Source organism: Streptomyces sp. NPDC001843 (genome assembly GCF_042891955.1).
In the GTDB taxonomy this organism is placed as follows: Bacteria; Actinomycetota; Actinomycetes; order Streptomycetales; family Streptomycetaceae; genus Streptomyces.
On sequence record NZ_JBIATQ010000020.1, the window covers coordinates 1 to 57,671 of the forward strand.

Genomic DNA, 57,671 nt, shown 5'->3' on the forward strand with positions numbered 1-57,671 from the left:
GGGGGGCCGCCTTTCCGGGGGGGGGGGCGGGGGGGTGTAAACCGGGGGGGGGGCCCGGTGTGGGGGGGGGGCCCGGGGGGCGGTTTCCTTTTGTCGGGGGGGGGGGGGTTCATTGCGGGTGGGGGGGGGGCCCGGTTTTCCCCCGGGCCCCCCCTCCCTCACATCGGCCCGACTAACTCGGATTCGTGTCGATGACCGCGATCCGGTTGGTCTTGCTCATCAGCGCGGCGCGCAGGTTGATGTAGATCTCCTCGGCCGTGAGGGGGGTCTTCTTGCCGTCGGCACGGGTGATCAGCACACCGTCGAACGTCTGGCCGTACAGCTTCTTCAGGGCGGCCAGGTCGGGCTTGTCGACCAGCTTGCCGTTGACCGCCGTCACCCTGAGGAACTTCCACAGCGAGTTCTGCGGGCTCATCGGGATCGAGTGCGCGGCGTCCGTCTGCACGGTCACGTTCGCCGACATCGCCGGCTCCGCGAACTTCTTCATCTCCCGGTCGACCTCGGCGTTGGAGACCGTCGGCTGCTTGGTGGTCGTCGGCACGGTCACCGGAGTCGCCGTGCCCGTCTCCACCTCCGCGCGGTAGGCCTCCTGGACCGCCTGTGTCGACCGGCCGGCGTCGATGGCCTTGCCCGCCTTGCCGTAGACCGCGACGGCCTTGCCGGGCTTGAACTCGATCGTGCCCTCGGTGACCGAGCCGGAGCCGCCGCCCGTGGCCTGGAGGGCCGCCTGGAGCTTCTCCCCGTCCACCGGCATGACCGGCTCGACGACCCGCTTCTGACCGAAGAGGGAGCCGATGACGGAGACGGGGTTGTAGTCGCTCTTCGCCGCCGCGCCGACCGTCGACTGGAAGTCGAACTGCAGCCCCGCCTTGTCCGGCGTGAGGGAGACCGTCTTGCCGCCCACCGACAGCTTCAGCGGCTTGTTCACCCGGTCGCCGAAGGCGTCGTCGAGCTTCTTGACGGCGTCGTCACGGGTGCCGCCGCCGATGTCGACGCCGAGCACGGTGGTGCCCTTGGGCACGTCGGAGTGGTTCATCAGCAGCCCGGCGCCGTAGGCGACACCGGCGACCATGACCACGCCGCCGCCGAGCAGCACCAGCTTGCTGCGGCCCTTCTTCTGCTTCTTGGGCTTGCTCCCCGGCGCCTTCTGCGCGGCCGGCTCGGGCAGCTTGGGGGGCGTGGGCGACTGCGGTCCACCGGTACGCGCGCCCGGTCCGAACGGGGAGTCGGCACCCGACGGGACGACGGGGATGCCGCTGGTGACGGTGTGCCCGGAGACGTTCTCCGCCGGGGGGCGGTATCCGGGCGTGCCGGGCTCGGGCGCCGGCTTCTGCGGGGTGAGGATCGCCGTGTCGTCGCTCATGCCGCCGCCCGGGCCGCGTCCCTGGACGGAGCCGGGGCCCTGCCCGGGGCCGGGGGCCGTACGGGGGCCGCCAGGGGCCGTACGGGGGGCACCGGGGGCCGTACGGGGGGCACCGGGGGCCGTACGGGTGGCGTTGGGGCCGCTGAAGTTCTCCGGGGCGTCGAACGCGGTGCCGGACTGCATGCCGAGGTCGCCCAGGCCACCGGGCCCGCCCTGGCCGCCGCCGACGGGCGGCACTACCGGGCCGTCGCCGGTGACCGGACCACCGGTCGGGCCGGCGGGGCCCTGCGGTCCGCCGGCGCCGCCGCGGCCGGCGGGCCCGCCCAAGTCGCTGGGGTCACCGGGCCCGGCCTGGCCGCCCTGACCGTCCGTACCGGTGAGACCGTTCTGGCCGCCGCGGCCGTTCTCCGCGAAGTACGGCAGTTCGGCACGACGCGGCTCGCCCCTGTCACCCGGACCGGAGGCGGAGCCGGAGCCGGGGCGAGTGCCGTTGCCGTTGCCGTTGCCCAGCGGGCCCGCGGCCAGCGCCTCGGTCACGTCGAAGGAACCGGTGCCGCCGCCGTGCCCGGGAGCCACGGGACCGCCGGTGGCGCCGGGGAGGCCCGCGCCGTTCGTCCCGCCCGACCGGGAAGCACCCGGCACGCTCATCGAACCGACCACGCCGCCGGGGCGTCCGGCACCCGGACGCGCACCGCCCACGGGAGCGGAACCGTTCGGACGCGCACCGCCGCCCGGGGCACCCGAGCCCGGCGCCGTCGTACCGCCGGCAGCGGAACCGCCCGGCAGACCGGCGCCGTTCGTGCCGCCGCCGCCCGGACCGCCCTTGCCCGCGCCGGACTTGCGGGGCGCGAACCAGTCGCTGGCCTTCTCGTCGGTCGGCGCAGCGGGTTCGGCGGGCGGCGCGACGGTGCCCGTGGACATCGTGGTGGCGGCCGCGGGCTGCGGGTCGGCGCCCGCGTCGTCGGTGCCCTTCTCGGCGTCCGCGACGGGCGTGCGCATCACGACCGGCGGGATCGGCCTGGATCCGGGGATGTTGATCCGGATCCGGGTCGTCAGGGTGGTCTCGGTCTTGCGCTCCTCCGGCTGCGCGGCCGAACGGCCCGCATCCGTACCGCCGTCGGAAACCATGGGGGTTCCGTACGGCGGCGTGCCCGAGGGGTATGCGGCTCCGCCGCGCCCGTTGGGGCCGGAGGACGGAGTGTCAGTTTCACGACTCAAGGCAGGTTCTCCCGGTTGGCTCCGCCGCCCGCGTTACGACCTCTCTCGGGCGACTCGGCGGCGCGCACCACCATACTGGCCACTTCTGGCGCTTATCCCACGACCGCTGGGAAACCCACACGGGACTCGCACGCGCACCGCATCGCGAAGTGGTACGTCACTTGCCAAGTCGGGCCGCGTCGCCCCCAGGTTGCCGCCCGGGCGCAAGGGTGGCGCAGATCACAGCGAGGGCCATACCGCCGAGCAGGAACAGGTAGGTGCCGCCGCCCGCGCCGAACAGGAAGTCCCCTTCGGGACGGCTCGTGGTGAGGAAGATGACGGTGATGATCCAGCCGGCCACCGGCGCGACCGCGCCGGCCCGGCTGCCCAGGGCGTACGCCCCGCCCAGGAACACTCCGGCCGCGCCGGCCAGGGCCAGCAGCAGTCCGCCCGGGAACCAGCCGGCCTGCACCAGGGCCCCGGCGAGGGCGACGACCGCGCCGAGCACGAACAGCCCCAGCAGGGCGGCCGCCCGCCCACCCGAGGGCCGCTGCAACGGCTGCGCGAGCATGGAGCCCCTTCCTCCCGAGCTCATGACGCCTCCTCGACCCGGGGGGACAGATCGATACCGGCGAACAGATCGTTCTCCCGCACGGCCGGCCGCTCCCCGCTCACCAATTCGTAGTACTCGGTGGTGAACAGGGGTTGCGCCAGCTCGTTGGAGAGCGCGAAGTACGGTGCTTCCGCGGCGACGTCGAGCTGGGTGGCGTGCGCGCTCATCGCGGCGGCCTTGGCGGCGGCGTACGCGGTGCCGTCGATCGCGGTGGTGATCCGGTCGTCGTCGACCACGCCCGGTACGTCGTCGACGGCGGCGCTCTTGCCGAAGGGCAGGGCGGGCAGGTCGTCGCCGAGGCGGGCGAAGGCGGCCTCGGCGACGGAGCGTGGGACGCGGTTCCAGTAGACCTTGGGGATCCGCCAGCCCGCCTCGGCGGCCAGCTCCACGGCCCTCATGGCGACACGGTGGGCCTGGATGTGGTCCGGGTGACCGTAGCCGCCGTTCTCGTCGTAGGTCACCAGCACCTGGGGGCGGACCTCGAGAATCACCTCGACGAGATGCCCGGCGGCCTCGTCGACGTCGGCCTGCCAGAAGCAGCCGGGGTCCTCGTTGTCCGCGATGCCCATCATCCCGGAGTCCGAGTAGCGCCCCGCGCCGCCGAGCAGCCGGAAGTCGGTGACCCCCAGTTCACCCATCGCGGCGGCCAGCTCGCGCAGCCGGTACTCACCGAGGGTGGCGCCGGTCAAATGCCGCAGCTCGGGCGGAATGACCTCACCGCGCTCACCGCGCGTGCAAGTGACCAGCGTCACCCGGGCACCCCGGGCCGCGTACTCGGCCATGGTCGCGCCGTTGTTGATCGACTCGTCGTCCGGGTGCGCGTGCACCAGCAGCAGACGCCGGGCGGAGCGCGATGGGGGTCCCCCCGGCCGAAGGCTGGGGGAGGTCGGTTCCGTCATACCCCCAGCCTACGAGTCCCTGACCTCGGACAGACCGCGCCGGCGACCCGTCGCTCAGAACTTGATGCTGCCGATCATGCTCGCCACGTTGGTCGTCAGCTCGTTGATCGTCGGGGCGACCGTCGAGGAGGCGAGGTAGAAGCCGAGGAGGATGCAGACGACCGCATGGCCGCCCTTCAGCCCTGATTTCTTGACCAGCAGGAAGACGATGATCGCCAGCAGCACCACCGCCGAAATCGAGAGTGCCACGGCGGCTCACCTCCAAAGATCCCAGGGATGCGGGGGTTCGGACTATGGGGGGGTGTAGATCGGTCCAGCAAATCCATACAGTAGCCAGCAGGTTCATACCCACATAGCGGTAGTGATCATAACTATCGGTGCTCGAGCATCGCTGGGCGCACGGCCGCACAAGGGGGCGCATGGCCAATATGGTCAGGGCATGACGACCGAGCCTGTCTCCTTCCCCCGACGGCACGCCCGCACCCAGCGGTTCACGCTCGGCGCGCCGCGCTCGTTCACCGTGGCGCCCGACGGTTCGCGTGTCGCGTTCCTGCGCTCGCCCTCCGGTACGGACCGGGCCAACTCCCTGTGGGTCCTGGACCTGGCGGACGGCGGCGAGCGCGTGGCGGCCGACCCTCGCACCCTGCTCGAAGGCGCCTCCGAACAGCTCTCGCCCGAGGAGCGTGCGCGCCGCGAGCGCAGCCGTGAGGGGGGTGCCGGCATCGTCGGCTACGCCACCGACGCGGCCCTGGAGCTGGCGTCTTTCGCCTTGTCAGGGCGGCTTTTCACGGCTGAGCTGAGGGCGGGTACGGCACGTGAACTCCCCGTACCCGGGCCGGTGATCGACCCGCGTCCGGCGCCCGACGGGCGGCACGTGGCGTACGTCGCCCAGGGTGCTCTGCGGGTGGTGGGCGCCGAGGGCGAGGGCGACCGGGCGCTGGCGGAGCCGGAGTCGGCGGGCGTCTCCTATGGGCTGGCCGAGTTCATCGCGGCCGAGGAGATGGCTCGTTCGCGTGGGTTCTGGTGGTCCCCGGCGTCGGATCGGCTGCTTGTGGCGCGCGTGGACGACACGCCGGTGCGGCGGTGGTGGATCGCCGATCCGGCCCACCCGGAGCGTGAGCCCAACCACGTCGCGTACCCGGCCGCGGGAACGGAAAACGCGGACGTGCGTCTGTTCGTGATCGGGCTGGACGGCGGGCGCACGGAGGTCGTCTGGGACCGGGCGCGCTACCCCTATCTGGCGCGTGTGCACTGGTCAGACGCGGGGGCGCCGCTGCTTCTGGTGCAGGCGCGGGACCAGCGCAGCCAGCTGTTCCTCGCGGTGGACCCGGAGTCGGGGGCGACTCGGATGGTCCATGCCGATGAAGATCCAACTTGGCTTGAACTCTTCCCCGGGGTGCCCTGCTGGAGCCCCGCCGGACAGCTCGTCCGGATCGCTGACGAGGGCGGGGCGCGGGTGCTGTCGGTGGGCGAACGCCCGCTGACCGGGCCGCAGTTGCACATCCGTGCGGTGCTGGACGTGACCGCCGACGACGTGCTGGTCTCGGCCTCGGCGGGTGAGGAGGCCGAGGCGCCGGAGATCGGTGAGGTGCACGTCTACCGGGTCAATGAGCTCGGTGTGGAGCGCGTGTCCCAGGGGCCCGGCGTGCACTCGGCGGTGCGCGCCGGGGGCGTGACCGTGCTGGCCTCCGCCACGCTTGACCGCCCGGGCACTTCTGTCCAGGTACTGCGTGACGGAAAACAGGCGGCGACTGTCACGTCATATGCAGAAAACCCGGGTTTGTCCCCGCGTGTGACGCTCACCCAGGGGGGCGCACGCCGAATTCCATGCGCCGTGCTTATGCCACGCGACTACCACGGGGACACTCCCCTGCCGGTCCTCATGGACCCCTACGGCGGCCCGCACGGCCAGCGCGTCGTCGCCGCGCACAATCCGCATCTGACCTCGCAGTGGTTCGCCGACCAGGGCTTCGCGGTGGTCGTCGCCGACGGCCGCGGCACCCCCGGCCGCTGCCCCGCCTGGGAGAAGGCGGTCCGTGACGACCTCGCCGAGGTGGTCCTGCAGGACCAGGTGGATGCCCTCCAGGCACTTGCCTCCGACTTCCCGCTCGACCTGACCAGGGTGGGCATCCGCGGCTGGTCCTTCGGCGGCTACCTCGCCGGGCTCGCCGTACTGCGCCGCCCGGACGTCTTCCACGCCGCCGTGGTGGGCGCCCCCGTCACCGACCTCCGCCTGTACGACACCCACTACCAGGAGCGGTACCTCGGACACCCGGCCGAGCGGCCGGAGGTCTACCGGCGCAACTCGCTGGTCGACGACGCGGGGCTGGTCGACGCGGCCGAGCCGCACCGCCCGATGATGATCATCCACGGTCTGGCCGACGACAACGTGGTGGTCGCCCACTCCCTGCGCCTGTCCTCGGCGTTGCTGGCCGCCGGACGCCCGCACGAGGTGCTGCCGCTGTCCGGCGTCACGCACATGACCCCGCAGGAGACCGTCGCCGAGAACCTGCTGCGGCTCCAACTGGACTTCCTGCGGCGGTCCCTGGCATTGCCGGGCAAATCCGCATGAACCGCGTTAACACGCAGGCAACTTCACGGAAGCGGTACCGATATACGGACGCGCGAGGCTGAACAGCGTACGGCCGTGCGGGTGCCGTGAACGGGCCGGGGTGCACCATGTCACCCCGGCCCGTTGCCCTGCTCCTCCAGCGGCGCACTCCGCCCCGGCGTCGAACACGCGTCCGACACGTCCTCCGCGAAGTGGCACGCCGAGTCGTGCGCGGCCGGGCCGGTCGTGTGCCGGAACTCCTCCGGGACCGCGAGGGCCGGCACCTCCAGCGCGCAGCGCTCCCGCGCCTTCCAGCAGCGGGTGCGGAAGCGGCAGCCGGAGGGGATGTCCGTGGGCGACGGAACATCACCCGAGAGGATGATCCGCGCGCGGTGTTCACGGGCCTCGGGGTCGGGGACCGGCACGGCGGACAGCAGGGCCTGGGTGTAGGGGTGCGTCGGGTGGTCGTAGATCTCCGTCTCGGTGCCGGTCTCCACGATCCGCCCCAGGTACATCACCCCGACCCGGTCCGAGATGTGCCGCACGATCGACAGGTCGTGCGCGATGAAGACGTAGGAGAGCTCGAACTCCGTCTGGAGCCGGTCCAGCAGGTTGATCACCTGGGCCTGGACCGAGACGTCCAGGGCCGAGACCGGCTCGTCGGCGACGATCACCTCGGGCCGGAGCGCCAGCCCCCGGGCGATGCCGATGCGTTGGCGCTGTCCGCCGGAGAACTGGTGCGGGTAGCGGTTGACGTACTCCGGGTCGAGGCCGACCACGTCCAGCAGTTCCCGGACCCTGCGGCGCCGGTCGCCCTTGGGGGCCGCCTCGGGGTGGATCTCGTACGGTTCCCCGATGATGTCGCCCACGGTCATACGGGGGTTGAGGGAGGTGTAGGGGTCCTGGAAGACCATCTGGATGTTGCGCCGTACGGCCTTCAGGGCCCGGCCCGACAGCCGGGTGATCTCCTCGCCCTTGAAGCGGATCGAACCCGCCGTGGGTTGCTCCAGGCTGCACAGCAGTCTGGCGAGCGTGGACTTGCCGCAGCCGGACTCGCCGACGACGCCCAGGGTCTCGCCCCTGCCCAGACGGAAGTCGACGCCGTCGACGGCCTTCACCGCGCCGATCTGCTTCTTGAACAGGATTCCCCTGGTCAGCGGGTAGTGCTTGACGAGCCCGGTGACCTCAAGGATCGGCTCAGTCGTCGAGGCTGCCATCAGAACCTAGTCAGGGGACGCGCCGCTTTAGCGGGGTGGGGAATGGCTTCTGAGCCCTGCTCTGACCTCGACTGGATGCACGGATCAGCACTGTTCACCTGAGCCAGCCTTTCTGCCGCGCTAGACATGCGGCGCGTGTATAGTCTTTGTGTGACTGTGACCAGGAAGGTTCGCCAATTCTCTGGCGGTGTGTACGACCTAGGTCTCCACGTGGTGTGGTGCCCGAAGTACCGCCGTCCGGTCCTCGGTGGACGGGTCGCGGAACGACTGGACGAGCTGATCCGGCAGAAGGCCGACGAACGCGGGTGGGAGCTCATCGCCCTTGAGGTGATGCCCGACCGCGTGCACCTGTTCGTGAAGCACGACCCGAAGTCGTCGGCCTCGTACGTGGCGAACCAGTTCAAGGGCTTCACATCCCGCGTGCTGCGCGAGGAGTTCCCGCACCTGAAGTCACGGATGCCCACCCTGTGGTCATCGTCGTACTTCGCCGCCTCGGTCGGCGCCGTGTCGGCGGCCACGGTCGAGAAGTACATCAACACCCAGTGGGAACGCCCGGGGAAGAAGGGGGACGGCTCGTGATCCGCGCGTACAAGTTCCTCCTGCGCCCCACGGTCCGTCAGACGACCGCGCTCGGCGAGATGCTGCGGGACCACTGCTCCCTGTACAACGGCGCTCTCCAGGAACGCCGTGACGCCTACCGGCACACCTCCAAGACCACCGTCCGCTACGGGGACCAGTCCGCCCAGCTCAAGGAGATCCGGGCGTTCGATCCGGAGCGGCAGGGCCGCTGGTCGTTCTCCTCCCAGCAAGCCACCCTGCGCCGCCTGGACAAGGCGTTCCAGGCGTTCTTCCGTCGGGTCAAGGCTGGGCAGACCCCGGGCTACCCTCGCTTCAAGGGTGCAGGGCACTTCGACACCGTCACCTTCCCCAAGGACGGCGACGGCTGCCGATGGGACTCCACCCCCCAAGATTCCGTCACCCGCGTACGCATCCAGGGTGTCGGGCACGTTCGTGTGCACCAGCACCGGCCCGTGCGCGGCCGGGTCAGGACGATCTCGGTGAAGCGGGAGGGAACCCGCTGGTACATCGTCCTGTCCTGCGACAAGGTGCCAGCCGAGGAACTGCCGCCCACCGGGGCGGTTGTCGGCATCGACATGGGTGTCGCCCACTTCCTCACCACCTCGGACGGCGAACACGTCGCCAACCCGCGATTCCTCACCGCGATGGCTGAAGAGCTGGCCGAGGCGCAACGGTACCTCGCCACGTTTCCGAAGCGGACCCGGCAGCGCACCAAGCGCCACCGCGCGGCGGCCCGAAAGGTCGCCAAGCTGCACGCCAAGATCCGGCGGCAGCGCGCCGACTTCCACCACAAGACCGCCCGCACGCTCATAACCGGCCACGACGTGATCGCGCACGAGCGGCTCAACACGGCGGGCATGACCAAGAGCCCCGCCCCCAAGGTCGATCCCGAGCAGCCCGGCGTGTTCCTGCCGAACGGTGCTGCCGCAAAGGCCGGCCTCAACCGCAGCATCCTCGACGCGGGTTGGGCGCAGTTCCTCGGAATCCTGGCGAACAAGGCTGAGAGTGCCGGTCGCCTCGTGGTCCCGGTGGACGCGCGCAACACCTCCCGCATGTGCCCCGAGTGCGAGCACGTCGCGAAGGGGAACCGCGTCACCCAAGCGAAGTTCGAATGCACGGCGTGCGGGTTCGCGGCGAACGCGGACCACGTCGGCGCGACGAACGTCCTCAACAGGGTCGGGCTGGTCCTCTGCGCGGCGGCTTAGCCACCGACGTAGGAAGCCCGCGCGTTTACGCGTGGGTGGAGTCACGCAGGCACTCCCTCCAGAAGTGGCAGGCACTCCCCCGGTCCGCGTCGACCTCGTACAGCGGCGGTTCCTCGGTCCGGCACACGTCCCGGGCCATCGGGCAGCGGGGATGGAAGGCGCAGCCCGGCGGGATGTGCGTGAGGTTGGGCGGCAGGCCCTTGATGGCGTAGAGCTCCTGGCCCTTCTGGTCGAGGCGCGGGATGGAGTCCAGCAGGCCGCGGGTGTAGGGGTGGGCGGGCGTCTTGTACAGGTCGTGCACAGGAGCCGACTCCACGATCCGCCCCGCGTACATCACCGCGATCCGGTCCGCCACGTCGGCGACGACCCCGAGGTCGTGGGTGATCAGGATCAGCCCCATGCGGTACTCGCGCTGCAACTCCGCGAGCAGGTCCATCACCTGGGCCTGGACGGTGACGTCGAGGGCGGTGGTGGGCTCGTCGGCGATGATGAGCGCCGGCTCCAGGGCCATCGCCATGGCGATCATGATGCGCTGGCGCATGCCGCCGGAGAACTGGTGCGGGTAGTCGCGCACCCGCTGGGCGGCGGCCGGGATGCGCACCCGCTCCATCAGCTCGACGGCCCTGGTCCGCGCGTCCTTCTTCGACATGCCCCGGTGGACCACGAACATCTCGCCGAGCTGGTCGCCCACGGACAGGACGGGGTTCAGCGCGGACAGCGCGTCCTGGAAGATCATGGCCATTCCGGCGCCGCGGACCTTCCTGCGCTCCTCCTCCTTCAGCTTCAGCAGGTCCTGGCCCCGGAAGAGGATCTCCCCGCCGGTGATCCGCCCCGGCGGCACGTCGAGGATGCCCATGACCGCCTGCGCGGTGACGGACTTGCCCGAGCCGGACTCGCCGAGCACGGCGAGCGTCTCCCCCGCGTCCACCCCGTAGCTCACCCCGTTCACCGCCCCGGCGACCCCGTCCCGCGTCCGGAACTCCACGTGCAGGTCCCGCACTTCCAGCAGCACGGCGCCGTCACCTCAGTCTCGGGTCGAGGGCGTCGCGTACCGCGTCGCCGAGCATGATGAACGCCAGGACGGTGACCGCGAGCGCACCGGAGGGCCACAGCAGGGCGTGCGGGGCGTTGCGGATGTACGGGGAGGCGGCGGAGATGTCGATGCCCCAGGAGACGCTGGGCGGCTTCAGGCCGACGCCCAGATACGACAAGGTCGCCTCGAGCGCGATGTAGGTGCCGAGCGCGATGGTGGCCACGACGATCACCGGGGCGACCGCGTTGGGCGCGATGTGCCTGAGCAGGATGCGGGGTCCGGAGGCGCCGAGGGCGCGGGCGGCCTGGACGTAGTCGTTCTGCCTGGCCGTGATGACGGAGCCGCGTGCGATGCGGGAGATCTGCGGCCAGCCGAGCAGCACCATGAACCCGACGACGGGCCAGACCGTGTTGCTGGTCACCACGGAGAGGAGGACGAGGCCGCCGAGCACGACCGGGATCGCGAAGAAGATGTCGGTGAGACGGGACAGGAACGAGTCCCACGCCCCGCCGAAGAACCCCGCGAGCCCGCCCAGCACGGACCCGAGGAGGGCCACCCCCAGCGTGGCGCAGACGCCGACCGTGACGGACGTACGGGCGCCGTACACGGTCCGCGTGTAGACGTTGCAGCCCTGGCCGTCGTAGCCGAAGGGAGCGCCCGGCTGGGAGCCTTCCTGGGCCTTGGCGAGGTCGCACTGCAGTGGGCTTCCGGAGGCGATGAGCGAGGGCCACAGGGAGATGACGACGAGGAAGAGGATGACGAGCCCGGAGACGAGGAAGACGGGGTTGCGGCGCAGGTCCCGCCAGGCGTCGGACCAGAGGGACCTCGGTCTGCCCGCCGGGCCGGCCCCCTGTGGGCCTCCCGGCGTCCGCTCCAGCGTCGCCGCCTCACTCGCCGCCAGGTCCATCGCGCCGCCCATGCCGGTGCCCGCGATGGCGCCCTCGGGCTCGTACGGCTGCTCAGGCATAGCGGATCCTCGGGTCGAGTACGGCGTACAGGAGGTCGACGAGCAGGTTGGCGACCAGGAAGACCAGCACGAGCACGGTCACGAAGCCGACGACCGTCTGGGTGTTCTGGCGCAGGATGCCCTGGTAGAGCTGGTAGCCGACGCCGTGGATGTTGAAGATCCGCTCGGTGACGATCGCGCCGCCCATCAGGGCGCCGATGTCGGTGCCGATGAAGGTGACCACGGGGATGAGCGAGTTGCGCAGCAGGTGCCGGGTGGTGACGCGGTGTCGGGGCAGTCCCTTGGCGATCGCCGTGCGGACGTAGTCGGAGCGCTTGTTCTCCGCGATGGAGGTGCGGGTCAGCCGGGTGACGTAGGCGAGCGAGACGGAGGCCAGGACCACGCCGGGTACGAGCAGCTCGGTGAAGGTGGCCTCCGGCGGGACCGACGGTTTGATCCAGCCCCACTCCACGCCGAGCAGGAGCTGCAGCAGCAGGCCGGTGACGAAGACGGGGACGGAGATGACCACCAGGGTGGCCACCAGCACGCCGGTGTCGACGGGCCGTCCGCGTCGCAGTCCGGTGACCACGCCCAGGGTGATGCCGATGACGATCTCGAGGACGACCGCCACGATGGTCAGCCGGAGGGTGACGGGGAACGCGGTGGACATCAGCTCGATGACCGGCTGCCCGTTGAACGCCGTCCCGAAGTCGCCGGTGAAGACGTTCCCCATGTAGGTCAGGTACTGCTGCCAGACGGGCTGGTCGAGTCCGAACTCCTGCCTCAGCCGGGCGGCCGTCGCCGGGTCGCACTGCCGTTCGCCGCACAGGCCCGCGATGGGGTCGCCCATCACGTTCACCATCAGGAAGATCAGCAGGGTGGCCCCGACGAACACCGGGATCATCTGGAGCAGACGCCTGACGACGTAGCGCCCCATGGCGGCTCAGCCGACCTTGATCTCGTTGTACACGGGGACGCTGAACGGGTTGAGGGCCACGTGGGACAGCCGCTCGGAGTAGCCGGCGCTGCCGTTCTGGTACCAGAGGGGGATGGCGGCCATGTGGTCCCTGACGACCTCCTCGGCCTGCTGGAAGGTCCGCACCGCCGTGGCGGTGTCGGTCTCGGCGTTGGCCCGGTCGACGAGCTGGTCGAAGTCCTTGTTCGACCACTTGCCGTCGTTGGAGGAGGCGCCGGTGTAGTAGAGCGGCTGGAGGAAGTTCTGGATGAGCGGGTAGTCCATCTGCCAGCCGGCGCGGAACGGCCCCGACATCTTGTGCTGGGTGATCTGGTTGCGGAAGTCGGCGAAGGTGCCGACCGGGTTGCCGACGCAGGCCTTGTCGTTGCCGAGCGCGTTGTTGATGGAGTTGCACACCGCGTCCACCCACATCCTGTGCGAGCCGGTGTCGGCGTTGTAGGTGATCCTGACCTGTCCACCCGGGAGCCCGCCGCCCTCCTGGACCAGCTTCTTGGCCTCGGCGGGGTTGTAGTCGCAGGCGTCCCCGCACAGCCCGTCCTGGAAGCCGCCGTCCGCGCCGAGGACGGGCGAGGTCCAGTCGGTGGCCGGGGTGCGGGTCTTCTGGAAGATCGTGTCGGTGATCTGCCTGCGGTTGATCGCCATGGACAGGCCCTTGCGGACCTTCTCCGAGCCGCTCCTGTCCCAGTCCTTGTCGTAGTAGGGGAAGGCGAGGGTCTGGATGATGCCGGCGGGGTTGTTGATGTAGCGGTCGCCGAGGTCGTTCCTGACGTTCTTCAGCTGGGCGGCGGGTACGTCGTCGACCAGGTCGAGGTTGCCGGCCAGCAGGTCGGTGTAGGCGGTGTCGCTGTCCGTGTAGACCCTGAGGTCCACGCCGTCGTTCTGTGCCTTGTCCGGGCCGGGGTAGCCGTCCCACTTCCGCAGGGACATCTGCGCCCCTCTGGTGTACGAGTCGACGGCGTACGGCCCGTTGCCCACCGGTTTGGCCAGCCAGGCCGCGTGGTCGGAGAAGAACGCCCGGGGCAGCGGCGCGAACGCCGGGTAGCCCAGGGTGTCGGGGAAGCTGGAGAACTTCTGGGCGAGCTTCACGGTGAACGTCCGGTCGTCGACGATCTTGAGACCGGAGAGCGTGTCGGCGCTCTGTGAGCCGCTGTCCGGGTGGACCTTGTCGTAGCCCTGGATGTAGCCGAAGAAGTAGGCGTTCCGCTGGTTGTTCCTCAGGCTCGCACCGTAGTTCCAGGCGTCGACGAAGGACTTGGCGGTCACCTTCTCCCCGTTGGAGAAGGTCCAGCCGTCCTTGACCGTGATCGTGAAGTTCCGCGAGTCCGAGCTGTCGATCCGCTCGGCGAGCATGTCCTGGGCCGCGCCGGTCTTCGGGTCGTACTTCTTCAGGCCCCGGAAGATCATGTCGAGGACCTTGCCGCCCTGCACCTCGTTGGTGTTGGCCGGCTCCAGGGGGTTCTGCGGGTCGCCCCAGGAGGAACTGAGCACCGCGCCGTCGCTGCTGCCGCTGGCGCTGCCCCCGCAGCCCGTCGCGGCGAGCGCCACCACCGCCGCGCAGGCGGCCCGTAGGGCGTGCGTGGGTACGCGCATGGGCCGTCTCCTCCGTGGATTCCGGTCACTTACCGGTCCATATCAACAGATAAGCCTCACAACGGCTGTCTGACCCACCGTCATGAACCCTTTAGGGGGACAGAGCATCCGGATGCCCACAGCCCCGAATAGGTGGTTTCGGTGATCGCACACGGGGCACGCAATGGATCTCCGCGTAACGATGCCGAAACGTTGGATTGCGACCGGTCGATGTACGTATTTCGACACACAGGTGTCCGCATATCGAACTGATTGACCCGTTCGCCCCTTTGGTCCGATGTGAAGCACGGTTCGATCACAGCGCGCTACCCGCGTAGCTACGGAATGGTCAAGTACGGGCAAATAAGGTAAAGAGAAAGCCAAGCCGCCCGAGAATTTATTGACCTTGAATGAATTGCGTTGAAAAAGTCCGGCGTAGCCCGTAGGGGAGTGCCCTGCGGAGTCATCAGACCCTCCCTGGGCCAGGAGCACCATGACCCCCCCAACTCCATCTGCGGCTGCCCCGCTCGAGGTGACCGACGAGACTGTCGAGAAGTCGACCACTTCTCCCGACTCGAAGGGCAACGCGAGCCGGTCCCCGGGACAGCTGGCTTGGCTTCGTTTCAAGCGGGACCGCACCGGCGTGATCTCGGCGTTCATCGTGATCTTCTTCTTCGTGGTCGCGCTGGCCGCCCCGCTCATAGCGAAGGTGTACGGGAAGAACCCGTACGACACGTACGGGCTCAACACGCCCGGGCTGCTGGGCGACAACGGCTTCCCGGTGAAGGCGAACGGCGGCATCGACGGCGAGTTCTGGTTCGGCATCGACCCCCAGCTCGGCCGCGACGTCTTCACCTTCCTGCTCTACGCGATCCGGAACTCGCTGCTGCTGTCCACCGCTATCACGCTCCTCGTCGTGGTCCTCGGTGTGGTGGTCGGCGTGACCGCCGGCTACGTCGGCGGCAAGACGGACTGGTTCCTCGGCCGGGTCATCGACATCCTGCTCGCCTTCCCGCAGCAGCTGTTCTTCGTGGCCTTCACCCCCGTGGTGCTCGCGCTGTTCGTGTCAAGCCAAGAGAACACGCCCACCAGCCTCATCGTGGTCACCATGATCCTGCTGCTCACCGCCTTCGGCTGGGCCTCCATCGCCCGACTGCTGCGCGGTCAGGTACTGGCCCTGCGCGAACGGGAGTTCGTCGAGGCTGCCAAGGTCACGGGCGCGTCTCCGGCACGCATCATCTTCAAGGAGCTGCTGCCCAACCTCTGGACGCCGATCCTGATCCAGGCGACGCTCACCCTGCCCCTGATGGTCACGACGGAGGCGGGCCTGGCCTTCCTCGGCGTCGGTCTTCAGGACCCGACCCCCGACTGGGGCGTCATGATCGGGAACGCCGCCAAGTACTACCAGGACGACATCACGTACCTGCTCTTCCCGGGTCTCACGATGGTGATCTTCGTCCTGGCGTTCAACCTCCTCGGCGACTCGGTACGGGACGCGCTCGACCCGAAGACCAAGCGCTGATCCGGCCCTCTTCAGGACCCCGGCAACGCCGCCGGGGTGCCGGACCCTCTCATCAACCCAATTCCAAGGCAGGATTGCGATGTCCTTCTCGCGCAGAAACTTCCTGATAGCCACCGGTGTCGCCGCTGCGGCGGGCTCCGTGCTGACCGCGTGCAGCAGCGGTGACTCCAACAGCAACGGCGGTGGCAAGCAGGAGGCCGCCAAGGCCCACACGGCCACGGTCAAGATCGGCACCGCGGAGGACTCCAAGGGCCCGGCTCCGGAGGTCTCCGGTGCGAAGAAGGGCGGCAAGGTCTACCTGCTGAACGACGACGACTTCTCGCACCTCGACCCGCAGCGCATCTACTACGCGTGGAACTCGCTGGCCGCGATGGTCCTCTCCCGTTGCCTCACCGGCTACAAGGTCGCCGACAACGGCGACATGACCCTGGTCGGTGACCTCGCCACCGACGTGGGCACCATGAAGGACGGCGGCAAGACCTGGTCCTTCACCCTGAAGGACGGCATCAAGTGGGAGGACGGCACGGACATCACCGTCGACGACGTCCGTCACGGCTTCGAGCGTGCCTTCGCCAGCTTCATCACCGAGGGCGCCATCTACGTCCAGACGTGGCTGACGGGCACCTCGAACTACCGCAAGTCGTACCCCGGCCCCTACAAGGGCAAGCACCTGAAGTCGATCGAGACGAGCGGGAAGACCATCACCTTCCACCTCTCCGAGCCGCGTCCGGACTTCAACTACGTCGTCGCGATGCACTCCTACGCGCCGACCCCGGTGAAGAAGGACACCAAGCAGGACTACGACAAGAAGCCCGTCTCCAGCGGTCCTTACAAGGTCAAGTCGCACGTCACCGACAAGTCGATGGTCCTGGTCCGCAACGAGCACTGGGACGCGAGCACGGACCCGATCCGCAACGCCTACCCGGACGAGTTCGACTTCACCTTCGGCATCGAGCCGCTGACGGCCGCCGACCGTCTGCTCGCCGACTCCGGCAACGACCAGTACGCCGTCTCCTGGCGCACGGTCCCGCAGGAGCGCATCCAGAAGGCCACCACCGAGGCCAAGGACCGCTACTTCGAGGGTCTGAGCAGCGGCGTCAGCGTCTACTTCATCAACACCACGCGGATGACGGACAAGTCCGTCCGCGAGGCGCTCATCAAGGCCTGGCCGACGGCCGGCATCCGCCAGGTGCAGGGCGGCATCCACCGCGGTGAGTACGCGACCGGCTTCATGAGCCCGCTCGTCGCCGGCTACAAGTCGCAGGACGTCTGGGGCAAGCTGAAGAACCCGGCGGGCGACCCGAAGGCCGCCAAGGCGATGCTGAAGAAGGCCGGCAAGCTCGGCACCAAGGTCGTCTACGCCTACCAGCAGGACGACACCCAGGCCAAGATCAAGGTCGTCATCGAGAACGCCCTGAAGGAGGCCGGCTTCGACGTCGTCACCAAGGGCATCGACTCCACCACCTGGTACGACCAGACGGGCAAGATCGACAACCCGTACGACGTCTACTGGGGCGGCTGGTCCGCGGACTGGCCGACCGGTTACTCGGTCTTCCAGCCGACGTTCGACAGCAAGGTCATCGCCGACGGTGCGCAGAACTACTCGCACCTGAAGGACCCGGCCGTGGACGCCGCGATCAAGGCCGCCACCCTGGAGACCGACCAGACCAAGGCCAACGCCATGTGGGGTGCCCTGGACAAGCAGGTCACGGAGACCGCCTCGTTCATCCCCGACGTCTACATGAAGCGCCTGTACCTCCACGGTTCCAAGCTCGGCAACGTCAAGATGGACCCGCAGTTCGACGGCTGCATGCTCTACAAGATGTACGTCAAGGCCTGATCAATCACCTGAGAGGTGGGGCGGCCGCCGGCCGCCCCACCCTCGGCTCGTCCACCGGGTCCCCGGTGACCCCGGCCCGGCCCGTTCCGTACGACGGCCCTCCCAGGAAAGCCAACCCCCATGCTTCGCTTCCTCGTCCGCCGAATCCTCGGCGCCGTGATCACGCTGTTCATCATCAGCGCGATCACGTTCATGCTCTTCTACGCGGTGCCGCGCGACCCCGCCCGGATCGCCTGCGGCAAGCTCTGCACGACGGAGACGCTCAACCTGATCAAGCACAACATGGGGATCTCGGACCCGCTGCCGGTCCAGTACTGGCACTGGCTGCAGGCGATCTTCGTCGGACGGGACTTCACCGGCTTCGGCCACTGCAACGCGCCCTGCCTGGGCTACTCCTTCGTCAACCGCGAGCCGGTCCTGGCGACGGTCCTGGACCGCTTCCCGACGACGCTCTCCCTGGCCGTCGGCTCCTCGGTGGTCTTCCTCATCTTCGGCATCGGCACCGGCATGCTCGCCGCGGTGAAGCAGGGCAAGGCGGTCGACAAGATCGCCAGCTCCTCGTCGCTGATCGCCTCGTCGATGCAGATCTACTTCGTGGGCCCGGTCGCCCTGTACTTCCTCGTCTACCAGTGGCACGTGCTGGACCAGCCGGCGTACAACAACTTCACCGACAACCCCGGCACCTGGTTCACCGGACTGCTCGTGCCCTGGCTGGTCCTGGCGCTGATCTGGACCGCCAACTACACCCGTATGACCCGCTCCCAGCTGGTCGAGACGCTCAGCGAGGACTACGTCCGCACCGCCCGCGCCAAGGGCATGTCCAGCCGCAACGTCTTCTTCCGCTTCGCCTGGCGCGGCGCGATGGGTCCGATCGTCACCATCTTCGGCATCGACATGGGCGTCCTGCTCGGCGGTGCGATGATCACCGAGAAGACCTTCAGCCTCCAGGGCCTGGGCATGCTCGCGGTGAAGTCCGTGTTCACCAACGACCTGCCCATGCTCCTCGGCGTCATGGTCCTCACCGCCTCCTTCGTGGTCATCGCCAACATCGTCGTCGACGCCTGCTACGCCTTGATCGACCCGCGGATCCGGCTCGCCTGACCCCGCCCGCCCCCGACAGCAACCCCGCATCACCCCCCTCTGGAGCGTCCCCGTGACGAGCACCGATTCGCAGCCCTTCCTGTCCGTCAAGGACCTGAAGGTGCACTTCTCGACCGAGGACGGCACCGTCAAGGCCGTCGACGGCCTCTCCTTCGACCTCATGCGGGGCAAGACCCTCGGCATCGTGGGTGAGTCGGGGTCCGGCAAGTCGGTCACCAACCTGACCATCCTGGGCCTGCACAACCCGGACAGCACCCAGGTCGAGGGTTCCATCGAGCTGGACGGCCAGGAACTGAACGGCGCCCCGGAGAGGACGCTGGAGACGCTCCGAGGCAACAAGATGGCGATGATCTTCCAGGACGCCCTGGCCTCGCTGTCGCCGTACCACACCATCGGCGCCCAGATCGCCGAGGTGTACCGCAAGCACAAGGGCGCCTCGAAGAAGGCCGCCCGGGAGCGGGCGATCGAGATGCTCCGGCGGGTGGGCATCCCCCAGCCGGAGGTCCGGGTCGACGACTACCCGCACCAGTTCTCCGGCGGTATGCGCCAGCGCGCGATGATCGCCATGGCGCTGGTCTGCGACCCCGAGCTGCTGATCGCCGACGAGCCGACCACGGCCCTCGACGTGACCGTTCAGGCCCAGATCATGGACCTGCTCAAGGACCTCCAGCGGGAGTTCGGCACCGCGATCATCTTCATCACCCACGACCTGGGCGTCATCGCGGACATCGCGGACGACGTGCTGGTGATGTACGGCGGCCGGTGCGTGGAGCGCGGGACGAAGGAGGAGGTGCTGCGCTCGCCGCAGCACCCCTACACCTGGGGTCTGCTGGGCTCCATGCCGAGTCTGGACGGCCCCGTCGACGTGCCGCTGAACCCGATCCCGGGCTCGCCGCCCTCACTGCTGAACCCGCCCTCCGGCTGCCGCTTCCACCCGCGCTGCGCCTTCGCCGACAAGGTGGAGGGCAACCGGTGCTCGACCGAGCGCCCGCTGCTGGAGATCGTGGACGGCCGCGGCAACGCCTGCCACCTGACCGACGACCAGCGCCGCGAGTTCCTCGCCGACCTTGCCGCCAGCAAGGCCATCTGACGTACACGAGACGGGATTTCACCACCATGAGCAGCACCACTCCCCTCCTGGACGTCTCCGGGCTGACCAAGCACTTCCCGATCAAGGGCGGTTTCCCGATCCGTCGAACGGTCGGCGCGGTCCAGGCCGTCGACGGGCTCGACTTCCAGGTCTCCGAGGGCGAGAGCCTGGGCCTGGTCGGCGAGTCGGGCTGCGGCAAGTCGACGACGGGCCGGCTGATCACCCGCCTGCTGGAGCCGACCGCCGGCAAGATCTCCTACCGCGGCCAGGACATCACGCACGCGGGCCGCAAGGAGCTCGCGCCGATCCGATCCGAGATCCAGATGATCTTCCAGGACCCGTACGCCTCCCTGAACCCGAGGCACACGGTCGGCAAGATCATCGCGGGCCCGATGGAGATCAACGACATCAACCCGGCCGGCGGTCGCGAGAAGCGCGTCCGCGAGCTGCTGGAGATCGTGGGTCTCAACCCCGAGCACTACAACCGGTTCCCGCACGAGTTCTCGGGCGGTCAGCGCCAGCGCATCGGTGTGGCGCGGGCGTTGGCGCTGGATCCCAAGCTGATCGTGGCCGACGAGCCGGTGTCGGCGCTCGACGTGTCCATCCAGGCGCAGGTCGTGAACCTCCTGCAGAAGGTGCAGAAGGAACTCGGCATCGCGTTCGTCTTCATCGCGCACGACCTGGCGATCGTGCGGCACTTCTCGCAGCGCGTGGCGGTGATGTACCTCGGCAAGATCGTCGAGATCGCCGACCGCGAGGACTTGTACGGCAACCCGCGCCACCCCTACACCCGGGCCCTGCTGTCCGCCGTGCCCGAGGCGACGGTGGACGAGGACGCCCCGGGCCGGGAGCGCATCCGGCTCACCGGCGACGTGCCGTCCCCGATCAACCCGCCCTCCGGCTGCCGCTTCCGCACCCGCTGCTGGAAGGCGACGGAGAAGTGCGCGACGGAGGCCCCGCCGCTGGTCCAGGTCGAGGGCAACAAGCCGGGCCACATGACGGCCTGCCACTACCCGGAGACGGCGGACACCGTCCCGGCGCCCCGCCTCGCCAAGGACGCCGAGACGGCGGGCTGACGACACCCCCTTTTCCCAGCGGACGAAGGCCCGTGCCTCCCCAGGCACGGGCCTTCGCCGTGTCCCAGGCCCTGTCAGGCCGACGCGGTGACCGCTCCGCCGAGGTGACGGGCAAAGAACCGGACCGCGCTGTCGGCCTCGAACCGGGGCAGCTCCTTGTGCCTGCCCGAGTTCACGTGCAGCGACTTCTCCTTCGAGGCGAAGGCGTCGAACAGCGCGAGACCCTCCTCGCGGGAGATGTGCTCGTCGTCCCACTGCATGTCGTACTCGATCGGGACGGTGATCCGCTTCGCCTTCTCGGCCAGGACGTCGGGCCAGTGCTGGCCGAAGACCGCGGCTGTGATCCGGGGTTCGACCGCCACCAGCGGTATGCCGATCGCGGTGCCCATGTTGATGCCCCAGTAGCCGACCGGCCCGTCGGTGCCGATCTCCTCGAGCTCCTGGAGGGCGTCCAGGAGCGCCAGGTACTCGGGGACGGCCTGTTCCGCCAGGTGGGCGTTGTAGCGGACGACGACCGGGCCCTCTGGCTCGCCGGCCGCCCTGGCCCGGAACAGTTCGGCGATCTCCGCCTCGTCGTGCTCCGTGCGCGGCCGGTCGCCGTGACCCGGCGCGTCGATGACCGCGACGTGGAAGCCGCAGCCGGTCACCAGGAGCCGGGCCCGGCCGGACATCGCCGGGTGCTTCTTGTGGTTGCCGCCGCCGTGGCCCATCAGGACCAGGGGGGCGCGACCGGTGGCGCCGGAGGCCGGGGACCAGAGGACGCCGGGGACGTCGCCCAGGGTGAAGTCGCGCTCGACGATGCCGTTCGAGAACGACTCGGCGGTGAACTTGAGAGAGGACACAGGTGTTGCCTTTCGGGAGTGCCTTGTTGTCGAGGCGCTCCCGGCGACACCTACGTCAGTCGCCGGCCGTGACGGGAAGGGGGAGCACCCACGTCGATACAGCGTTCATGGGTCTCACCTCCTGCGACGGTGTCACGGACAGCTGGAAGCTATCAGGTTGATCAACTGGTCTGCCAGGCTTTTTCCCTGACACAGGATCACTCCGCATCCTCCGGCGCCGTCAGTGCCGGGTCCAGGACGATGTCCTCGTCGCGTGCCCCGGTCGTGGGCTCCTCCGGGAAGTGGCAGGCCGTGAGGTGGCCGGGGGCGTTGCCGGTGATCTGGACCAGTGGCGGCTCCTCGGCCGCGCACTTGTCCTGGGCCTTCCAGCAACGGGTGCGGAAACGGCAGCCGGACGGCGGGGAGATGGGGGACGGGACGTCACCGGCCAGGCGGATGCGTTCACGCCCGCCCGACTCCTCGCCCGTCAGGTCCACTTCGGGAACCGCCGACAGCAACGCGTGCGTGTAGGGGTGCCGGGGCCGGGCGTAGATCGAGTCCCGGTCGCCGACCTCGATGATCTTGCCGAGGTACATCACCGCCACCCGCTGCGAGAAGTGGCGGACCACGGCCAGGTCATGGGCGATGAAGAGGAAAGCGATGCCCAGTTCCCGCTGCACCTCCTGGAGCAGGTTGACCACCTGCGCCTGGATCGAGACGTCGAGGGCCGACACCGGCTCGTCGGCGACGATCAGCTTGGGCTCCAGCGCCAGGGCCCGTGCCACGCCGATGCGCTGGCGCTGGCCGCCGCTGAACTCGTGCGGGAAACGGTTGTAGTGCTCGGGATTCAGACCCACGATCTCCAGCAGCTCACGGACCCGCTTCTCGCGCCCGCCCTCCGGCTCGATCCCGTTGATCTCCATCGGGTTGGTGATGATCCGGCCCACGGTCTGCCGCGGGTTCAGCGACGAGTAGGGGTCCTGGAAGATCATCTGGATCTCGGACCGGATCGGGGCCAACTGCCTGCGCGTGGCGTGGCTGATCTCCTTGCCGCGGTACGAGATCGTCCCGCTGGTCGGCTCCAGCAGCCGCGTGATGAGCCGGCCCGTCGTCGACTTGCCGCAGCCCGACTCCCCCACCAGGCCGAAGCTCTCCCCGACCCGTACCGTCAGGTCGATGCCGTCCACGGCCTGGACATGACCCACCGTCCGCCGGATCGGGAACCCGCCCTTGACCGGGAAGTGCTTGGTCAGCCCGGTGACCTCCAGCAGGGGTTCCCCGTCCGCCCCGGCGGCCGACTCCCGCGGGGCAGGAAGGACCAGGTCTTCTCTCATGCCGGTGTCCTCCAATGCCTAGAGCCCTAGCCCAGCCGGGGCTTGATCTCGTCGATGAAGATGGCGCGCTTCTGCTCCGCCGTCAGGTGGCAGGCCGAGGCCCGGTCCGGCCCCAGCAATGGGCGTTCCCCGACGCACCGGCCGCTACCCGCCACCCGGTCCTGGAACGCGCAGCGGGGGTGGAAGCGGCAGCCCGGGGGCGGGGCGAGCAGTGAGGGCGGGGTGCCGGGGATCGGTGACAGCGGTGCGCCGGGGTCCGAATCGAGGCGCGGCATGGAGTTCAGCAGGCCCCAGGTGTAGGGGTGTCGGGGCGCACGCAGTACCTGGTCCGTGGCTCCTCGTTCGATGGCGCTGCCCGCGTACATCACCATGATGTCGTCGGCCATGTCGGCGATGACCCCGAGGTCGTGCGTGATGAAGATGATCGCCGATCCGAACTCGCTCTGGAGGTCCCCCAGCAGATCGAGGATCTGGGCCTGCACGGTCACGTCCAGTGCGGTGGTCGGCTCGTCGGCGATCAGCAGGTCCGGGTCGCACACCAGCGCCATGGCGATCATCGCGCGCTGGCGCATGCCGCCGGAGAACTGGTGCGGGTAGTCCTTCGCCCGCTGCCGGGGGTGGGGGATGCCGACCCGGCCGAGCATCTCCACCGCCCGCTCCCAGGCCGCCTTCTTGGAGACGCCCATGTGCTTCATGTACGGCTCGGCGATCTGACGGCCCACCGTGTAGTACGGGGACAGCGCGGTCAGCGGGTCCTGGAAGATCATCGCGACCTTGTTGCCGCGCAGCTTCTCCAGTTCGGACTCCCGGGCGGTCGTCAACTCCTGTCCGTCGAGCAGGATCTCGCCCTCGACGGTGGTGAACATCGGGTTGTGCAGGCCCAGGATCGTCAGGTTCGTCACCGACTTCCCCGAGCCGGACTCCCCCACGATCCCCAGTGTGCGCCCTCTTTCGAGGTCGAAGGAGAGTCCGTCGACGGCCCGGACGATCCCGTCCTCGGTCCGGAAGCTGACGTGCAGGTCGCGCACCGACAGGAAGACGCCCGCGTCGGCGGGGACGGGGGCTCCCGCCTCCTTGGTCACAGTGTTCACGGCAGTGGCTCCATTTCGTGGCCTAGGAGAGCCGCACGCGCGGGTCGATGAAGGCGTAGCAGGCGTCGACGACGATGTTGCACAGCAGGATCATGGTGGCCGAGAACAGCATGACCCCCAGCAGCAGAGGCAGGTCGCTGAAGAACACCGACTCCACGGCGAGCCGGCCGAGCCCCGGAAGGCCGAAGGTGTACTCGGTGATGATGGCGCCGCCCAGCAGGGAGCCGAGGTCGATGCCGAAGATGGTGACGATGGGGATCAGCGAGCCGCGCCAGGCGTAGCGGAAGAAGACGTACCGGCGGGACATGCCCTTCGCGCGGGCGGTCCGTACGTGCTCCTCCTGGAGCTGCTCGATCATCGAGGAGCGTGCCATACGGGTGTACTGCGAGGCGAAGATCGTCGACAGCACCACCCAGGGCAGGATCAGTCCGGTGAACCAGCTGACCGGGTCGGCGGTGAGGTCGTTGTAGGCCGGCTTGTCGAGGAGGTGGGTGTGGTAGACGAGGATCGCCAGGGCCAGGGGGCCCAGGAAGTAGATCTGCATCGAGCTGACCACCATCGCCCCGGCCGTGAAGCTCTTGTCGATCAGTGTGCCGCGCTTCCAGGCGGCGACCAGGCCGGTGCCGAGACCGAGGATCAGGAAGCAGACGGCGCCGCCGATGGTGAGGGAGACGGTGGTGGGCAGCCGGTCCATCAGGGTGGGCCAGACCTGCTCGTTCGTGTGGTACGAGTAGCCGAAGCAGGGCGCCGGGCAGGGCCCCTGGGCGAAGTCGTGGCTGCCCAGCACGACGTTGTGCAGGAAGATCCCGTACTGCTCCGGGATCGGCTTGTCGAGGCCGAGGACGTGGTGGATGTTCTGGAGGTTGGCAGGCGTGCATCCCTTGCCGCACATCAGCAGTGCGGGGTCGCGCGGCATTCCGAAGAACAGCAGGAACGTGACGATGCTCAGCAGGAAGAGGATGACGAGCGCGCCGAGCGACCGGCGGACGAGGAAGCGCAGCATGGCAGTGGCAGCTCTCAGGCGTCGGCGGACCGGGCGGTGTCCGGCGTGCCCGCGGCGAGACGGGCGGACGCCGGGCACCGGTCGGGCGGGGGCTACTTGACGTACAGGCGACGCGGGTCGATGCCGGCGATGACGTCGTCGTAGGCGAGGCCGCCGATCCCGGAGCCGGCGATCTGGACCTGCTTGAAGTAGCCGGTCGGTACGACGTTGATGACGTCCTTCACGAGGTACTTGTCGAGCTTCTCCCACTCGGCCGCGGCCTTGACCGGGTCGGTGATCCCGTTGATGCGGTCGATCTCGCTGTTGACCTTCGGGTCGTTGATCTGCGAGTAGTTCGACGCGCCGTCGGCGATCGTCCGACCGTCGTACAGCGGCCCGATCACGGTCGAGGCGGACGGCCAGTCGGCGGACCAGTTGGTGTTGAAGATGTCGTAGTTGTTCTTGATCTTGCCGACCTGGTCGTAGTACGACTCGGCCGGGATCTCCTGGCGCTGGACGTCGAAGCCGGCCCTCTTCAGCCCTGCCGCCATGGCGGTGGAGTACGACTGTCCTTCCTGGGAGTTGATGTAACCGAAGGTCAGCTTCATGCCGACCTTGCCGGCCTCCTGGAGGAGCTTCTTGGCCTTGTCCGGGTCACCGGCCGGCTTCTTCTTCCTGCCCCAGGGGTCGAAGCCCGGGTCGTAGCCGCTGACGGTCGGGCCGATGAGGCCGCCGGGGAGCTCCATGGCGTCGGCGCCGCCGTAGGCGCGCTGGAACGCGGAGACGGGCAGGGCGTACGCGATGGCCTCGCGGACCTTCTTGTCCTTCATCGCCGGGTGGCTGAGGTTGATGTTCATCTGGCCGACGAACGGCTGGTAGCCCCTGACCGTGCGGGACTTCATCCTCGGGTCGCCGAGCACCTTGGCCAGGTTGCCCGCGTCGACCGAGTTCTGGAAGCTGACGGAGGTCCGGTCGCCGCCGCTGTCCGCGATGAGCGCCTTCGTGGAGTCCTCGTACTGCTGGTTGAACGTGATGTCGAACCGGTCGACGTACTGGTGCCGGAGCGGGTCCGTCTTCGGGTCCCACTGGGGGTTCTTCACGAGCACCATCGACTTGCCGGACTTGAACGACTGGATCTTGTAGGGCCCGGTCACCAGCGGCTTCCTGTCGTATTTCTCCTTGGTGTCGCCCTTCTGGGAGACGATCGAGTAGCCCACCAGGCCCAGGGCGTACGGCAGGTCGGGGTGTGCCGTCCTGAAGTGGAAGACGACGGTCTTCTCGTCCGGCGTCTCGAGGACGCTGCTCGGCAGGTGCTTGCCCTTGTACGGGCCGTCAGGCAGCAGCTTGCGGTAGTCGGCGCCCGGGGTGTCGGCCAGCCACTGCTGGATGTAGGCCGGGCCCGTGTTGATGAAGGGCGCGAACAGGCGCTCGAAGGTCTGGCGGACGTCCTTGGACGTGATCGGCGAGCCGTCCTCGAACTTGATGCCGTCCTTGAGCGTGTACTTCCAGGTCTTGCCGCCGTCCGTGGTGGTGCCGGCGTCGGTGGCGAGGTCGCCGACGACCTCGTGGCTGGAGCCGTCGTCGCTGGTGGCCTTGTAGCCGGTGAGCCCTCTGTGGAAGAGCTGGGCGACCTGGCTCTCGTTCGATACGTAGATCTGGGCCGGGTCCAGGTGGGCCAGGCTGTCGCGGTTCGGCACGCTGATGGTGCCGCCGTTCCTGGCGCCCGGTACCGCGGGGGCCGGGCCCTGGGAGTCCACGGCGTCGCCGAACTTGATGGACGCCTGCTGGCGCTTGGCGTTCTCCTGGTCCTGCTTCCTGTTGTCGCCGGTGTGGCTGCCGCCCTTGCTGCAGCCGGCCAGCACGAGTGTCCCGGCCGCGAGCACCGACAGTGCGGCGTATGCGCGGCGTCCGCCCTTGCTCATCACTCGGTTTCCACCCATCTGTGTGTCAACAGTGCGAAGGAAGTGCCATGCGTTGCCCGGGCGAGGACGCCCACAACTCGTAGGTCAGCGAGCGGTCTTGGGGTCGAAGGCGTCTCTGACCGAGTCCCCGAGCAGGTTGAACGCGACGATGAAGACGATCATCGAGATGCCGGGGAAGAACATGTAGGTGATGTCGTTCTGCATGACGAGTTCGGTGGACGCCTTGGCGAACATCTGGCCCCAGTCCGGCGTCGGTTCGACGATGCCCACGCCCAGGTAGGACAGCCCGGCCTCGGCGGTGACGAAGTTGGGGAGCAAGTACGTCGACTGCACCAGCAGCGGTGTGACGACGTTGGGCAGGACCTCCTTGCGGATGATCCACCACGGGGAGGCGCCGCTGACCTTGGCCGCTTCGATGAACTCCCGCTCGCGCAGGACGAGTGAGGTGCCGCGCAGGATGCGGGCGAGGCTCATCCAGCCCAGGAACCACTGGACGAGGATCAGGGCGACCACCCGGACGTAGGTCGGGGTCTCGTCCCGGGGGCTGACGAACAGGGAGACCACGACCGGCATGCTCGCGATGAAGAACAGCTGGGCAGGGAAGGCGAGCAGGAAGTCGATCAGCCGGCCGATGGCGAAGTCGGCCCTCCCGCCCAGGTAGCCGGCGGCGACGCCGAGCAGGATCCCGGTCACGACGACCGCGACGGTGACCGCGACCGAGATCATCAGCGAGGTGCGGATGCCGTAGAGGAGCTTGGTGAAGACGTCGTAGCCGTTGCCGGGTTCGAGGCCGAACCAGAACTCGCCGCTGATGCCGCCGTTGGGCCGCACCGGCACACCCGCGCTGTCGAAGAGCTCGGGGCGTTCGTCCGCGTAGACCGTGTACGGGTCCTTGCCGTACAGCTTGGAGATCAGTGGGGCGAGCAGCCCGATCAGGAAGAAGAAGCCGACGACACAGGCCGAGATCACTCCCGTCCGGTCGCGCTTGTAGCGGATCCACATCATCTGGCCGGGGGACCGGCCGGCTAACTCGGCGGCGCCGGGTTTCGTCTGCGGCCCTGGTGCACCGTCGACGACGACCGGTGGCCCGCCCTCGATGTCGGTAGAACTGGTCACGGTTCGATGCCCCCCGCCTCCGCACAGTGACCTCACTATCTGGCATGCGGCAGACGGCGACCACCGTCAAGTGAATTTCGGTTCGGTCACGACTGACGCCTAGACCATTGAAAAGAAGCCCGGGTGCCCCCATAGGGGCACCCGGGCTTCGGGCTGTGTGCCGACGGGTCGTCAGCCGTGCTTGGCGCGGCTGGCGGCGCGGGCCCGGTCGCGGGCGTCCAGGTTGACCTTGCGGATGCGGACGGCCTCCGGGGTCACCTCGACGCACTCGTCGTCGCGGCAGAACTCCAGCGACTGCTCGAGCGACAGCTTGCGCGGCGGCACGATCGACTCGGCCACGTCGGCCGTCGAGGACCGCATGTTGGTGAGCTTCTTCTCCTTGGTGATGTTGACGTCCATGTCGTCGGAGCGGGAGTTCTCGCCGACGATCATGCCCTCGTACACCTCGGTGCCGGGCTCCACGAACAGCACACCGCGCTCCTGCAGGTTCGTCATCGCGAACGCGGTGACGGCACCGGCGCGGTCGGCGACCAGCGAGCCGTTGTTACGGGTCTGCAGGGTGCCGAACCAGGGCTCGAAGCCCTCGTGGATGGAGTGGCCGATGCCCGTGCCGCGGGTCTGGGTCAGGAACTCGGTGCGGAAGCCGATCAGACCGCGCGAGGGCACGACGAACTCCATGCGCACCCAGCCGGAGCCGTGGTTCGACATGTTGTCCATGCGGCCCTTGCGGACGCCCATGAGCTGCGTGACCGCGCCCATGTGCTCCTCGGGCACGTCGATCGTCATGCGCTCGACCGGCTCGTAGACCTTGCCGTCGACGTCCTTGGTGACGACCTGCGGCTTGCCGACCGTCAGCTCGTAGCCCTCCCGGCGCATGGTCTCGACCAGGATGGCGAGCGCCAGCTCACCGCGGCCCTGGACCTCCCAGGCGTCCGGACGCTCGGTCTCCAGCACCCGGAGGGAGACGTTGCCGATCAGCTCGCGGTCCAGGCGGTCCTTGACCTGACGGGCGGTGACCTTGCGGTCCTTGACGGCCGCCTTCGCGTCGGCGCCCTTGCCGGTGCCGCCGCGGCCGACCAGCGGGGAGGTGTTGGTGCCGATGGTCATCGAGATCGCGGGCTCGTCGACCGTGATCAGCGGGAGCGGGACCGGGTTCTCGGTGTCGGCGAGGGTCTCGCCGATCATGATGTCCGGGATGCCGGCGACGGCGCAGATGTCACCGGGGCCGGCCTTCTCGGCGGGCTTGCGGGTGAGCGCCTCGGTCATCATCAGTTCGCTGATGCGGACGTTGCTGATCGACCCGTCGCGCTTGATCCACGCGACCGTCTGGCCCTTGCGCAGCTCGCCCTGCTCGACGCGCAGCAGCGCGATACGGCCGAGGAAGTTGTCGGCGTCCAGGTTGGTGACGTGGGCCTGGAGCGGGGCGGCCTCGTCGTAGGTCGGGGCCGGGATGTGCTCCAGGATCGTGGAGAAGAACGGCTCCAGGCTGGTGGAGTCGGCCGGGACGGTGCCGTCCTCCGGCTTGGTCAGCGAGGCGACGCCGTCACGGCCGCAGGCGTAGACGATCGGGAACTCGATCTGCTCCTCGTCCGCGTCCAGGTCGAGGAAGAGGTCGTAGGTCTCGTTGACGACCTCGTCGATGCGGGAGTCCGGCCGGTCCGTCTTGTTGATGCACAGGATGACGGGCAGGCGCTGCTGGAGGGCCTTGCGCAGCACGAAGCGGGTCTGCGGGAGCGGGCCCTCGGAGGCGTCGACGAGCAGCACGACACCGTCGACCATCGACAGACCGCGCTCGACCTCGCCGCCGAAGTCGGCGTGGCCGGGGGTGTCGATGATGTTGATCGTGATCGGGTCCCCGCCGTCCTTGGGGTGGTACTTCACCGCCGTGTTCTTGGCGAGGATCGTGATGCCCTTCTCACGCTCCAGGTCGTTCGAGTCCATCATGCGGTCGTCCACCGAATCGAGCTGGTGGGCGGCGAAGGCACCGGCCTGCTTCAGCATGCCGTCGACGATGGTGGTCTTGCCGTGGTCGACGTGGGCGACGATGGCGACGTTGCGGATGTCGTGGCGCGTGGCCATAGGTTGCCGTACTCCCGGAGTGTGAGGATCGCCCTGCGCGGACGTCTGTCTTGCGCGGGCCCTGCCGGGCTGGACACGCCACGGCCACACCCCATGGTACGGGGCTCTCGGGGGGTTCGGGGTTGCGGGTACGTCTATGCAGCTCAGGCCTGTGATGGGCGTCCAGATGACCTACCCAGGGGCGCGGGGAACGGCGCGACAAGCCCCCACGCACCCGCACCCGACCAAGGCGCCCGCCCCCTACTCCTTGGTCGCCCTCGCAGAGGCACTCGCACTCGCAGATGCACTCGCCTTACCGCCGGAGGCCTTCGCTCCCTTCTTCAGGAAGCCCATGTCCTCGTAGATCGGAGTCTGGAAGCCGAAGGCACCGGCGTTCGCCAGGGCTTTGCGGACGCCGACGAGCTGGGGCCGCTGGTAGAGGGGGATCGAGGCGGCGGCCGCCCAGATCCGGGAGTCGGCCTCGCGGATCAGGTCCCGGGCCTCGTCGTCGTCCAGCGTGGCGGCGGCCTGGTCGAAGAGCTGGTCGACCTGGTCGGTGCCGACCCGGGTGTAGTTCTGCTCGACGTTCAGGGAGCCGTCGGCGGCCGCGACCGGCTTGGCGTAGATCGGGCGGGCGTCGGTGGCGGGGAAGGGGGTGGACGGCCAGGAGTACAGGGCGAGGTCGTACTGGCCGGAGGCGACGTGGTCCTTGAAGAAGCTGTCGTCCGGGACCTTCGTGATGTCGGTGCGGATGCCGACCTTGCGCAGCATCTGCGAGATCCGGTCGGCGACCGTGCGCAGGGCCTCGGAGCCGGGGCCCGAGGGGATCACGAAGCGCAGGATCAGCGCCTTGCCGTTCTTGGCGAGCGCTCCGGCCGCGGCGCCCGCGGGGGCGGCGGTGCCCTGGGGGGCGTACGCGCCCTGCGCGCCGCCCTGCTTGCCGGTGTGCTGCCTGCCGTCCTGCGCGAGGTGCTTGTCGCCCCCGTCGCTCCCGGTGTGGTCCTGGTGGTCGCGGACGTCCTTGTTGTCCTCGCCGACGATGTACGCGCCGTCGTCGCCGCCCTGCGACTCGTCGCCCTTCTTGCGCTCGGGGCCGGCCGCCTTGTCGGCCTTCTTCTGTTCCTTGACCGGCCCGCCGAGCACCCACCCGGCGTCCGCGAGCAGCGCCTGCGCCGCGGCGGTGTCCTGGCCGCCGAGGACGCCGCTGCTGTCGGTGTAGCCGGCCTCACCGGCCAGGGCGAGGTGGCTGCCGACGGGGGCGGCGGGCAGGCCGAGGGGGCCGAGGACGGCCTTGGCGAGCTCCGCACGGTCGATGGCGTGGGCGACGGCGCGGCGGACCCGCTCGTCGGCGAGGGGGCCCTCGGAGCCGTTGAGGGCGAGCTGGGTGTAGGCGGGCTCCAGGGACTTGCGGACCTCGAAGTCGCGCAGCCCCTGCTGCCGGCGCAGATACGTGGTGACGGACTCGCGGAGCTTCTTCGCGGCGGTGCGCCCCGGGCCCATCAGGGGCGTGCCAGTGCCCTTGGCGCGGGTGGCCAGGTCGATGCGCTGGGCCTCGGCGGGGTCGACGTCGGCGAGGTCCACCTTGCCGTCGGCGAGCGCGGCGGCGCGCTTGTCGCGGGGTACGGCGTGCAGCACGATCTCGGACAGCTTGGCGGGGTGGCCCCACCAGCGGGGGTTGCGGGTGAGGACGACGTCCTTCTTCGCGGTGTCGACGTCCTTGACCTTGAAGGGGCCGGCGGTGACCTTGAGCTTGCGGCGGGCTCCGTCGTTGAAGGCGTCGGGGGTGCCCATGACGTCCTTCGGGTACAGCGGGGAGAACAGCGACTTCCAGTCGGCGTAGGGGCGGCTGAAGGTGACCCGGACCTCGAGGTCGTTGGCGCCGCGTTCGATCTTGGCGATGCGGTCGTATCCGGCGTTGCGGGCGGTCCAGTAGGCGCTGTCCTTGCCGGACAGGGCACGCCACTGGGCGGCGAAGTCGGCGGCACCGATCTCACGGCCGTCACTCCAGACGGCCTGCTGGTTGAGCCGGTACAGGACGACCTGGCGGGGTTCGGTCTCGACGACCTTGGCGGACTCCAGGTAGTCGGGGTTGCGCACCGGGCGGCCCTTGGCGTCGAGGCGGAACATCGACGGCAGGACCGCCTGCGCGACCCGGGTGGTGCCGGAGTCGGCGTCGGCCTGGAAGGTGTTCAGGGTCTCCGGCACGTCGTCCACGGCCCAGCGCAGGGTGCCGCCGTCGGCGACCTGGGCGCGGGCCACGGGGGCGATGTCCTGCCCGGCCAGCGGGGTGCTCGCCTCTTCGTCGGAACCACAGCCGGCGATGAGGGGCACCGCGAGTGCGCCCGCGGTGAGGAAGGCGACCGAGCGCATGGCCGCGCGCAGTCCGACGCCGTCGTGGGACATCTCTGCTTACCTCCGGGAGCCGCGGGGGTTATGATCACGTTTGTCGGTATATGGAGCTGATCAGATCTATGCACCCACTGAAGAGGAAAGGATCCGGCAACAGACGGCGACACAGCGGCCGCGCGCAGTAAGCCCACCCGTGCGGCGCAACACACCCGCAGGACGCACCCGCACGCCCCCGGCCAATCGGTGCACGTCTCTTCACATCACGAGGTGTGACGCGCAACACTCGCAGGCGCATGAACGTTGCCGCAGAGCCCGCGGGACCCGTGGAAGTGAGGGCAAGTCATGTCCGTGCACGACGAATTGACGTCAGTCCAGCGCTGCCTAGACGACCTCTACCGGTCGCTGGGACGGCTGGAGAAGCAGCTCGGCAGCAGTGGCCTGGAGATCCGCCGGGTCCGGACGGACGCCAACCACCTGCGCGAGAGCGTGGCGCTGCTGCGCGACGCGGCGGCGGCTCCGGCCGCTGCCAACCGGCCCGACCTCGTCACCATCTCCGACACCCCGTACGACGTCACCCTGTGGACGGACTCGGACGACGAGGGTCTCGGCGCCCGCGACCGGCACGCACCCTGACCCGACCGGAGCCGATGGAAGCGGAGCCCTGCTTTGGCCACTGGTACGGAATCCCAACCCGACAGCGGCGGCGTACGCACCCGCACGCGCGCCGCGATCGCCGCCCCGCACCTGCGGACCGACCGCTGGTGGCTGGCCCCTGCCGTCACCGCGGCCGGCCTGTTCGCCTTCGTCGTCTACTCGACGTGGCGGGCGTTCGCCAACGCGGACTACTACGCGGCGCCGTACGTCTCGCCCTTCTACTCCCCCTGTCTGGCGGAGAACTGCCGGACCATGCACGCGGGCCCGAACGCCGACGTCTTCGGGGGCTGGTGGGGCGTCTCCCCCGCGATCATCATCCTGATCTTCCCGCTCGGCTTCCGCCTGACCTGCTACTACTACCGCAAGGCGTACTACCGCAGCTTCTGGGCGTCGCCGCCGGCCTGCGCCGTGGCCGAACCGCACCGCGGCTACACCGGTGAGACGCGCTTCCCGCTGATCCTGCAGAACCTGCACCGGTACTTCTTCTACGCCGCCCTGCTGGTCGCCGGGGTGCTCACCTACGACACCGCGCTGTCCTTCCGCGACCCGCACTACCGCTGGGGCCACATGGGCCTCGGCACCCTCGTCTTCCTGGCGAACATCGTGCTGATCTGGGCGTACACGATCTCCTGCCACTCCTGCCGGCACATCGTCGGCGGCAAGCTCAAACACTTCTCCCGGCATCCCGTCCGCTACCGGATGTGGCAGTTCGTGGGACGGCTGAACGCCCGCCACATGCAGCTCGCCTGGGCATCGCTGGTGAGCGTGGCGCTCGCCGACTTCTACGTCTACCTGGTCGCGTCCGGGGTCTTCGACGATCCGCGCTTCTTCTAGCTGAGTGAGGCTTTCTGATGTCCGTGGTCGACCGTCAGGAGTGGGACGTCGTCGTGGTCGGCGCGGGCGGCGCCGGACTGCGGGCCGCCATCGAGGCACGTGAGCGGGGTGCCCGTACGGCGGTGATCTGCAAGTCGCTGTTCGGCAAGGCGCACACGGTGATGGCCGAGGGCGGCATCGCCGCGGCGATGGCCAACGCCAACGAGCACGACAACTGGCAGGTCCACTTCCGCGACACCATGCGCGGCGGCAAGTTCCTCAACCAGTGGCGGATGGCCGAGCTGCACGCCCAGGAGGCACCGGACCGGGTGTGGGAGCTGGAGACCTGGGGCGCCCTGTTCGACCGTACGAAGGACGGCCGGATCTCGCAGCGCAACTTCGGCGGCCACGAGTACCCGCGCCTCGCACACGTCGGCGACCGCACGGGCCTGGAGCTGATCCGCACCCTGCAGCAGAAGATCGTCGCGCTCCAGCAGGAGGACCACCGGGAGACCGGGGACTACGAGTCCCGGCTGAAGGTGTTCCAGGAGTGCACGGTCACCCGGGTACTCAAAGACGGAACCAGGGTCTCCGGGGTCTTCGCCTACGAGCGTGAGACCGGCCGTTTCTTCGTCCTGGAGGCCCCCGCCGTGGTGATCGCGACCGGCGGCATCGGCAAGTCCTTCAAGGTGACGTCGAACTCGTGGGAGTACACCGGCGACGGGCACGCCCTCGCCCTGCTCGCCGGGGCGCCGCTGCTGAACATGGAGTTCGTGCAGTTCCACCCGACGGGCATGGTCTGGCCGCCGTCGGTGAAGGGCATCCTGGTCACCGAGTCCGTCCGGGGCGACGGCGGGGTGCTCAGGAACTCCGACGGCAAGCGGTTCATGTTCGACTACGTCCCGGACGTCTTCAAGGAGAAGTACGCCGAGTCGGAGGACGAGGCCGACCGCTGGTACGAGGACCCGGACAACAACCGGCGCCCTCCGGAACTCCTCCCCCGCGACGAGGTGGCGCGGGCGATCAACGCGGAGGTGAAGGCGGGCCGCGGCTCCCCGCACGGCGGCGTCTTCCTGGACGTGTCGACGCGGATGCCGGCCGAGGTGATCCGGCGCCGGCTGCCCTCCATGTACCACCAGTTCAAGGAGCTGGCCGACGTCGACATCACGGCGGAGGCGATGGAGGTCGGGCCGACCTGCCACTACGTGATGGGCGGCATCGCGGTCGACTCCGACACGGCGGCGGCGCGCGGGGTGCCGGGGCTGTTCGCGGCCGGTGAGGTCGCGGGCGGCATGCACGGCTCCAACCGGCTCGGCGGCAACTCCCTCTCCGACCTGCTGGTCTTCGGGCGCCGGGCGGGCTGGCACGCCGCCGAGTACACGGCGGCCCTGGCCGCGGCCCGTCCGCCGGTGGACGACACCCAGGTCGACGCGGCGGCGGCGGAGGCGCTGCGGCCCTTCTCGGCCGAGGCCGAGGGCGCGGAACCGGCCGGAGGGCCGCCGGAGAACCCGTACGGCCTCCATCAGGAACTCCAGCAGACGATGAACGACCTGGTCGGCATCATCCGCCGCGAGGGCGAGATGGAGCAGGCGCTGAAGAAGCTCGGGGAACTGCGGGTGCGGGCGCGGCGGGCCGGGGTCGAGGGACACCGGCAGTTCAACCCGGGCTGGCACCTCGCCCTCGACCTGAGGAACATGCTGCTGGTCAGCGAGTGCGTGGCCCGGGCGGCGCTGGAGCGCACGGAGTCGCGCGGCGGGCACACCCGCGAGGACTGCCCGGCGATGGAGCGCGACTGGCGCCGGATCAACCTGCTGTGCCGGCTCACCGACCCCACGGGCGGACTCGCGGCGACGGACCCGGTCCGCGGCCAGATCACGCTCTCCCGGGAGACCACCGATCCCATCCGTCCCGACCTGCTCGCCCTCTTCGAGAAGGAGGAGCTGGTCAAGTACCTCGCCGAAGAGGAGCTGTACGAGTGAGCAGCTACGAGGCCCGCTTCAAGGTGTGGCGGGGTGATGTCGGGGGCGGCGGCCTGGAGGACTTCAAGGTCGAGGTCAACGACGGCGAGGTGGTGCTCGACATCATCCACCGCCTCCAGGCCACCCAGGCGCCGGACCTGGCGGTGCGCTGGAACTGCAAGGCGGGCAAGTGCGGTTCGTGCTCCGCGGAGATCAACGGGCGGCCGAGGCTGATGTGCATGACGCGCATGTCGGTCTTCGACCGCGAGGAGACGATCACCGTCACCCCGCTGCGCGCCTTCCCGGTGATCCGCGACCTGGTGACGGACGTCGGCTTCAACTACCAGAAGGCCAGGGAGGTTCCGGCGTTCGTGCCGCCGCCCGGGCTCGCCCCCGGCGAGTACCGGATGATGCAGGAGGACGTGGACCGGCCGCAGGAGTTCCGCAAGTGCATCGAGTGCTTCCTGTGCCAGGACACCTGCCATGTGGTCCGTGACCACGAGGAGAACAAGACGGCGTTCGCGGGGCCCCGCTTCCTGATGCGGGTCGCGGAGCTGGACATGCATCCCCTGGACGCCGCCGCCGAGGCCGGCCTGGACCGCAAGACGACGGCCCAGGACGAGCACGGTCTCGGCTACTGCAACATCACCAAGTGCTGCACGGAGGTGTGCCCGGAGGGCATCAAGATCACGGACAACGCGCTGATCCCTCTGAAGGAGCGTGCCGTCGACCGCAAGTACGACCCGCTGGTGTGGCTGGGGTCGAAGATCAGGAGGCGGAGTTCGTAGGGGGCAGTGAGGGGGTACGGCCGGGGCGCCGGGCGAGATTCGCCACCAACAGGCTCCCCAGGAACACGAACCAGCCGATGAGCGGGAGGGTGTCGAACCGGGCGCGGAACACCCCGAGGAACATCCACAGGGAGGCACCGACCGCGCCCATCAACTGGCCGTAGCCCCACAGCTTCGGCCGCAGGATCCGGTGCCGGCCCAGCGGGATCACCCAGCCGGTCGTGACGGCCGCGATCCCCAACCCCGCCATCAGCGTCACGAGCAGCGCGCCGACGACCTCCAGGTACATGTGCATGACGATCAGCATCCCACCTGCCGGCGGCCCCGGACGTTAATGGTTTACCCAATCCTTCCGGTACGCGCTCCAGTCGTCCGCCGTCGCCGCGAAGTCCACGTACAGCGCCACGCCGAAGCGGGCGCGGTCGGCGTCGGTACGGGACAGGCCCAGGCGGACGCCCCGGACGGCGGCGGGGACGGTCTCCGCGTGGTTCCAGTGGCCGAAACGGTTCTCGTGGTAGAAGGGCAGGCCCATCAGGAGGTCGGTGGAGGGCGGGGTGACCTCCAGGGCCAGGGAGGTCTGCTGGGCGACGTATCCGCCGTACAGGCTCTGCAGCGGCTGCATGGTGTCGTACGACATCACGGCGATCTGGTCGACGCGGCGGGCGACCTGGCCGAAGTACGCCTGTGACCACCACTTGGGGTGGCCGGCGAGAGCGCCCCAGACGGAGTGGAAGGCGGGCAGCGGGTCGATCTGGTGAGCGGCGACGGAGAGCAGGGCGTCGTGATCACGGGTGACGCGGTGCAGGTCGTCGAGGAGGTCGAGGTAGTCGTGGTCGCCGGAGTGCAGCGGCTCCAGGTCGAAGTGGGCGCCCTCGAAACCGGCGGCGAGGATCTCGCGGGTGGAGCGGACGACGGCGGCCCGGGTCGCCGCGCGCTCCAGGCGCATGCCGTCCGGGGACTCGGTGGCCAGTACGTCGCCGAGCCAGGCCTGGACCCGGACGCCGGGCAGTTCCCGGTGGACGGCGGCTATCAGCCAACGCGCCCGCGGGTAGTCCGATGAGGGGAGGGTGCCGTCGTGTTCCAGGGGGCCGGAATGGACGTACAGGTCGCGGATGCCGGTGCCTCGCAGGCGGCGGGCGAGGTTTTTGACGTCCTGGTCGTCCTTCCTGCCGTCGATCCAGGCGTGGCCGAGCCAGATGGCGTCCTTGCCCCGGGTGTACGTGCCGTCGGCCGTGTCGCCGGTGTAGTTGACGCGGAGGGCGACCTCGGCGGTGAGGAGGGGGAAGAGGAACAGCAGGGCCAGGGCGAGGGCCGTGCGGCGTATCCAGCGGCGTTTCCTCCGTCCGGTGCCGGGGGCGGGCGGGCCCTGCGGGACGTCCTCCGGACCCTGTGGGACGTCCTCGCCGTCGACGGCCACCGGTTGGGTTCGTTCCTGCGTCGGTTCCGCGTCCATCCCCGTGCTCCCCGTCCTCATCGTCCCCGTCCCCCGACCGGTCGCACCGGTCGCACCGGTCGCACCGGTCGCACCGGTCGCACCGGTCGCGGTGCCCCTTACTTGCCCATACGCTCCGAAATGTGACGTCAACCTTGATCCGGGGCCGGCCGCGGAACGCCACGTCGCACATAGCCGTGCGGGTGGCGCACGCCGTGCTGGGCGGGGTCGCGGGGTTCGTGTGGCTGCTGTTGCCGGGGATGACGATCAGCGCCCAAGATCCGGTTCCCGTCGCCCACGCCGGGCCGGTCGTGGCCGCCGGCGCCGCGGACCGGGACGAGACGTCCGCCACCGATCTGCTGCTGCCGCTCGTGGTGGTGGGCGCGGCGGGGGTACTGGCCGCGTACGGGTACGTACGGCGCAGTCGGCGGGCCCGGACCCGGACGACGCCCGGGGTGGTGTCCGTCCGGCCGCCCGTGCCGACGGGGGGTGACTTCGAGCGGCAGGCGCGGACCGCGCTGGTCGTCGCGGACGACAGCGTGCGCACCAGCCGTGAGGAACTCTCCTTCGCCGAGGCGCGGTTCGGCGCGACGGCGGTGGAGCCGTTCGTACGGGCGCTGCGGGCCGCGGAGACGGAGCTGGCGGCCGCCTTCGCGATACGGCGGCGGTACGAGCAGGGGGTGCCGGAGGACGAGGTGGCCCGGCGGCAGGCGCTGGTGGGTGTCGTGGGGCGGTGTGCGGAGGCCGGGCGACGGCTGGACGCCGAGACGCCCGCATTCGACCGGCTGCGGGCACTGGCGGAGGGGGTGGGCGAGGCGCTGGAGGTCGCCGAGGGGCGGTTCCGGGAGCTGACGGCGCGGACGGGCGGCGCGGCGGTGACGCTCGGCGGACTGGGCGGGCGGTTCGCCGCGTCGACCGTGGAGCCGGTGACGGGGTATCTGGAACAGGCCAAGGACCGGCTGGTGTTCGCCACCGGTCACCTCAACGCGTGCCGCCAGACGGCCGATGCTGGTGACCTGGAGCGGGCGGCCCGCCATCTGCGCGCCGCCGAGGGGGCCATCGCCCAGGCCGATGTCCTGGTCACCGGTGTGGAGCGGCTCGCGGCCGGGGTGCGGGAGGCGGCGGGACTGGTGCCGGCGGCGCTGACCGGCGCGGAGTCGGCGATCGCGGCCGCCCGCGGGGGCGGGCCGGCCGACGTTCCCGCCGGGGAGCTGCGGGCGCGGATCGCCCGGGCCGACGGCGCGCTGGCCGCCGTACGCAGGGAGCTGACCGGCGGGGGGCCGTACGACCCGTTGGACGCCCTGCGGCACATAGCGCGGGCCGTCGAGCCGCTGGGGGGCGGCCGGACCGGAGTGGTGTCGGCGGCGGCGCTGCTCGTCGCCCGCGGCGCGGTCGATGCCGCGGACGACTTCGTCGGCACGCACCGGGGGGCCGTGGGGGCCGAGGCCCGTACCCGGCTGGCGGAGGCCGCCCGGCTGCTGGCCGGCCGCGGCCCCGGGCTCGCCCTGGCCGACCAGCTCGCCCGCGAGGCCCGTGACCTCGCCGAGCGCGACGTCCGCGCGCACGGGACCCCTTACGCCGGGGAGACCACCACCGGGCTCAGCGGCGCCGTCCTGGGCGGCATCCTCCTCGCCGAGGACCCCGACGCGGGGCCCCCGGCGGGTTTCGGCGGCCCGGAAACCCGAGGACGTTTCAGGGCCTAGAGCTGCCTCAGTGGCCCCCTGGGGGCTCCGCCCCCAGACCCCCGGGCCTATGCCCACCCACCACCCATGCGAGTCGGCTGGAAGGCGCGGCCACCGAATCCGACCCGTCCGGCGTTTGAGGACGAGGCCGTTCAGGCCGGCGGGGTACAGGGGCGCAGCCCCGGCGGGGTACAGGGGCGCGGCCCCGGCGGGGTACAGGGGCGCAGCCCCGGCGGGGTACAGGGGCGCAGCCCCGGCGGGGTACAGGGGCGCAGCCCCGGCGGGGTACAGGGGCGCAGCCCCGGCGGGGTGCAGGGGCGCAGCCCCGGCGGGGGACCAAGAGGCGCCGCCCCCGGCGGGGGCGAAGGAGCGCAGCCCCGCGGGGGACCAAGAGGCGCGGCCCCCGGCGGGGGCGAAGGGGCGCAGCCCCGGCGGGATACAGGGGCGCAGCCCCGGCGGGGTGCAGGGGGCACGGCTCCCCGGGCGGGGGCGAAGCAGCGCAGCCCCGCGGGGGACCAAGAGGCGCCGCCCCCGGCGGGGGCGAAGGAGCGCAGCCCCGGCGGGGTGCAGGGGCGCAGCCCCGGCGGGGTGCAGGGGCGGAGCCCCGTGGGGGGCTGGGGGCAGCAGCCCCCAGTGGGGTTGAAGGGGCGGAGCCCCTGGGGGCGGGAAGGGTAGGGGCGGCGGGGGCGAGGGAACCCGGGCCTCAGCCTGCGGCCGGCACACGGCTCCGGCCGCTCAGAACAGGCTCAGCAGGGCTTCCGCCGGGTCCGTCAGACCGGCCCCCCCGTCGGGCAGGGGCAGTTCGAACCAGACCGTCTTGCCCCGGGGGGTCCGGCGGGAGCCCCACGCGGCACTGAGCAGCCCGACCAGCTGCAGCCCCCGCCCCCCCTCGTCGGTGTCACGGGCACGGCGCCGGCGCGGCTGCACCAGCCCGGAGTCCCAGACCTCGCAGACCAAGGTGCGGTCCAGGAGCAACCGCAGCCGTATCTCGCCCTCCCCGTACCGCAGCGCGTTCGTCACCAGCTCGCTGACGAGGAGTTCGGCGGTGTCGACCAGCGGCTCGAGGTCCCAGCTGAGCAGCTGGCCGCGCGCGTACTCACGGGCACGGCCGACGCTGCGCGGCTCGCGCGGCAGGGTCCAGTCGCCGACCGACTCGGCGGGCAGGCCCTGGACACGGGCCATCAGCAGCGCGATGTCGTCCTCGCCGTGGTGGGTGTCGAGGGTGTTGAGGACGTGGTCGCAGACGTCCTCCAGCGGCTGGGAGGGATCGGTCAGCGCGCCCACGAAGGCTTGCAGGCCCTCGTCCAGGGGATGGTCACGGGATTCGACCAGCCCGTCCGTGTAGAGCGCCAGGAGCGCACCCTCGGGGAGTTCGACCTCCACCTCCTCGAAGGGCTCGCCGCCCACGCCCAGCGGCATGCCGGGCGGCACGTCCAGCATCAGCGCGTCCTCGCCGGGTTCCACCAGGACCGGCGGCAGGTGACCCGCGTTGGCGAAGGTGCACCGCCTGGTCACCGAGTCGTAGACGGCGTACACGCAGGTCGCGAGATAGACCTCGGACAGGTCGGCGTCCCTGGGCTGGCGGGCCGTACGGGTGGCCTGCTGGACGCCGCCGGGAGTGCCGAGGCCGCGGGCGATCTCGTCCAACGCCGCGAGGACCTCCGCCGGTTCGAGGTCCAGCAGGGCCAGTGTGCGGACCGCCGTGCGCAGTTCGCCCATCGCGACCGCCGCGCGCAGTCCCCGGCCCATCACGTCGCCGACCACCAGCGCGGTCCGCGCACCGGGCAGTTCTATGACGTCGAACCAGTCGCCGCCGACCTCGGTCGCCGCGTTGCCCGGCAGATAGCGGCAGGCGATGTCCAGGCCGGAGGCCTCCGGGTCGCCGGGCGGGAGCAGGGACCGTTGCAGTATCAACGCCCGTTCGTGCTCGCGGCGGTAGAGGCGGGCGTTGTCGATACAGACGGCCGCGCGCGCCGCCAGCTCCCAGGCCAGGTCCCGGTCGCGGTCGCCGAACGGCTCGCTGCCCTTCGTACGGGCGAACTGCACGAGTCCGACGACCGTGTCGTGGGCGACCATCGGAACGGCCAGCGTGGACTGGACGAGGCCGCCGTCCTCGGCGGGCACGGACTGTGGCCGGGCGGTGCGCAGTGCGTCCGCGCAGGGCGAGTTGAAGGGGTAGTGGTGGACCGCGCCGACCGCGACCGGCTTGCCGCCGCCGACGAAGGGCGCGTCGGAGACCGCGCTGGCGAAGGCCACGCGGCGCAGTTCCGCGCTGCCGTCGGCGAGCCCGGGCGGGGTCTCGTCGCCGACGAGGAGGCCCTGGTAGAGGTCGACGGTGGCGAGGTCGCAGAAGCCGGGGACGACGACGTCGAGGAGTTCGCGGGCGGTGGTCTCGAGGTCGAGGGAGTTCCCTATGCGGGCGCCCGCCTCGTTGAGCAGGGCGAGATTGCGCCGAGCCGCGGCGGCCTCGCGGGCGGCGTCCCGGCGGGCGGTGATGTCGGTGCCGAGCCAGGCGACACCGATCGGCCGGCCGCTGCCGCTGTGCACGCGGTAGAGGTTGATGGACCAGTGCCGCCGCTCCTCGGAGCCCGGTACGAAGCCCGTGACGTGCATGTCCGTGATGGAGTTGCCGGTCTCCAGGACCCGGCGCAGGGTGGCCGCGACCCGTTCGGCCTCGCCCCGCAGCAGGTAGTCGTGGACGCCGCGGCCACGGTGGTCGTCGGGAGTGCCACCGAACGTGTTGGCGAACTGCTCGTTGGCCCGACGGACCCTCAGTTCGGTGTCGATCAGAAGGAAACCGAACGGAGATTGACCGAAAATCGCCTGCGAGGCGGCGAGATCGGTCTCGATGCTGCGCAGGGTGCGGACGTCGACGACGATGCAGACGGCGGCCTTGTCACCCTCCGCAGTGCGAGTGGGCATCACATAGACCTCGGCGAGGCCCTCCCGGCCGCACTCCCCGTCGGCCGTGCCCGGCATCCGGAAGGGGACCACCCCGGTCCACTCCCGCCCGTCGAGTATCTCGGCCATCTTCCGCTGACCGCGCTCGCGCAGATCGGGGTCGATGAAGGCGTCGACGGGGTCCATGCCGATGGCGCGTTCGGCCGGAATGCCGAAGAGCTGCTCGGCACGCAGACTCCACTGGTCGACCAGCCCCTTGGGGCTGATGGAGAAGGACGCCACCTTGATGTAGTCGTAGATGGAGCCGGGTGGACTGCTCTGCCACATGGCGTCGCCGGACGGCCGCTCGTCCGCGGCCTTGGTCCTCGCGCCGTCCGACGGGTCCTCGGACTCCGTGGCCTTCGCTGGTATCTCGCTCACGCGAACCGTCCCCTCCAGCTCACCGCACCGGCACCGGTCACCGGCTGCGGCTGCCCGCAGTATCCAGCACTACGGCGCCGCACAACACGGTGTTCACGATCACAGCACGTTCCCGGTGGTTTTCGGTCCGGGCCGTGACAACACTTCCAGTCTTCTAACCAGGCAACACGTCGTCGAATCACGTGGGACGGCAACCGTCCGGGACCGAACCGGCGTCTGTACGGCTCCATCCGGCGTGTACAGGCATCCGCGGCCCGGGCTCGGGCGCGTACGCGCGGGCGCACCTCGGGCTCAGGCGCGCACGCCCGGGCTCATCCCGGCACCGCCAGTTCGAACCAGACCGTCTTGCCGGTGTCTCCGGGCCGGGTGCCCCAGCGGCGCGAGGAGCCGGCGACCAGTTGGAGACCGCGGCCGCTCTCCTCGTCGGGGCGTGGGGCGCGCTCGTGCGGCGGGTCCGGGAGCGGGTCGGAGACCTCCACCAGCAGGGTGTCGCCGAGCTCGGCGGGGCGGACCAGGCGTACGCCGACGGGGCCCGTGGCGTGCCGGAGGGCGTTCGTCACCAGCTCGCTGACCAGCAGCGCCGCGAGGTCCGCGAGGCTGTCGAGGCGCCAGCCGCGCAGTTGGTCGCGGACCGCCGCACGGGCGGCGCGCACGGCGCCCGGTTCCTCGGGAAAGGTCCACTCGGCGCAGTCGCCATCGGTGTCGATCACGCCGATCACTTCCCAGGCCAGCAAGCCCACCCATGTCCTGTTTCGTGGGGTTAATGGGCACATACCCGATATCCAGTGCCGAGTACCGCCCTGGAGAGGGCGGTGTGACCTCTGACGGCTCCTGCTCGGGGGCACTGCAGGGGGCACAGCAAGGGGTCACAGCAGATGTGCGACCACTTCCCGCACCGCCGGGACGTCCTGATCGAGCCAGTCCACGTCCCAGAGCCGGTCCGGCGTGAGCCAGCGCAGTGCGTCGTGGTCCTGGAGGGGCTCGGGGCCCGGAGAACCGGTGCGCGGGCGGGCGGTCCACACCTGCAGGACGTACGGGGCCTTGAGCGGCCACTCCCCCGGTACGCGCTCGACGACCTCGGCCTCGACGCCGAGTTCCTCGCGCAGTTCGCGCACCAGGGCGTCCTCGGGCGACTCCCCGGGCTCCACCTTGCCGCCGGGCAGTTCCCAGCGGCCGGCCAGCTCGGGGGGCGCGCTGCGGCGCGCGGCGAGCAGGCGGCCGTCGTCGAGCAGGGCGGCTCCGACCACCACGATCCGTTCCGTCATGCGCCGGAGCCTACGTGAGCCTCCGGGAGGTCAGCCGCGGGAGCCGTTTCCGTTGGGGCCGATGCGCTCGACCCAGTAGATCTGCTTGTGTCCGCGGTCGTCCAGGCTGTCGGCGATCTTCTGTGCCTCGGCGCGTGTCGCGTACCGGCCCACGCGGTAGCGATTGCCGTTGTCGTCCTGTCGTATGACGAGCCAGGGCAGCGAGACCGTGCCGTTGACGTCGTTCATCGCACCCCACCTCTTCTTCCGGCCCTCACCCGGCCGTCTCCCGTCCCCGGCTCCCGCCGTGCCCCGCCCGCTGAGGAAACCGCAGTACGCATATGCGCGAGCGTACGCCTAACCTTCACGCAGCGAATACGACTTTTCACCAACAGGTACGCAACCGGCCAGAACGCAGGGGGCGCACGATGACGAATGCGCCGTCCGTGCGCTTCGATGCGTCGATTTGACGGGGTGCCCGACACATTGGGTACCACCTGCGAAAACGGCGAAATCCCAATGGCTCGCGGACGTGCGGGCGTCGAGCGGGCGGGCCGTGCAACTGCCCCGGGGGTGTGCGCTACTTCACTGGCAGGTGGTACGCGACTTTGTAGCGGTCGGCGGGGATCACGACGTCGGCGGTCTCCACCGGGCGGCCGGAGGCGTAGTAGGTGCGCTGGACGACCAGGACCACATGGCCCGGCACGCCGCCCAGGGTGAGCAACTCCTCGGCGAGGCCGGGGCGGGCGCCGACCTCCTCGGTGACGTTGTCCACGATGACGTCGATGGCGCGCATCCGCTCGACGACGCCCATGCCGCCGAGGGGGCCCTCCTCGGGCAGCATGACGGGGGTGCGGCCGGTGACCGCGAGCGGCTCCCAGGAGGTGGAGAGCATCATCGGTTCACCGGCGTCCCGGAAGACGTACTTGGTGCACATCACCCGGTCGCCGGGGCGCACGCCGAGCCGGTCGGCGATGGCGACGCTCGCCTCGGCCTGTTCGCTGCGGGACTCCCAGGTGCCGCGCGCGGCGGCATCGGCCTGTTCCTGCCGGAAGGGCGTGGCCCCGGCGGGCGGGCGGAAGCCGGAGCGGGCGATACGCCGGGGCGCGGGCCGCTCGCGCACATACGTCCCCGAGCCGGAGCGGCCCTCGACCAGCCCCTCGGCCATCAGCACCTTGCGCGCCTCGAGAGCGACCGTGTCGGAGACGCCGTACTCCTGGCGGATTCTGGCCTGGGAGGGCAGGCGGGCGTGGGGCGGCAGCAGACCGTCGACGATCTTCTTGCGGAGATCACCCGCGACACGCAGGTACGCCGGCTGCTCACCGAAAGTCACGGGCCGCTCCCATCAGGTTGTACAGACAGCAACAGCGTGGCAACGGTGGGTTGTGCCGCGCAAGCAAAGGCCAGAGAATCACTCGATGTGATGACATCCGCCTGGTGAGTGCTTTACGCAGGCACTTTCTCCCCGCTATAGCGCGCGTCACACCTCCAGACCCGTGTCGTCCGAGGGCGGTGGAGTGGTGGCCAGCCCCAGAGCCTTGCGCGCGGTGACCGTGCGGTCCGGGTCGATGAGCTTGAAGCCCTTGTCGTAGTGCGTGTAGAAGACGTCGGCATCGGCGGCCTTCGCGGCCTTCGCCCACTCCGTCCGCGCCTCGTCGACATCACCGGCCAGCGCGGTGACCGGCTTCTCGGCGCCCGTGGGCCAGTCGTGCCCGCGCAGCATCCCGGACTGCTTCTCCAGGGCCGCCGCCACGCGGCGCGCCCACGCCTTGTGGCCGGGCAGGTCGTCCTCGACGTACTCCGCGTCGGGCGCGGTGTCCAGGGCGGCGTTGAGGACGTGCGCGGCCTTCAGGTAGGCGACCTGGTCGGCGTCGAGGACGGTCTCGTCGTTGCGCAGCGAGCCGGTCAGGCCGGCCTTCTCGTCGGTGTTGCCGAACACGCAGGTGACCTCGCGGTCGCCCAGCGCCCAGCTGTCCGGGGTGGGCGTCAGGTAGTAGACGTCGACGTCGTCCGGAACGGCCCAACCGTCCATCGCATAGCTGTCCCGCAGTCCGTAACAGCGGTCGTCCGCCCGGCCCCTGACGGAGGAGTCACCGGGGTACGGCCCGCCGCCCGCGAGCTCGAAGGAGGCGAACACCTCGCCGTCGTGCTTACCGGCACAGGGCACCTTGTCGACGTCATACGTCTCGCCCTGCAGGGAACCGCCGGGCGCGTCGAAGCACTCGCCCTTCACCAGTGAGATGCCCGCCCCGTCCCGCGCGCCGTCCTCGAAACCCTTCCAGAACTCGGCGGCCCCGCCCGTCACCAGCGCCAGCGCCCACAGCGCGAGCCCGATCCCGGACAGCACGCAGCCGGCGATCGCCATGCCCTTCCCGCGTTCCCCCCGCTTCCTGATCTGCGCCAGCCCCACCAGCCCCAGCACCAGCCCCACACCCGGCAGGAAGCAGAGGATGCCGAGCACGAGCGCGGCGATGGAGAGCCCGTTCACCGCCGCCGGACGGTTGTAGGGGCTGTACCCCTGCGCCCACGGCTGGTACGGCGGCTGCCCGTAGGGGGTCTGCGGTCCGTAGGGCCCCTGGGGCTGCGGTCCGTAAGGACCCTGCGGGTACGGCGAGTACGGCGACGGCGGCTGGTAGGGCCCCTCGGGCTGGTGGGGGCCGGGAGGCGGAGGTATGGACACGGGTACCGTGCTCCTGGGGTCGGGGCGGCGGCAGCGCTGAACCGGCAGCTGGGAGACCACAGCTGGGGACCACAGCTGAGAACCGACGACTGGACTGACGTACGGCTGGGCGCATCGTAAGCGCGCGACTGATGGGGGCGGAATGCGGGTCGCGAGTGCGACGGTCCAGGGGGTGAACCGGCTCACCGCCCGGTGGGCGGGGGCCGCGGACGGCGGCACAGTGGTCTCGGCGGCGGGCGTCTGGCCGCTGCTGGCCTTCCTGGCCGACGGGGCCGCCGGCCCGGCACGGGCGGAACTGGCGGAGGCCCTCGGGCTGCCCGCCGAACAGGCGGCGGGGGCGGCACGGGAGTTGCTCGCCTCGATGGGCGCCATGCCCGGGCTGGACACGGCTGTGGGCCTGTGGACCAAGCGGACGGTGGAGCTCCGGGAGGAGTGGGCGGCGGGGCTGCCCGACGAGGCCCACGGGGTGCTGACCCACGACCTCGCCGCCACCCGGGAGGCGCTTGACGCCTGGGCGGCCAAGCGCACCGGAGAGCTCGTCGACCGCATGCCGGTCCCGCTGACTGAGGACACCGAGCTGGTGCTGGCGAGCGCGCTGGCGATGCGGACGCGGTGGCTCATGCCCTTCGACGAGGTGCCGCTGGAGACCGCCCACGAGCCGTGGGCCGAGCCCGAGCGGCTGGGACTGGTCCGCTCGACCGCCGTGCTGGACCGCATCGGCGTGGCGGAGACACCGCACGGCTCCGTCACCGAGCTGAAGGTCCTCGGTACGAACGCCCTGGACGTCCACCTCCTGCTCGGGGAGGAGCGAATGACCCCGGGTCAGGTGCTGCGCGCGGGCGTGGACCTGCTGGCACGCCGGTGGCCGGTGGTGCCCGGCCCGCAACTCCCGTACGGGGACGTGGGCCCGGGACTGAGCGTGGTGCGGGAACGCTGCTCGGCCCCGCAGCCCCCGTCGCTCGACGTGACGACGGCGGCGTTCGAGGTCCGGGCGGACCATGACCTGCTCGCGCTGCACCGAGTGTTCGGCCTGACGACGGCACGGGACACCCGGCAGGGCCACTTCCCGGGCGTCAGCGACAGCCCGCCCCTCGCCCTCGGGTCGGCCGGACAGTCCGCGATGGCGCGGTTCGGCGCGCTGGGCTTCGAAGCGGCGGCGGTGACGGGGTTCGCCGCCGTCGCGGGCGGCGGCCCACCGAAGCTGCGCCACGTGAAGACGACCATCGACGCGCGCTTCGACCGCCCCTTCGGCTTCCTCGCCCTGCACCGCCACTCGCGGCTGGTCCTCGCGGCGGGCTGGGTGACGGATCCGCTGCCGTTCCCCGAGACCCCCCTGCACAGCGGCGCATGGGAGAACGAGTGAGCGCGACGACCGCTGTGCATGCGGTCAACGCACTGACCGCCCGGTGGGCGGGGGCCGCCGACGGCGGCACGGTCTTTTCGGCGGCGGGCGTCTGGCCGCTGCTGGCCTTCCTGGCCGACGGGGCCGCCGGCCCGGCACGGGCGGAACTGGCGGAGGCCCTCGGGCTGCCCGCCGAACAGGCGGCGGGGGCGGCACGGGAGTTGCTCGCCTCGATGGGCGCCATGCCCGGGCTGGACTCCGCGCTGGGCCTGTGGACCGACCGGACCTTGGAGCTGCGGCAGGAGTGGCGGGAGGGGCTGCCGGCGGGCTCCCACGGGGTGCTGAGCGGCGACCTGCCGGCCGACCAGGAGGCCCTGGACGCCTGGACGGTCGAGCGGACCGGAGGGCTCGTGGAGCGTATGCCGGTCGCGCTGACCGAGGACGCCAGGATGGTCATCGCCGGCGCCCTGACACTGCGCACCGACTGGCCGCGCCCCTTCGACGAGCAGTTGCTGCGCCTCAAGGCCGGGCCTTGGCAGGGCCGCTACCTGACGGGCCTGCACCGCCGGGGCGTCCGGCCCGACCGGATCGGCGTGGCGAGCACCCCCGACGGTCACGTCACGGCCCTGAAGGTGCCCGGTGACAACGGCTTCGACGTCCATCTCGTGCTCGGCGAGGAGCGGATGACCCCGGGACAGGTGCTGCGCGCGGGCGTGGCCGTCGTGGAGCGGACGCTGACGGTGACCGGGGGCGGGCAGTTGCCGTACGGGCACGTGGGTCCGGGCCTGCACGTCGAGCGGCAGCCCACCGTCTCCCCGGAGCCGACGACGCTCGACGTGACGACGGTGGCGTTCGACGTGCGGACGGACCACGACCTGCTCGCCCAGCACCGTCTGTTCGGCCTCACGACGGCACAGGACACCCGGTACGGCCACTTCCCCGGCGTCAGCGCCGACCCGCTCGCCATCGGCGCGGCCGGACAGTCGGCGGTGGCGCAGTTCTGCGCCCAGGGCTTCCGCGCCGCCTCGGTGACGGCGCTGATGCCGGTCGCCGGTTCGGGGCCGCCCCAGTACCGCTACGAGTCCACCGTCGTCCGCGCCCTCCTCGACCGCCCCTTCGCCTTCCTCGCCGTGGATCGGGAGACGCGGCTGGTACTGGTGGCGGGCTGGGTGACGGAGCCGACGCTCTATCCGGTCGGGTATCTGAACGACATCCGGCGGAGAGCCTGAGCCATCGGCCGCACCCCCGTCAGTCGGTGCGGTCGGACCATCCCTCCGGGAGGTCTCCGGGGGCCGTGGCGATGACGGTCTCGTCGTCGGGGCCGACGAACTCGAAGAGGGTGATCTTCGCGAACTCGGGGACCACGCAGACCGGGTAGGTCGGGCCCTGGTCTCGGTACGCGCGCATCTCGTCGAGGTGGTCGTTCTGGTAGAGGACGGTGCGCTCGGGGTGCTCCTCGACCCAGTGCGGGAAGAAGATCACACCGTGCAGGCGTCGCTTGCCGGGCATGACGTTGACGGAGACCGACGTACCGGTGGGCTCGTTCCAGGAGACCTTGTAGTGGTCGTCGTCCAGCTGGACGAGATCGACCCGCTGGTCCTTGACCCATCGGCCGCCCACCATGCCGGAGTGGATCCGGTAGTCGATGGTGGTCGCGTTCTTCACGTACATCTCGTACTGCCAGCCGTTGGCATAGGTGTAGATGAAGCGGTGACCGACGATCCCGGAGAGCTCCTGCGGCGGGACGGGGTTCTGGACGGTGGTCTCGTGCGCTCCGTTGCTGGTCATTCGGGTACCTCCTTGCTGCACTGCATGCCGCGGCGGCGCGCGACCCATTCATTTTGCCACAAAACTATTTTGTAGCAAAATAGACTGCTGCGGCATGATGAGGTCATGGACACCGCGACTGATCTCGGCCGCCTGATCGGGCCACTGCGGCGGGCCGTACTGCTGCGTACCCGCCGCGCGGAGGACCTCCCGGACCTCCCCGAGGCACAGATCGAACTCCTGCGGGTCCTGTCCGACGCCGGCCCGCTCGCTCCGCGCGAGGCCGCCGCCCGGCTGCGGGTCGCCCCCTCGACGGTCAGCAACCTGGTCCGGGTCATGACGGCATCGGGGCTGGTCGAGCGCCGACCGTCGTCGACCGATCTCCGCACCGCGAGTCTCGCGGCCTCTCCCCGCGCCCTCGACCTGCTCAGCCGCTACGACCGGGTCAGCACCGACGCGCTGCGGCGCGCCTTGGCCGAGCTCGCTCCGGACAGCCGACAGGCCATCGCGGAGGCGCTGCCGGCCCTCACCGAACTGCTCGGCGCACTGGAGGACGGGCGCGGGTGATCGCCGCCGCGAGGCGCACGGATTGCCCGCGTATATTGGATGAACGGGTATTTTGACGTATCTGTCGGCCGAGTGAGCCCGCCGCCATCCCAGTGAGTAGACGGCACGCGCTTCGGGCCCAGCGCGAGGAAGTACCGATGAGGCTCAAAACCGTCCTCTGCTCCGCCGCCTCCGTCCTCTCCGCCCTGGCGCTGCTCAGTGGCTGCGGCGACGGTACCGGCACCGTGGCGGCGTCGGGCGACCCGCCGCTGGTCGGTGTCGACTACCCGCGATCGGACACCGACTTCTGGAGCTCCTACATCAGGTACACGCCGGAGTTCGCCAAGCAGCTCGGCCTTTCGCTCAAGACCACCAACTCCCAGAACGACCTCGCCACACTCAGCGGCAACGTGCAGACGCTCATCGTCCAGCACGTCAGGGGCATAGCGATGGCCCCGCAGAGCACCTTCGCGATCGCGCCGATCCTGGCGCAACTGCAGGCGAAGAGGATCCCGGTCGTCACCGTCGACACCCGCCCCGACACCGGTCACGTCTTCATGGTGGTCCGCGCCGACAACCGCGCCTACGGCGAGAAGGCCTGCAAGTACCTCGGCACCGAACTGGGCGGCAAGGGCAAGGTCGTGATGCTGGAGGGCGACCTCTCCTCGATCAACGGGCGCGACCGCACCGAGGGGTTCGACGAGTGCATGAAGGCGAACTACCCCGGCATCACGGTGTTCGGCGAGACCACCAACTGGGACGGCGCCGTCGCCGCGCAGAAGCTGCAGGCGGACCTGACAGCCCACCCGGACATCAAGGGCATCTACACGCAGTCCAGCCTGGCCCTGTCCGGCACACTCCAAGTGCTCCACCAGCAGGGCCTCTTGAGCGGTCCGAAGGACAAGCGGCACGTGTTCGTCGTCTCCAACGACGGCGTCCCCAGGGAGCTCAGGGACATCACCAAGGGCAACATCGACGCCACCGTGTCACAGCCGGTCGACCTCTACGCCAAGTACGCGCTGTACTACCTGAAGGCCGCGATCGACGGGAAGACGTTCAAGCCCGGCAGGACCGACCACGACAGCACCATCGTCCAGATCCGCAAGGGCCTGCTGGAGGACCAGCTCTCCGCCCCGCTCGTCACCGCCGACGGCGGCACCTACGGCGGCGTCCCCAGCGTCAAGAGCACCGACCGCTCCCTGTGGGGCAACAGCTCCGGCTGATGCGGCGCCGCCCCCGAACGCGCCCCGACCCGCCTGACCTATGGATTGCCTCCGGGCGGCGCGGCCCGGATCGCGTGCGCCGTGCGTCACCCGGGGCCGCCTGGGAACCCGGACGCCGCCGAGAGCAACAACCACCAGGAGGAGGTCCGGCGCATGCCCAATCCACAGCAGCCTGAACTACGGCGCAACGACAAGGGTGCCGCCACCCCCGAGGACAGCCGCCAGGTGAAGGCGGGCCAGGCGGACGGTGGCGCGAGCGGTCACCCGCACGGCACGGACAAGGGCGCCAAGGGAGGAGGAGAGGGGGGCGGAGTGCCTCCGGCACAGCAGCCCGATCACCCCTGAGCCTCACACAACGCCCTGCCGAACGGCCCCCGAGGGGGCCGTTCGGCATCCGTGTACGGGGCGACCGATCATGACATCGCGGACCGCTCCGAGCGTTCGGACATCCTCCGCCCTTACGGGGCTACGCCCTCCCACGCCCGGGTGAACAGCACCGGCAGCGGGGCGTACGGCACCGCTGCCATGTGTGACGTCGACCGGTGCGCCCTGTCCAAGGGCAGCAGGCCGAGCTTCGACGCCTCGATCGGGAGGCGAGGCGGCTTCCGGTCATGCTCCGCGAGGATCAGCGGTTCATCTTCGAGCTGCGGGCTCGAGCCCGCAGCAGCCGGCAACCTGACCGCGCGTTGAGAGCGGAGTTGTCGCCGGTGGGCGCAAATGCAAGAGCAAGGTTAGCGCTGAGTAAGATTTTCCTTCATTTGTTCATGATGAAACCATAATGCTCCGCTGCAGGAGATGCAGGCTGCAGCACTATTGGACGCGACACCCGGCGCCTCATTGCGAAGCAACTACGCAGGTTCCATGAATTTCCCGTGGTGATGATCACATTGTTTAGGGCCTGATGGCGTTTTAGGGTCGCGCTCGACCACTTATTTTTGCTTTACGTCTGTGTGCACGGGGGGCTGCAGATGTTATTTCGTCATGCCGTCATCCGTGCCTGGAAAGGAATACGGGTGACTCCTGGTATACGCAGGATGCTTGCCGTCGCGGGGGCTGCTGCCACCCTGGCGCTCGCGGGCGCTCAGGCGCTCGCCAGCGCCGACCCGCAGCCGACCGGGGGATCCGCGGGGGCCACGCCTCCCTCGGCAGTGGAGGACTACGCGTACCCGAACGCGGATCAGATCCAGAAGACGCAGGGCATCAAACTGATCAAGGGTGACGGGCACATCACCCTCGCCGCGTGCGACGACTCCGCCCAGCAGATCAAGGTCCTCACCGTGCAGGGCCCCAGCGGCGACCCGCAGGGCGCGTACTGCTTCAAGGCCAACGCGAAGAGCGGCTACCTCAGCCTCGAACTCCCGCGTGTCTTCGCTCTGGAGACCACCGACCACCCCATCAGCGCCGACCTCAGGCCGCAGGCCGATCCCACCGCGCCGGCAAAGACGGTGACCGTGGACAAGAACGGCTACGAGAGCGTGGGTGAGGGGGCCGCCGGCGGCGCACCAAGCGTCCTGTTGCAGCTGCGCGTCACCGGCTGACCGGCCGGCCCGCCCCTCCCTTTCCCGCTCTCGCACGATCACGAGGAAACTTCATGTCCGGCTCTCGTCCGCGCATGGCGTGGACCGGCAGCGTACTCGCCGCCACGTCCCTGACCGCCCTGGCCCTGACCACCGTCCCCGCGACCGCCGTATCGGGTCCGCAGGCCCCCGACTCCGTTGCCGCCGCGACCGCACGACTCGACATCGGCGGACAGCGCGGCTGTTCGGCCACACTGGTGGCCAAGCAGTGGCTGCTGACGGCCGCCAGCTGCTTCGCGGAGACCCAGGGCGCCGCTGTGCAGCCGGGTGCCCCGAAGCTGAAGACCACGGCCGCTGTCGGCGCCAGCGCACAGCAGGTGGTGAATCTGGTGCCGCGCACCGACCGTGACGTGGTGCTGGCCCAACTGGCCAAGCCGGTCACCGGCGTCACCCCGCTGTCCGTGACCGGCAGCGCGCCCACGGCCGGGGACGAGGTGCAGGCCGCCGGGTTCGGGCGTACGCATCAGGAGTGGGTGCCCGACCAGGTCCACGCGGCCGGTTTCACCGTGCAGAACACCGCCGCCACCACCCTGGATCTGGTCGGCAAGTCCGACGGCGCGGCGATCTGCAAGGGCGACACCGGCGGCCCGCTGCTGAGCACCACCGGGGCGGTCGTCGGGGTCAGCAGCCTGTCATGGCAGGGGGGGTGCCTGGGCACCGATGCGGCCGAGACCCGCACCGGAGCGGTCGCCGCCCGGGTCGACGACCTGGCCACCTGGGTCCAACAGGTCACCTACGCCCCCGTCTTCGCGGCCGCGCCGTGGAAGCACGCCGTACAAATGACGGCCGGCCATTACACCAGCCCCGTCGGAGGCAGCCGCCGTATGGACGTGATCGTCGTCTGGGACGACGGCGAGGTCACCCTCTACCAGGGCGGCGACGGCAAGGATGCCGCCCACCCCTTCTCCGCCGAGTACCAGCTCGAGCCCGAGAAGAGCATCTGGACCCACGCCGCCGACGTGACCGGTGTCAACACCGGCGGCACCACGGACGGGGTTGTGGTGCGGTGGTCCGACGGCGAGATGACCCTCTACAACACCGTTGACGCCAAGGGCTTCCACGGCGAGAAGCAGCTCGCCCCGGCGAAGGACGCCACCTGGAGGGACGACGCCCGGCTGCTGACCGGCGGGCGTTTCACCACGGGCGGCGGACGCGACGACCTGCTGGTGGACTGGAAGGACGGCCACGTCTCCCTCTTCAGCGACCTGTCGGTCAACGGCCTGAAGAAGCAGACCCAGGTCGTGGCCAAGAACACCACATGGACCCATGCCACCCAGCTCACCACCGGATCCTTCACCGGCAAGAACACCGACGACCTGCTGGTGCGCTGGGTTGACGGCGAGACCACGATCTACTCCGGCATGACCGGCAAGCTGCCCGGCGAGATCCAGATCCGACCCGAAAAGTCGTACTGGACCAACGCGGCCGCGATCACCGCCGGTGCCCTCACCGGCGACACCACCGCCGACGACATCCTCGTCCGCTGGAACGACGGACACGTCAGTTACTTCAGCGGCGTCGACGCCAGGGGCCTGCACACCGAAATCCAGCTCGCACCCGTCGGCTGACTCACCGGACAGCGAGCCCCCTGGATCGCCACCTGCTCGGACATGTCCGGAGCAACCCCACCTGATGCAGACGATATGAGAGACCGTTGAAAACTGGAGAAGCCGCGGGCATCGCGGTGAGAAGGATCGCGCATGCGGCACGGATGCTGTTTCTGTGTCTGCTGCCGCTTGCGCTCATGGTCGGTCTGCTCGGGAGCGCCGCGTCCCGTGCGGAGGCCGACGGTACTCCGGGCGGTAGTGCTGTCACCGAAGAGGTGACCGACCGTGCCCGGGTGCTCGATCTGTGGTCGACGGGCGGGCCGGAGGTGCGGGCCGCTGCGGAAGTCGCCCTGACCGGCGACGAAGAAGACGTCCAGCACTTCCTCAGCACGGCGAACGATGTCCGGTTCCAGGACGAGCGCGTTGCCGTGGCCCAGCTCGCCAGCGTGGGCGGGCGGAGTCTGCAGGAGGCCGCCCGCAAGGCTTTGGAGGGAACGCAGGACGACCTCGAGGACTTTCTGGACGAGGATTGGCAGGATTCATTCCTCCAGGATCAGCGCGTCCGGGTTGCGCAGGTCATCGATGCGGGTGGTCCGGAGGTCCAGAAGTCGGGCCGGGCAGCGCTGGACGGAACGCCCGACGACATCAAGGACTTCCTGGCAACTGGTCAGTACGACCGGCGGGCACAGGACGAGCGGGTCGAGGTCGCGCAGATCATCGGTGCGGGCGGCTCGAACGTGGCGGCGGCCGGCCGGATCGCGTTGAACGGTTCGGCGGACGACATCCACGAGTTCCTGGAGGTCGGCCAGTACGTGGCGCGCGCCCGCGACCAGGAGCACGCCAGCGTAGCCCAGTTGGCGGCGCAGGCCACGAAGGCAGGCGCCAAGGCGGCGGCGCAGACCAAGGCGGCCAAGGATGCCTCCGCGCGTGCGGTGGCGGCGGCGAAGCTGGCCAAGGAGGCCGCGCAGAAGGCCGCGGCCGAGACGCAGGCCGCGAAGAACGACTCCCTGCACGCCGCCTCGGCGGCCGGCCGTGCGGCCTCCGCCGCAAAGCAGGCCGCGGAGGCCGCGCAGGAAGCGATCGACGCCGCGGCCGCCGCGAACAACTGTGCGCGGCTGGCGGCCAGCGCCGCGGAGCAGGCCGCCTCGGCAGCGGTCGGCGCCGCGCAGGCCGCCTCCCGTGCCCAGAGCGCGGCCGCTGACGCGGCCACGGACGCGGGCAAGGCCTCCGCGGCGCGCAAGGCGGCCGACGACGCCCGCACCGCGGCCAAGGGCGCACGCCTGGCGGCGGATGCGGCCAAGCAAGCAGGCAATGCGGCGGCCGACGCCGGCAATGCGGCGAAGGCCGCCGCCGACGCCGGCAGCAACGCCGACGCCGCCGCCGATGCCGCTGACCAGGCCAACGACTACGCGAACCAGGCCGGTATCCACTCATCCGAAGCCGGTGTCGAAGCGGCCGCGGCCCACCGCCACGCGCAGGAGGCCAACCGCGCCGCCAACGCCGCGGCAGCACTTGCCGCTGAGTCGGCCGGAGCGGCCAGTGACGCGGAGGCCGCGGCCAACGCTGCGGCCACGCATGCGGACAACGCCGCCAAGGACGCCGACGAGGCGGCCAAGCATGCCGGCGAAGCCGCCACTGCCGCCAAGCAGTCCGCAGCGCACGCCAAGGCCGCGCAGGACGCGGCCGACGCCGCGACCGCGGCCGTCGCCAAGGCCCAGAAAACCCATCAGACCGCCGTCAGGATCGAGACTGAGGAGCTGACCGAGCGGACCAACGCCGGTATCGCGCAGGCCAAGGACCTCAAGGCCGAGCAGGACCAGCAAGCGGCCGCGGACGCTCAAGCCGCGCAGCGGGTCAAGAACACCGACGAGCAGGCCAAGAGTCTGGCGGCGCAGGCCGCTCAGCCCGGAGCCGACCCCAAGGCCCTCGTCCCGGCCGGCCGCAAGGTCGCCCTCGCCACGATGCAGACCGGCGGGCCCTGGAGCAAGGGCGCCGCAGAGACGGCCCTGACCGGCACCGACAGCGACGTCGTCGAGTACCTCACCACCCGCCGTGCGCAGGCCGCCCACCAGGACGACCGCTACCGCGTGCAGACGCTGGCCGAGGAGAGCTCTCTGGCCTCCGTGCGCAGTGCCGCCGCAGAAGCCCTCAAGGGCAGCGACGACCAGGTCTCGACGTTCCTGGCCACCGGCCAGTACGAGGCCGGGGCGCAGGACTTCCGGGTCGCCATCGCGCAGGTCATCAGTGCCGGCGGACCGGTGGTGCAGCAGACCGGCCGGGCCGCACTGGACTCCGGTGACCCGCAGAAGCTCCGCCAGTTCCTCACCACCGGCCAGTACCAGGCCCGTACCCAGGACGAACGGGTCCGCGCGGCCCAGCTGATCGACAGCGGCGGCCCGCAGGTGAAGTCCACGGCCCGGATCGCTCTGGAGGGCCCCGACGAGCTGCTGGACCGGTTCATCGAGGTCGGCCAGTACAAGGCTCAGCGCCAGGACTTCCTCGGCGCCACCCACACCGCGCAGATCGCGCAGCTGATCGCGGACGCCGCCGGTGTGGCGGCCACCGCTCAGAAGAACGCCGCCGACGCCCACAAGGCCGCCGCCACAGCGGCCAAAGCCGTACAGGAGGCCGCCCACTGGGCCAAGGA

Annotated in this window: 47 protein-coding genes (1 of these 47 running past the window's edge); 21 read left to right on the forward strand and 26 right to left on the reverse strand. The window is 70.2% G+C overall.

All coding sequences use genetic code 11. From position 1 onward, the window contains the following. Positions 1–172: 172 nt before the first annotated feature. The 4 genes from ACFYZQ_RS35480 to ACFYZQ_RS35495 form a co-directional block, all read right to left on the reverse strand. Positions 173–2,581, reverse strand: a complete 2,409-nt coding sequence (locus ACFYZQ_RS35480; RefSeq protein ID WP_389157053.1) for a hypothetical protein — start codon at positions 2,579–2,581, stop codon at positions 173–175. Positions 2,582–2,738: 157 nt separating this feature from the next. Continuing rightward, the gene (locus ACFYZQ_RS35485) at positions 2,739–3,155 is read right to left on the reverse strand and encodes a DUF6113 family protein (protein ID WP_389157056.1); all 417 of its coding nucleotides are present in this window, start codon (positions 3,153–3,155) and stop codon (positions 2,739–2,741) included. Then, positions 3,152–4,072, reverse strand: coding sequence for an N-acetyl-1-D-myo-inositol-2-amino-2-deoxy-alpha-D-glucopyranoside deacetylase (gene mshB, locus ACFYZQ_RS35490; protein WP_389157059.1), 921 nt, complete (start codon positions 4,070–4,072; stop codon positions 3,152–3,154). The genes ACFYZQ_RS35485 and mshB overlap by 4 nt, the downstream gene beginning before the upstream one ends. A 54-nt stretch (positions 4,073–4,126) precedes the next feature. Continuing rightward, on the reverse strand, positions 4,127–4,321 hold the full coding sequence (locus ACFYZQ_RS35495) for a hypothetical protein (protein ID WP_190013027.1): 195 nt from the start codon (positions 4,319–4,321) through the stop codon (positions 4,127–4,129). 190 nt (positions 4,322–4,511) lie between these two features. Between ACFYZQ_RS35495 and ACFYZQ_RS35500 the strand changes: the two genes are divergently transcribed. Beyond that, on the forward strand, positions 4,512–6,644 hold the full coding sequence (locus ACFYZQ_RS35500) for a prolyl oligopeptidase family serine peptidase (protein WP_389157062.1): 2,133 nt from the start codon (positions 4,512–4,514) through the stop codon (positions 6,642–6,644). Between the two features lie 110 nt (positions 6,645–6,754). Here the strand turns inward: ACFYZQ_RS35500 and ACFYZQ_RS35505 are convergent, their stop codons facing one another. Next, complete coding sequence (locus ACFYZQ_RS35505) at positions 6,755–7,840, reverse strand: ABC transporter ATP-binding protein (RefSeq protein WP_389157065.1); 1,086 nt, start codon at positions 7,838–7,840, stop codon at positions 6,755–6,757. A gap of 156 nt (positions 7,841–7,996) precedes the next feature. Here ACFYZQ_RS35505 and tnpA point away from each other — a divergent pair, with 156 nt between their 5' ends. Both tnpA and ACFYZQ_RS35515 read left to right on the forward strand, forming a co-directional pair. Next, entirely contained in the window at positions 7,997–8,419 is a 423-nt protein-coding gene (tnpA, locus tag ACFYZQ_RS35510) for an IS200/IS605 family transposase (protein ID WP_389157316.1), read from the forward strand. Then, positions 8,416–9,624 carry an RNA-guided endonuclease InsQ/TnpB family protein gene (locus ACFYZQ_RS35515; protein ID WP_389157068.1) on the forward strand — a complete coding sequence of 403 codons (1,209 nt, stop codon included), beginning with the start codon at positions 8,416–8,418 and terminating at the stop codon, positions 9,622–9,624. Before tnpA ends, ACFYZQ_RS35515 begins: the two co-directional genes overlap by 4 nt. 25 nt (positions 9,625–9,649) lie before the next feature. Here the strand turns inward: ACFYZQ_RS35515 and ACFYZQ_RS35520 are convergent, their stop codons facing one another. Genes ACFYZQ_RS35520 through ACFYZQ_RS35535 form a run of 4 tightly spaced genes read right to left on the reverse strand, consistent with a single transcriptional unit; the run spans position 9,650 to position 14,169 of the window. Further along, complete coding sequence (locus ACFYZQ_RS35520; RefSeq protein WP_389157071.1) at positions 9,650–10,636, reverse strand: ABC transporter ATP-binding protein; 987 nt, start codon at positions 10,634–10,636, stop codon at positions 9,650–9,652. A gap of 7 nt (positions 10,637–10,643) precedes the next feature. Then, complete coding sequence (locus ACFYZQ_RS35525) at positions 10,644–11,624, reverse strand: ABC transporter permease (RefSeq protein WP_389157074.1); 981 nt, start codon at positions 11,622–11,624, stop codon at positions 10,644–10,646. Beyond that, the gene (locus ACFYZQ_RS35530; protein ID WP_389157077.1) at positions 11,617–12,540 is read right to left on the reverse strand and encodes an ABC transporter permease; all 924 of its coding nucleotides are present in this window, start codon (positions 12,538–12,540) and stop codon (positions 11,617–11,619) included. The genes ACFYZQ_RS35525 and ACFYZQ_RS35530 overlap by 8 nt, the downstream gene beginning before the upstream one ends. A 6-nt stretch (positions 12,541–12,546) precedes the next feature. Next, a complete protein-coding gene (locus ACFYZQ_RS35535) occupies positions 12,547–14,169 on the reverse strand; it encodes an ABC transporter substrate-binding protein (RefSeq protein ID WP_389157080.1) in 1,623 nt (540 codons plus the stop codon). 472 nt (positions 14,170–14,641) lie between these two features. Here ACFYZQ_RS35535 and ACFYZQ_RS35540 point away from each other — a divergent pair, with 472 nt between their 5' ends. The 5 genes from ACFYZQ_RS35540 to ACFYZQ_RS35560 all read left to right on the forward strand — a co-directional run bounded on the left by ACFYZQ_RS35540 (position 14,642) and on the right by ACFYZQ_RS35560 (position 20,777). Next, positions 14,642–15,670: an ABC transporter permease gene (locus ACFYZQ_RS35540; RefSeq protein WP_389157083.1), complete on the forward strand. Its 1,029-nt coding sequence runs from the start codon at positions 14,642–14,644 to the stop codon at positions 15,668–15,670. A gap of 79 nt (positions 15,671–15,749) precedes the next feature. Continuing rightward, positions 15,750–17,510: an ABC transporter substrate-binding protein gene (locus tag ACFYZQ_RS35545; RefSeq protein ID WP_389157086.1), complete on the forward strand. Its 1,761-nt coding sequence runs from the start codon at positions 15,750–15,752 to the stop codon at positions 17,508–17,510. A gap of 120 nt (positions 17,511–17,630) precedes the next feature. Then, on the forward strand, positions 17,631–18,611 hold the full coding sequence (locus ACFYZQ_RS35550; RefSeq protein WP_389157089.1) for an ABC transporter permease: 981 nt from the start codon (positions 17,631–17,633) through the stop codon (positions 18,609–18,611). A gap of 52 nt (positions 18,612–18,663) precedes the next feature. Next, positions 18,664–19,701, forward strand: a complete 1,038-nt coding sequence (locus ACFYZQ_RS35555) for an ABC transporter ATP-binding protein (RefSeq protein ID WP_389157092.1) — start codon at positions 18,664–18,666, stop codon at positions 19,699–19,701. Positions 19,702–19,727: 26 nt separating this feature from the next. Then, positions 19,728–20,777: an ABC transporter ATP-binding protein gene (locus tag ACFYZQ_RS35560; protein ID WP_389157095.1), complete on the forward strand. Its 1,050-nt coding sequence runs from the start codon at positions 19,728–19,730 to the stop codon at positions 20,775–20,777. Positions 20,778–20,851: 74 nt separating this feature from the next. Here ACFYZQ_RS35560 and ACFYZQ_RS35565 read toward each other — a convergent pair whose 3' ends face one another. The 8 genes from ACFYZQ_RS35565 to ACFYZQ_RS35600 form a co-directional block, all read right to left on the reverse strand. Continuing rightward, entirely contained in the window at positions 20,852–21,619 is a 768-nt protein-coding gene (locus ACFYZQ_RS35565; RefSeq protein WP_389157098.1) for an alpha/beta hydrolase, read from the reverse strand. Positions 21,620–21,816: 197 nt separating this feature from the next. Then, complete coding sequence (locus ACFYZQ_RS35570; RefSeq protein WP_389157101.1) at positions 21,817–22,932, reverse strand: ABC transporter ATP-binding protein; 1,116 nt, start codon at positions 22,930–22,932, stop codon at positions 21,817–21,819. 26 nt (positions 22,933–22,958) lie between these two features. Further along, positions 22,959–24,023, reverse strand: coding sequence for an ABC transporter ATP-binding protein (locus tag ACFYZQ_RS35575; RefSeq protein ID WP_389157104.1), 1,065 nt, complete (start codon positions 24,021–24,023; stop codon positions 22,959–22,961). 22 nt (positions 24,024–24,045) lie between these two features. Then, complete coding sequence (locus ACFYZQ_RS35580) at positions 24,046–25,026, reverse strand: ABC transporter permease (RefSeq protein WP_389157107.1); 981 nt, start codon at positions 25,024–25,026, stop codon at positions 24,046–24,048. A gap of 92 nt (positions 25,027–25,118) precedes the next feature. Next, positions 25,119–26,927: an ABC transporter substrate-binding protein gene (locus ACFYZQ_RS35585; protein WP_389157110.1), complete on the reverse strand. Its 1,809-nt coding sequence runs from the start codon at positions 26,925–26,927 to the stop codon at positions 25,119–25,121. An 84-nt stretch (positions 26,928–27,011) separates the two neighbouring features. Beyond that, the gene (locus ACFYZQ_RS35590) at positions 27,012–28,043 is read right to left on the reverse strand and encodes an ABC transporter permease (protein WP_389157113.1); all 1,032 of its coding nucleotides are present in this window, start codon (positions 28,041–28,043) and stop codon (positions 27,012–27,014) included. A 171-nt stretch (positions 28,044–28,214) separates the two neighbouring features. Then, positions 28,215–30,122, reverse strand: a complete 1,908-nt coding sequence (gene typA / locus ACFYZQ_RS35595) for a translational GTPase TypA (protein WP_389157116.1) — start codon at positions 30,120–30,122, stop codon at positions 28,215–28,217. 240 nt (positions 30,123–30,362) lie between these two features. Further along, positions 30,363–32,504, reverse strand: coding sequence for an ABC transporter family substrate-binding protein (locus ACFYZQ_RS35600; RefSeq protein ID WP_389157119.1), 2,142 nt, complete (start codon positions 32,502–32,504; stop codon positions 30,363–30,365). A gap of 288 nt (positions 32,505–32,792) precedes the next feature. On the opposite strand from ACFYZQ_RS35600, the gene ACFYZQ_RS35605 reads away from it, so the two are divergent. From ACFYZQ_RS35605 to ACFYZQ_RS35620, 4 genes are read left to right on the forward strand one after another with little or no spacing between them, the layout of a single operon-like run. Then, positions 32,793–33,083, forward strand: coding sequence for a hypothetical protein (locus ACFYZQ_RS35605; protein ID WP_388792205.1), 291 nt, complete (start codon positions 32,793–32,795; stop codon positions 33,081–33,083). 33 nt (positions 33,084–33,116) lie between these two features. Further along, positions 33,117–33,938, forward strand: a complete 822-nt coding sequence (locus ACFYZQ_RS35610; protein WP_389157122.1) for a hypothetical protein — start codon at positions 33,117–33,119, stop codon at positions 33,936–33,938. 17 nt (positions 33,939–33,955) lie between these two features. Continuing rightward, entirely contained in the window at positions 33,956–35,896 is a 1,941-nt protein-coding gene (locus ACFYZQ_RS35615; RefSeq protein ID WP_389157125.1) for a fumarate reductase/succinate dehydrogenase flavoprotein subunit, read from the forward strand. Beyond that, positions 35,893–36,663, forward strand: a complete 771-nt coding sequence (locus ACFYZQ_RS35620) for a succinate dehydrogenase/fumarate reductase iron-sulfur subunit (RefSeq protein WP_389157128.1) — start codon at positions 35,893–35,895, stop codon at positions 36,661–36,663. The genes ACFYZQ_RS35615 and ACFYZQ_RS35620 overlap by 4 nt, the downstream gene beginning before the upstream one ends. Here ACFYZQ_RS35620 and ACFYZQ_RS35625 read toward each other — a convergent pair. Continuing rightward, complete coding sequence (locus ACFYZQ_RS35625; RefSeq protein ID WP_389157131.1) at positions 36,644–36,970, reverse strand: hypothetical protein; 327 nt, start codon at positions 36,968–36,970, stop codon at positions 36,644–36,646. The genes ACFYZQ_RS35620 and ACFYZQ_RS35625 overlap by 20 nt on opposite strands. Positions 36,971–36,994: 24 nt before the next feature. Further along, positions 36,995–38,116 (reverse strand): hypothetical protein, encoded by a 1,122-nt coding sequence (locus tag ACFYZQ_RS35630; RefSeq protein WP_389157134.1) that lies wholly within the window; start codon positions 38,114–38,116, stop codon positions 36,995–36,997. Positions 38,117–38,355: 239 nt separating this feature from the next. Between ACFYZQ_RS35630 and ACFYZQ_RS35635 the strand changes: the two genes are divergently transcribed. Beyond that, the gene (locus ACFYZQ_RS35635; protein ID WP_389157319.1) at positions 38,356–39,798 is read left to right on the forward strand and encodes a hypothetical protein; all 1,443 of its coding nucleotides are present in this window, start codon (positions 38,356–38,358) and stop codon (positions 39,796–39,798) included. A 714-nt stretch (positions 39,799–40,512) separates the two neighbouring features. Here ACFYZQ_RS35635 and ACFYZQ_RS35640 read toward each other — a convergent pair. The 6 genes from ACFYZQ_RS35640 to ACFYZQ_RS35665 form a co-directional block, all read right to left on the reverse strand. Beyond that, complete coding sequence (locus ACFYZQ_RS35640; protein WP_389157137.1) at positions 40,513–43,098, reverse strand: SpoIIE family protein phosphatase; 2,586 nt, start codon at positions 43,096–43,098, stop codon at positions 40,513–40,515. 311 nt (positions 43,099–43,409) lie between these two features. Next, positions 43,410–43,871 (reverse strand): ATP-binding protein, encoded by a 462-nt coding sequence (locus ACFYZQ_RS35645; RefSeq protein ID WP_389157140.1) that lies wholly within the window; start codon positions 43,869–43,871, stop codon positions 43,410–43,412. A gap of 93 nt (positions 43,872–43,964) precedes the next feature. After that, a complete protein-coding gene (locus ACFYZQ_RS35650; protein WP_389157143.1) occupies positions 43,965–44,363 on the reverse strand; it encodes a (deoxy)nucleoside triphosphate pyrophosphohydrolase in 399 nt (132 codons plus the stop codon). A 30-nt stretch (positions 44,364–44,393) separates the two neighbouring features. Next, a complete protein-coding gene (locus ACFYZQ_RS35655) occupies positions 44,394–44,591 on the reverse strand; it encodes an SPOR domain-containing protein (RefSeq protein WP_388792186.1) in 198 nt (65 codons plus the stop codon). A gap of 331 nt (positions 44,592–44,922) precedes the next feature. Then, positions 44,923–45,675, reverse strand: a complete 753-nt coding sequence (locus tag ACFYZQ_RS35660) for a GntR family transcriptional regulator (protein ID WP_388792184.1) — start codon at positions 45,673–45,675, stop codon at positions 44,923–44,925. Between the two features lie 147 nt (positions 45,676–45,822). Then, positions 45,823–47,022: a DUF4190 domain-containing protein gene (locus ACFYZQ_RS35665; protein WP_389157146.1), complete on the reverse strand. Its 1,200-nt coding sequence runs from the start codon at positions 47,020–47,022 to the stop codon at positions 45,823–45,825. Between the two features lie 142 nt (positions 47,023–47,164). On the opposite strand from ACFYZQ_RS35665, the gene ACFYZQ_RS35670 reads away from it, so the two are divergent. Then, positions 47,165–48,385: a serpin family protein gene (locus ACFYZQ_RS35670; protein WP_389157149.1), complete on the forward strand. Its 1,221-nt coding sequence runs from the start codon at positions 47,165–47,167 to the stop codon at positions 48,383–48,385. Continuing rightward, a complete protein-coding gene (locus ACFYZQ_RS35675; RefSeq protein WP_389157152.1) occupies positions 48,382–49,593 on the forward strand; it encodes a serpin family protein in 1,212 nt (403 codons plus the stop codon). The genes ACFYZQ_RS35670 and ACFYZQ_RS35675 overlap by 4 nt, the downstream gene beginning before the upstream one ends. Before the next feature lie 19 nt (positions 49,594–49,612). Here ACFYZQ_RS35675 and ACFYZQ_RS35680 read toward each other — a convergent pair whose 3' ends face one another. Next, positions 49,613–50,152, reverse strand: a complete 540-nt coding sequence (locus ACFYZQ_RS35680; protein WP_389157155.1) for a phenolic acid decarboxylase — start codon at positions 50,150–50,152, stop codon at positions 49,613–49,615. A 105-nt stretch (positions 50,153–50,257) separates the two neighbouring features. Here ACFYZQ_RS35680 and ACFYZQ_RS35685 point away from each other — a divergent pair, with 105 nt between their 5' ends. From ACFYZQ_RS35685 to ACFYZQ_RS35710, 6 genes are all read left to right on the forward strand, one after another. Then, positions 50,258–50,698 carry a MarR family winged helix-turn-helix transcriptional regulator gene (locus ACFYZQ_RS35685; RefSeq protein WP_389157158.1) on the forward strand — a complete coding sequence of 147 codons (441 nt, stop codon included), beginning with the start codon at positions 50,258–50,260 and terminating at the stop codon, positions 50,696–50,698. A gap of 137 nt (positions 50,699–50,835) precedes the next feature. Continuing rightward, the gene (locus ACFYZQ_RS35690; RefSeq protein WP_389157161.1) at positions 50,836–51,900 is read left to right on the forward strand and encodes a sugar ABC transporter substrate-binding protein; all 1,065 of its coding nucleotides are present in this window, start codon (positions 50,836–50,838) and stop codon (positions 51,898–51,900) included. Between the two features lie 153 nt (positions 51,901–52,053). Continuing rightward, positions 52,054–52,245 carry a hypothetical protein gene (locus ACFYZQ_RS35695; protein WP_389157163.1) on the forward strand — a complete coding sequence of 64 codons (192 nt, stop codon included), beginning with the start codon at positions 52,054–52,056 and terminating at the stop codon, positions 52,243–52,245. A 668-nt stretch (positions 52,246–52,913) separates the two neighbouring features. Next, positions 52,914–53,438 carry a hypothetical protein gene (locus ACFYZQ_RS35700; protein ID WP_389157165.1) on the forward strand — a complete coding sequence of 175 codons (525 nt, stop codon included), beginning with the start codon at positions 52,914–52,916 and terminating at the stop codon, positions 53,436–53,438. Between the two features lie 53 nt (positions 53,439–53,491). After that, on the forward strand, positions 53,492–55,045 hold the full coding sequence (locus ACFYZQ_RS35705; protein ID WP_389157168.1) for a trypsin-like serine protease: 1,554 nt from the start codon (positions 53,492–53,494) through the stop codon (positions 55,043–55,045). An 86-nt stretch (positions 55,046–55,131) separates the two neighbouring features. After that, positions 55,132–57,671, forward strand: partial view of a polymorphic toxin-type HINT domain-containing protein gene (locus ACFYZQ_RS35710; protein ID WP_389157171.1) — the 5' portion only. The gene runs 1,441 nt beyond the window's last position; 2,540 of the gene's 3,981 nt are visible here — the first part of the coding sequence; its start codon is at positions 55,132–55,134; the stop codon falls past the right edge of the window.

Coding starts and splice junctions, on each gene's coding strand:
- ACFYZQ_RS35600 (WP_389157119.1), bottom strand. CDS start 32,504: ATGTCCCACGACGGCGTCGGACTGCGCGCGGCCATGCGCTCGGTCGCC.
- ACFYZQ_RS35630 (WP_389157134.1), bottom strand. CDS start 38,116: ATGGACGCGGAACCGACGCAGGAACGAACCCAACCGGTGGCCGTCGAC.
- ACFYZQ_RS35705 (WP_389157168.1), top strand. CDS start 53,492: ATGTCCGGCTCTCGTCCGCGCATGGCGTGGACCGGCAGCGTACTCGCC.
- ACFYZQ_RS35560 (WP_389157095.1), top strand. CDS start 19,728: ATGAGCAGCACCACTCCCCTCCTGGACGTCTCCGGGCTGACCAAGCAC.
- ACFYZQ_RS35615 (WP_389157125.1), top strand. CDS start 33,956: ATGTCCGTGGTCGACCGTCAGGAGTGGGACGTCGTCGTGGTCGGCGCG.
- ACFYZQ_RS35550 (WP_389157089.1), top strand. CDS start 17,631: ATGCTTCGCTTCCTCGTCCGCCGAATCCTCGGCGCCGTGATCACGCTG.
- ACFYZQ_RS35605 (WP_388792205.1), top strand. CDS start 32,793: ATGTCCGTGCACGACGAATTGACGTCAGTCCAGCGCTGCCTAGACGAC.
- mshB (WP_389157059.1), bottom strand. CDS start 4,072: ATGACGGAACCGACCTCCCCCAGCCTTCGGCCGGGGGGACCCCCATCG.
- ACFYZQ_RS35650 (WP_389157143.1), bottom strand. CDS start 44,363: ATGACGGAACGGATCGTGGTGGTCGGAGCCGCCCTGCTCGACGACGGC.
- ACFYZQ_RS35685 (WP_389157158.1), top strand. CDS start 50,258: ATGGACACCGCGACTGATCTCGGCCGCCTGATCGGGCCACTGCGGCGG.
- ACFYZQ_RS35690 (WP_389157161.1), top strand. CDS start 50,836: ATGAGGCTCAAAACCGTCCTCTGCTCCGCCGCCTCCGTCCTCTCCGCC.
- ACFYZQ_RS35530 (WP_389157077.1), bottom strand. CDS start 12,540: ATGGGGCGCTACGTCGTCAGGCGTCTGCTCCAGATGATCCCGGTGTTC.
- ACFYZQ_RS35545 (WP_389157086.1), top strand. CDS start 15,750: ATGTCCTTCTCGCGCAGAAACTTCCTGATAGCCACCGGTGTCGCCGCT.
- ACFYZQ_RS35695 (WP_389157163.1), top strand. CDS start 52,054: ATGCCCAATCCACAGCAGCCTGAACTACGGCGCAACGACAAGGGTGCC.
- ACFYZQ_RS35585 (WP_389157110.1), bottom strand. CDS start 26,927: ATGAGCAAGGGCGGACGCCGCGCATACGCCGCACTGTCGGTGCTCGCG.
- typA (WP_389157116.1), bottom strand. CDS start 30,122: ATGGCCACGCGCCACGACATCCGCAACGTCGCCATCGTCGCCCACGTC.
- ACFYZQ_RS35580 (WP_389157107.1), bottom strand. CDS start 25,026: ATGCTGCGCTTCCTCGTCCGCCGGTCGCTCGGCGCGCTCGTCATCCTC.
- ACFYZQ_RS35645 (WP_389157140.1), bottom strand. CDS start 43,871: ATGTGCCCATTAACCCCACGAAACAGGACATGGGTGGGCTTGCTGGCC.
- ACFYZQ_RS35540 (WP_389157083.1), top strand. CDS start 14,642: ATGACCCCCCCAACTCCATCTGCGGCTGCCCCGCTCGAGGTGACCGAC.
- ACFYZQ_RS35625 (WP_389157131.1), bottom strand. CDS start 36,970: ATGCTGATCGTCATGCACATGTACCTGGAGGTCGTCGGCGCGCTGCTC.
- ACFYZQ_RS35535 (WP_389157080.1), bottom strand. CDS start 14,169: ATGCGCGTACCCACGCACGCCCTACGGGCCGCCTGCGCGGCGGTGGTG.
- ACFYZQ_RS35505 (WP_389157065.1), bottom strand. CDS start 7,840: ATGGCAGCCTCGACGACTGAGCCGATCCTTGAGGTCACCGGGCTCGTC.
- ACFYZQ_RS35635 (WP_389157319.1), top strand. CDS start 38,356: ATGACGATCAGCGCCCAAGATCCGGTTCCCGTCGCCCACGCCGGGCCG.
- ACFYZQ_RS35655 (WP_388792186.1), bottom strand. CDS start 44,591: ATGAACGACGTCAACGGCACGGTCTCGCTGCCCTGGCTCGTCATACGA.
- ACFYZQ_RS35485 (WP_389157056.1), bottom strand. CDS start 3,155: ATGAGCTCGGGAGGAAGGGGCTCCATGCTCGCGCAGCCGTTGCAGCGG.
- ACFYZQ_RS35570 (WP_389157101.1), bottom strand. CDS start 22,932: ATGAGAGAAGACCTGGTCCTTCCTGCCCCGCGGGAGTCGGCCGCCGGG.
- ACFYZQ_RS35680 (WP_389157155.1), bottom strand. CDS start 50,152: ATGACCAGCAACGGAGCGCACGAGACCACCGTCCAGAACCCCGTCCCG.
- ACFYZQ_RS35670 (WP_389157149.1), top strand. CDS start 47,165: ATGCGGGTCGCGAGTGCGACGGTCCAGGGGGTGAACCGGCTCACCGCC.
- ACFYZQ_RS35500 (WP_389157062.1), top strand. CDS start 4,512: ATGACGACCGAGCCTGTCTCCTTCCCCCGACGGCACGCCCGCACCCAG.
- ACFYZQ_RS35525 (WP_389157074.1), bottom strand. CDS start 11,624: ATGCCTGAGCAGCCGTACGAGCCCGAGGGCGCCATCGCGGGCACCGGC.